This window comes from Nocardia sp. X0981, assembly GCF_977089955.1.
The window spans coordinates 2,475,262-2,530,908 of sequence record NZ_OZ372435.1; the positions used below are offsets into that span (position 1 = coordinate 2,475,262).

56 protein-coding genes and 2 tRNA genes (2 of these 58 cut by a window edge) are annotated in these 55,647 nt (G+C 68.4%); 33 read left to right on the top strand and 25 right to left on the bottom strand.

The window, feature by feature from the left end; genetic code table 11:
* Both ACYR7D_RS10710 and ACYR7D_RS10715 read left to right on the top strand, forming a co-directional pair.
* Window positions 1-474, top strand: the 3' portion of a protein-coding gene (locus ACYR7D_RS10710) for a response regulator transcription factor (protein WP_459549455.1). It extends 204 nt beyond the left edge of the window; 474 of the gene's 678 nt are visible here — the last part of the coding sequence; its start codon lies off the left edge, out of view; it ends in the stop codon at window positions 472-474.
* A 1-nt stretch (window position 475) separates the two neighbouring features.
* A complete protein-coding gene (locus ACYR7D_RS10715; protein WP_459549456.1) occupies window positions 476-1,786 on the top strand; it encodes a sensor histidine kinase in 1,311 nt (436 codons plus the stop codon).
* A gap of 28 nt (window positions 1,787-1,814) precedes the next feature.
* On the opposite strand, the gene ACYR7D_RS10720 is transcribed toward ACYR7D_RS10715, so the two are convergent.
* Window positions 1,815-2,336, bottom strand: a complete 522-nt coding sequence (locus tag ACYR7D_RS10720; RefSeq protein WP_459550114.1) for a GtrA family protein — start codon at window positions 2,334-2,336, stop codon at window positions 1,815-1,817.
* A gap of 114 nt (window positions 2,337-2,450) precedes the next feature.
* Here ACYR7D_RS10720 and ACYR7D_RS10725 point away from each other — a divergent pair, with 114 nt between their 5' ends.
* The 6 genes from ACYR7D_RS10725 (at window position 2,451) to ACYR7D_RS10750 (ending at window position 8,633) form a co-directional block, all read left to right on the top strand.
* Complete coding sequence (locus tag ACYR7D_RS10725) at window positions 2,451-3,623, top strand: 5-(carboxyamino)imidazole ribonucleotide synthase (protein WP_459550115.1); 1,173 nt, start codon at window positions 2,451-2,453, stop codon at window positions 3,621-3,623.
* On the top strand, window positions 3,616-4,143 hold the full coding sequence (purE, locus tag ACYR7D_RS10730; protein ID WP_459549457.1) for a 5-(carboxyamino)imidazole ribonucleotide mutase: 528 nt from the start codon (window positions 3,616-3,618) through the stop codon (window positions 4,141-4,143). Before ACYR7D_RS10725 ends, purE begins: the two co-directional genes overlap by 8 nt.
* Window positions 4,144-4,300: 157 nt before the next feature.
* Window positions 4,301-5,545 carry a cytochrome P450 family protein gene (locus tag ACYR7D_RS10735; protein WP_459549458.1) on the top strand — a complete coding sequence of 415 codons (1,245 nt, stop codon included), beginning with the start codon at window positions 4,301-4,303 and terminating at the stop codon, window positions 5,543-5,545.
* A 33-nt stretch (window positions 5,546-5,578) separates the two neighbouring features.
* Window positions 5,579-6,277 (top strand): TetR family transcriptional regulator, encoded by a 699-nt coding sequence (locus ACYR7D_RS10740; protein ID WP_459549459.1) that lies wholly within the window; start codon window positions 5,579-5,581, stop codon window positions 6,275-6,277.
* Window positions 6,278-6,390: 113 nt separating this feature from the next.
* Complete coding sequence (locus tag ACYR7D_RS10745; RefSeq protein WP_459549460.1) at window positions 6,391-7,551, top strand: acyl-CoA dehydrogenase; 1,161 nt, start codon at window positions 6,391-6,393, stop codon at window positions 7,549-7,551.
* A gap of 230 nt (window positions 7,552-7,781) precedes the next feature.
* Window positions 7,782-8,633, top strand: a complete 852-nt coding sequence (locus ACYR7D_RS10750; RefSeq protein WP_459549461.1) for a hypothetical protein — start codon at window positions 7,782-7,784, stop codon at window positions 8,631-8,633.
* 27 nt (window positions 8,634-8,660) lie between these two features.
* On the opposite strand, the gene ACYR7D_RS10755 is transcribed toward ACYR7D_RS10750, so the two are convergent.
* A complete protein-coding gene (locus tag ACYR7D_RS10755) occupies window positions 8,661-9,128 on the bottom strand; it encodes a hypothetical protein (protein WP_459549462.1) in 468 nt (155 codons plus the stop codon).
* Between the two features lie 96 nt (window positions 9,129-9,224).
* Entirely contained in the window at window positions 9,225-9,824 is a 600-nt protein-coding gene (locus ACYR7D_RS10760; RefSeq protein ID WP_459549463.1) for a TetR/AcrR family transcriptional regulator, read from the bottom strand.
* A 62-nt stretch (window positions 9,825-9,886) separates the two neighbouring features.
* On the opposite strand from ACYR7D_RS10760, the gene ACYR7D_RS10765 reads away from it, so the two are divergent.
* Window positions 9,887-10,324, top strand: a complete 438-nt coding sequence (locus ACYR7D_RS10765) for a VOC family protein (RefSeq protein ID WP_459549464.1) — start codon at window positions 9,887-9,889, stop codon at window positions 10,322-10,324.
* Window positions 10,325-10,395: 71 nt separating this feature from the next.
* Here ACYR7D_RS10765 and ACYR7D_RS10770 read toward each other — a convergent pair whose 3' ends face one another.
* The gene (locus tag ACYR7D_RS10770) at window positions 10,396-11,223 is read right to left on the bottom strand and encodes an SDR family NAD(P)-dependent oxidoreductase (protein WP_459549465.1); all 828 of its coding nucleotides are present in this window, start codon (window positions 11,221-11,223) and stop codon (window positions 10,396-10,398) included.
* A gap of 71 nt (window positions 11,224-11,294) precedes the next feature.
* On the opposite strand from ACYR7D_RS10770, the gene ACYR7D_RS10775 reads away from it, so the two are divergent.
* Together ACYR7D_RS10775 and cutA are read left to right on the top strand one after the other, a co-directional pair.
* Window positions 11,295-11,732 carry a winged helix-turn-helix transcriptional regulator gene (locus tag ACYR7D_RS10775; protein WP_459549466.1) on the top strand — a complete coding sequence of 146 codons (438 nt, stop codon included), beginning with the start codon at window positions 11,295-11,297 and terminating at the stop codon, window positions 11,730-11,732.
* A gap of 63 nt (window positions 11,733-11,795) precedes the next feature.
* Window positions 11,796-12,122: a divalent-cation tolerance protein CutA gene (gene cutA, locus ACYR7D_RS10780; protein ID WP_459549467.1), complete on the top strand. Its 327-nt coding sequence runs from the start codon at window positions 11,796-11,798 to the stop codon at window positions 12,120-12,122.
* A gap of 42 nt (window positions 12,123-12,164) precedes the next feature.
* On the opposite strand, the gene ACYR7D_RS10785 is transcribed toward cutA, so the two are convergent.
* The 3 genes from ACYR7D_RS10785 to ACYR7D_RS10795 form a co-directional block, all read right to left on the bottom strand.
* Window positions 12,165-12,530: a GNAT family N-acetyltransferase gene (locus ACYR7D_RS10785; protein WP_459550116.1), complete on the bottom strand. Its 366-nt coding sequence runs from the start codon at window positions 12,528-12,530 to the stop codon at window positions 12,165-12,167.
* Entirely contained in the window at window positions 12,493-13,851 is a 1,359-nt protein-coding gene (locus ACYR7D_RS10790; RefSeq protein WP_459549468.1) for an FAD-binding oxidoreductase, read from the bottom strand. The genes ACYR7D_RS10785 and ACYR7D_RS10790 overlap by 38 nt, the downstream gene beginning before the upstream one ends.
* Window positions 13,852-13,914: 63 nt before the next feature.
* The gene (locus ACYR7D_RS10795) at window positions 13,915-14,904 is read right to left on the bottom strand and encodes an NAD(P)/FAD-dependent oxidoreductase (protein ID WP_459549469.1); all 990 of its coding nucleotides are present in this window, start codon (window positions 14,902-14,904) and stop codon (window positions 13,915-13,917) included.
* A gap of 180 nt (window positions 14,905-15,084) precedes the next feature.
* Between ACYR7D_RS10795 and ACYR7D_RS10800 the strand changes: the two genes are divergently transcribed.
* The gene (locus tag ACYR7D_RS10800; protein WP_459549470.1) at window positions 15,085-15,585 is read left to right on the top strand and encodes a GtrA family protein; all 501 of its coding nucleotides are present in this window, start codon (window positions 15,085-15,087) and stop codon (window positions 15,583-15,585) included.
* Here the strand turns inward: ACYR7D_RS10800 and ACYR7D_RS10805 are convergent.
* Genes ACYR7D_RS10805 through ACYR7D_RS10815 form a run of 3 tightly spaced genes read right to left on the bottom strand, consistent with a single transcriptional unit; the run spans window position 15,582 to window position 17,553 of the window.
* Complete coding sequence (locus ACYR7D_RS10805) at window positions 15,582-16,223, bottom strand: Type 1 glutamine amidotransferase-like domain-containing protein (protein WP_459549471.1); 642 nt, start codon at window positions 16,221-16,223, stop codon at window positions 15,582-15,584. The two genes, ACYR7D_RS10800 and ACYR7D_RS10805, sit on opposite strands and share 4 nt — an antisense overlap.
* 1 nt (window position 16,224) lies before the next feature.
* Window positions 16,225-17,061 (bottom strand): maleylpyruvate isomerase family mycothiol-dependent enzyme, encoded by an 837-nt coding sequence (locus ACYR7D_RS10810; RefSeq protein WP_459549472.1) that lies wholly within the window; start codon window positions 17,059-17,061, stop codon window positions 16,225-16,227.
* A gap of 39 nt (window positions 17,062-17,100) precedes the next feature.
* On the bottom strand, window positions 17,101-17,553 hold the full coding sequence (locus tag ACYR7D_RS10815) for an HIT family protein (RefSeq protein WP_459549473.1): 453 nt from the start codon (window positions 17,551-17,553) through the stop codon (window positions 17,101-17,103).
* A 301-nt stretch (window positions 17,554-17,854) separates the two neighbouring features.
* On the opposite strand from ACYR7D_RS10815, the gene ACYR7D_RS10820 reads away from it, so the two are divergent.
* The 4 genes from ACYR7D_RS10820 to ACYR7D_RS10835 all read left to right on the top strand — a co-directional run bounded on the left by ACYR7D_RS10820 (window position 17,855) and on the right by ACYR7D_RS10835 (window position 21,265).
* Complete coding sequence (locus ACYR7D_RS10820; RefSeq protein WP_459549474.1) at window positions 17,855-18,970, top strand: Re/Si-specific NAD(P)(+) transhydrogenase subunit alpha; 1,116 nt, start codon at window positions 17,855-17,857, stop codon at window positions 18,968-18,970.
* Window positions 18,970-19,290, top strand: a complete 321-nt coding sequence (locus ACYR7D_RS10825) for an NAD(P) transhydrogenase subunit alpha part 2 (protein ID WP_459550117.1) — start codon at window positions 18,970-18,972, stop codon at window positions 19,288-19,290. Before ACYR7D_RS10820 ends, ACYR7D_RS10825 begins: the two co-directional genes overlap by 1 nt.
* A 3-nt stretch (window positions 19,291-19,293) precedes the next feature.
* Window positions 19,294-20,712: an NAD(P)(+) transhydrogenase (Re/Si-specific) subunit beta gene (locus ACYR7D_RS10830; RefSeq protein WP_459549475.1), complete on the top strand. Its 1,419-nt coding sequence runs from the start codon at window positions 19,294-19,296 to the stop codon at window positions 20,710-20,712.
* Window positions 20,713-20,794: 82 nt separating this feature from the next.
* The gene (locus ACYR7D_RS10835; RefSeq protein WP_459549476.1) at window positions 20,795-21,265 is read left to right on the top strand and encodes a nitroreductase family deazaflavin-dependent oxidoreductase; all 471 of its coding nucleotides are present in this window, start codon (window positions 20,795-20,797) and stop codon (window positions 21,263-21,265) included.
* 88 nt (window positions 21,266-21,353) lie between these two features.
* On the opposite strand, the gene ACYR7D_RS10840 is transcribed toward ACYR7D_RS10835, so the two are convergent.
* The 3 genes from ACYR7D_RS10840 to istB form a co-directional block, all read right to left on the bottom strand.
* Window positions 21,354-22,604, bottom strand: a complete 1,251-nt coding sequence (locus ACYR7D_RS10840; protein WP_459549477.1) for an IPT/TIG domain-containing protein — start codon at window positions 22,602-22,604, stop codon at window positions 21,354-21,356.
* 156 nt (window positions 22,605-22,760) lie between these two features.
* Window positions 22,761-23,504, bottom strand: a complete 744-nt coding sequence (locus ACYR7D_RS10845; protein WP_459549478.1) for an IPT/TIG domain-containing protein — start codon at window positions 23,502-23,504, stop codon at window positions 22,761-22,763.
* 776 nt (window positions 23,505-24,280) lie between these two features.
* On the bottom strand, window positions 24,281-25,225 hold the full coding sequence (gene istB, locus ACYR7D_RS10850; protein WP_459549479.1) for an IS21-like element helper ATPase IstB: 945 nt from the start codon (window positions 25,223-25,225) through the stop codon (window positions 24,281-24,283).
* A 186-nt stretch (window positions 25,226-25,411) separates the two neighbouring features.
* On the opposite strand from istB, the gene ACYR7D_RS10855 reads away from it, so the two are divergent.
* Together ACYR7D_RS10855 and ACYR7D_RS10860 are read left to right on the top strand one after the other, a co-directional pair.
* Window positions 25,412-26,365 (top strand): AraC family transcriptional regulator, encoded by a 954-nt coding sequence (locus ACYR7D_RS10855; protein ID WP_459550118.1) that lies wholly within the window; start codon window positions 25,412-25,414, stop codon window positions 26,363-26,365.
* 20 nt (window positions 26,366-26,385) lie between these two features.
* Entirely contained in the window at window positions 26,386-26,820 is a 435-nt protein-coding gene (locus tag ACYR7D_RS10860; protein WP_459549480.1) for an acyl-CoA thioesterase, read from the top strand.
* Between the two features lie 14 nt (window positions 26,821-26,834).
* Here the strand turns inward: ACYR7D_RS10860 and ACYR7D_RS10865 are convergent, their stop codons facing one another.
* Both ACYR7D_RS10865 and ACYR7D_RS10870 read right to left on the bottom strand, forming a co-directional pair.
* A complete protein-coding gene (locus tag ACYR7D_RS10865) occupies window positions 26,835-27,674 on the bottom strand; it encodes an SDR family oxidoreductase (protein WP_459549481.1) in 840 nt (279 codons plus the stop codon).
* A 46-nt stretch (window positions 27,675-27,720) separates the two neighbouring features.
* Window positions 27,721-28,275: an Lrp/AsnC family transcriptional regulator gene (locus ACYR7D_RS10870; RefSeq protein ID WP_459549482.1), complete on the bottom strand. Its 555-nt coding sequence runs from the start codon at window positions 28,273-28,275 to the stop codon at window positions 27,721-27,723.
* 144 nt (window positions 28,276-28,419) lie between these two features.
* Here ACYR7D_RS10870 and pdhA point away from each other — a divergent pair, with 144 nt between their 5' ends.
* The 4 genes from pdhA to ACYR7D_RS10890 all read left to right on the top strand — a co-directional run bounded on the left by pdhA (window position 28,420) and on the right by ACYR7D_RS10890 (window position 32,893).
* Window positions 28,420-29,538, top strand: a complete 1,119-nt coding sequence (gene pdhA, locus ACYR7D_RS10875; RefSeq protein WP_459549483.1) for a pyruvate dehydrogenase (acetyl-transferring) E1 component subunit alpha — start codon at window positions 28,420-28,422, stop codon at window positions 29,536-29,538.
* Window positions 29,535-30,509 (top strand): alpha-ketoacid dehydrogenase subunit beta, encoded by a 975-nt coding sequence (locus tag ACYR7D_RS10880; RefSeq protein WP_459549484.1) that lies wholly within the window; start codon window positions 29,535-29,537, stop codon window positions 30,507-30,509. The genes pdhA and ACYR7D_RS10880 overlap by 4 nt, the downstream gene beginning before the upstream one ends.
* A gap of 16 nt (window positions 30,510-30,525) precedes the next feature.
* Window positions 30,526-31,977, top strand: a complete 1,452-nt coding sequence (locus ACYR7D_RS10885) for a dihydrolipoamide acetyltransferase family protein (RefSeq protein ID WP_459549485.1) — start codon at window positions 30,526-30,528, stop codon at window positions 31,975-31,977.
* A 112-nt stretch (window positions 31,978-32,089) separates the two neighbouring features.
* Complete coding sequence (locus ACYR7D_RS10890) at window positions 32,090-32,893, top strand: sulfurtransferase (protein ID WP_459550119.1); 804 nt, start codon at window positions 32,090-32,092, stop codon at window positions 32,891-32,893.
* A gap of 8 nt (window positions 32,894-32,901) precedes the next feature.
* Here ACYR7D_RS10890 and ACYR7D_RS10895 read toward each other — a convergent pair whose 3' ends face one another.
* On the bottom strand, window positions 32,902-33,561 hold the full coding sequence (locus tag ACYR7D_RS10895) for an HNH endonuclease family protein (protein ID WP_459549486.1): 660 nt from the start codon (window positions 33,559-33,561) through the stop codon (window positions 32,902-32,904).
* A 104-nt stretch (window positions 33,562-33,665) separates the two neighbouring features.
* A complete protein-coding gene (locus ACYR7D_RS10900) occupies window positions 33,666-34,028 on the bottom strand; it encodes a hypothetical protein (RefSeq protein ID WP_459549487.1) in 363 nt (120 codons plus the stop codon).
* Between the two features lie 303 nt (window positions 34,029-34,331).
* Between ACYR7D_RS10900 and ACYR7D_RS10905 the strand changes: the two genes are divergently transcribed.
* On the top strand, window positions 34,332-37,136 hold the full coding sequence (locus ACYR7D_RS10905; protein WP_459549488.1) for a DEAD/DEAH box helicase: 2,805 nt from the start codon (window positions 34,332-34,334) through the stop codon (window positions 37,134-37,136).
* Window positions 37,133-37,903 carry an SWIM zinc finger family protein gene (locus tag ACYR7D_RS10910; protein ID WP_459549489.1) on the top strand — a complete coding sequence of 257 codons (771 nt, stop codon included), beginning with the start codon at window positions 37,133-37,135 and terminating at the stop codon, window positions 37,901-37,903. The genes ACYR7D_RS10905 and ACYR7D_RS10910 overlap by 4 nt, the downstream gene beginning before the upstream one ends.
* A gap of 379 nt (window positions 37,904-38,282) precedes the next feature.
* On the opposite strand, the gene ACYR7D_RS10915 is transcribed toward ACYR7D_RS10910, so the two are convergent.
* Window positions 38,283-39,341 carry an amidohydrolase family protein gene (locus ACYR7D_RS10915; RefSeq protein ID WP_459549490.1) on the bottom strand — a complete coding sequence of 353 codons (1,059 nt, stop codon included), beginning with the start codon at window positions 39,339-39,341 and terminating at the stop codon, window positions 38,283-38,285.
* 127 nt (window positions 39,342-39,468) lie between these two features.
* Between ACYR7D_RS10915 and ACYR7D_RS10920 the strand changes: the two genes are divergently transcribed.
* From ACYR7D_RS10920 to ACYR7D_RS10945, 6 genes are all read left to right on the top strand, one after another.
* Window positions 39,469-40,596: a DUF2157 domain-containing protein gene (locus ACYR7D_RS10920; protein WP_459549491.1), complete on the top strand. Its 1,128-nt coding sequence runs from the start codon at window positions 39,469-39,471 to the stop codon at window positions 40,594-40,596.
* Window positions 40,597-40,776: 180 nt separating this feature from the next.
* Entirely contained in the window at window positions 40,777-42,276 is a 1,500-nt protein-coding gene (locus ACYR7D_RS10925; protein ID WP_459549492.1) for a CoA-acylating methylmalonate-semialdehyde dehydrogenase, read from the top strand.
* Window positions 42,277-42,279: 3 nt separating this feature from the next.
* Complete coding sequence (locus tag ACYR7D_RS10930) at window positions 42,280-43,431, top strand: acyl-CoA dehydrogenase family protein (RefSeq protein ID WP_459549493.1); 1,152 nt, start codon at window positions 42,280-42,282, stop codon at window positions 43,429-43,431.
* Between the two features lie 64 nt (window positions 43,432-43,495).
* The gene (locus ACYR7D_RS10935) at window positions 43,496-44,581 is read left to right on the top strand and encodes an enoyl-CoA hydratase/isomerase family protein (protein ID WP_459549494.1); all 1,086 of its coding nucleotides are present in this window, start codon (window positions 43,496-43,498) and stop codon (window positions 44,579-44,581) included.
* Complete coding sequence (mmsB, locus tag ACYR7D_RS10940) at window positions 44,581-45,483, top strand: 3-hydroxyisobutyrate dehydrogenase (RefSeq protein ID WP_459549495.1); 903 nt, start codon at window positions 44,581-44,583, stop codon at window positions 45,481-45,483. The genes ACYR7D_RS10935 and mmsB overlap by 1 nt, the downstream gene beginning before the upstream one ends.
* A 370-nt stretch (window positions 45,484-45,853) precedes the next feature.
* Window positions 45,854-46,630: an enoyl-CoA hydratase gene (locus ACYR7D_RS10945; RefSeq protein ID WP_459549496.1), complete on the top strand. Its 777-nt coding sequence runs from the start codon at window positions 45,854-45,856 to the stop codon at window positions 46,628-46,630.
* A gap of 4 nt (window positions 46,631-46,634) precedes the next feature.
* Here ACYR7D_RS10945 and ACYR7D_RS10950 read toward each other — a convergent pair whose 3' ends face one another.
* The gene (locus tag ACYR7D_RS10950) at window positions 46,635-47,687 is read right to left on the bottom strand and encodes an Hsp70 family protein (protein ID WP_459549497.1); all 1,053 of its coding nucleotides are present in this window, start codon (window positions 47,685-47,687) and stop codon (window positions 46,635-46,637) included.
* A 181-nt stretch (window positions 47,688-47,868) separates the two neighbouring features.
* Window positions 47,869-48,411, bottom strand: a complete 543-nt coding sequence (locus ACYR7D_RS10955; protein WP_459549498.1) for a MarR family winged helix-turn-helix transcriptional regulator — start codon at window positions 48,409-48,411, stop codon at window positions 47,869-47,871.
* A gap of 158 nt (window positions 48,412-48,569) precedes the next feature.
* On the opposite strand from ACYR7D_RS10955, the gene ACYR7D_RS10960 reads away from it, so the two are divergent.
* Window positions 48,570-48,641: transfer RNA gene (locus tag ACYR7D_RS10960), tRNA-Cys, on the top strand.
* A gap of 75 nt (window positions 48,642-48,716) precedes the next feature.
* Here the strand turns inward: ACYR7D_RS10960 and ACYR7D_RS10965 are convergent.
* On the bottom strand, window positions 48,717-50,135 hold the full coding sequence (locus ACYR7D_RS10965) for a metallophosphoesterase (RefSeq protein ID WP_459549499.1): 1,419 nt from the start codon (window positions 50,133-50,135) through the stop codon (window positions 48,717-48,719).
* A 13-nt stretch (window positions 50,136-50,148) separates the two neighbouring features.
* The gene (locus tag ACYR7D_RS10970) at window positions 50,149-50,694 is read right to left on the bottom strand and encodes an Rv0361 family membrane protein (protein ID WP_459549500.1); all 546 of its coding nucleotides are present in this window, start codon (window positions 50,692-50,694) and stop codon (window positions 50,149-50,151) included.
* A gap of 178 nt (window positions 50,695-50,872) precedes the next feature.
* On the opposite strand from ACYR7D_RS10970, the gene ACYR7D_RS10975 reads away from it, so the two are divergent.
* Window positions 50,873-51,904, top strand: a complete 1,032-nt coding sequence (locus ACYR7D_RS10975) for a hypothetical protein (protein WP_459549501.1) — start codon at window positions 50,873-50,875, stop codon at window positions 51,902-51,904.
* Between the two features lie 287 nt (window positions 51,905-52,191).
* Here ACYR7D_RS10975 and ACYR7D_RS10980 read toward each other — a convergent pair.
* The 3 genes from ACYR7D_RS10980 to ACYR7D_RS10990 all read right to left on the bottom strand — a co-directional run bounded on the left by ACYR7D_RS10980 (window position 52,192) and on the right by ACYR7D_RS10990 (window position 53,961).
* Window positions 52,192-52,264, bottom strand: a tRNA-Arg gene (locus ACYR7D_RS10980).
* Between the two features lie 93 nt (window positions 52,265-52,357).
* On the bottom strand, window positions 52,358-53,056 hold the full coding sequence (locus ACYR7D_RS10985; RefSeq protein ID WP_459549502.1) for a DUF305 domain-containing protein: 699 nt from the start codon (window positions 53,054-53,056) through the stop codon (window positions 52,358-52,360).
* Window positions 53,053-53,961 carry a DUF3105 domain-containing protein gene (locus ACYR7D_RS10990; protein ID WP_459549503.1) on the bottom strand — a complete coding sequence of 303 codons (909 nt, stop codon included), beginning with the start codon at window positions 53,959-53,961 and terminating at the stop codon, window positions 53,053-53,055. The genes ACYR7D_RS10985 and ACYR7D_RS10990 overlap by 4 nt, the downstream gene beginning before the upstream one ends.
* 159 nt (window positions 53,962-54,120) lie before the next feature.
* Between ACYR7D_RS10990 and argS the strand changes: the two genes are divergently transcribed.
* Window positions 54,121-55,647, top strand: partial view of an arginine--tRNA ligase gene (gene argS / locus ACYR7D_RS10995; RefSeq protein WP_459549504.1) — the 5' portion only. 132 nt of this gene lie beyond the right edge of the window; the window shows 1,527 of its 1,659 coding nt (coding positions 1-1,527); the start codon lies at window positions 54,121-54,123; its stop codon lies off the right edge, out of view.

Sequence of the window (55,647 nt, forward strand, 5' to 3'; positions counted from 1 at the left end):
GCCCGCGGCGCCGAAATGGCGGTGCTGATGCTGACGGCCCGGACCGACGAGGTGGATTTCGTGGTGGGGCTGGATGCGGGGGCGGACGACTACGTGGGCAAACCGTTCCGGCTCGCCGAGTTGCTGGCCCGGGTGCGCGCGCTGTTGCGGCGCAGCGGTATCGGCGACGATACCGTGGAGGTCGGCGGAATCAGGCTGGAGCCGGCGGCGCGCCGGGTACTGGTCAACGGGGTCGAGGTCGGTTTGGCGAACAAGGAGTACGAGCTGCTCAAAGTACTGATCGATCGGGCCGGCCAGGTGGTGCCGCGGGAGACCATCCTGCGCGAGGTGTGGGGTGACGCCGAACTACGCGGTTCCAAAACCCTGGATATGCATATGTCCTGGTTGCGGCGCAAGATCGGCGACGAGGGCCCGATGGCGGAGCGTCGTATCGTCACCGTGCGCGGTGTGGGCTTCCGGTTGAACACCGACTGACGTGCGGCGCCGGATTCTGCGGTCGATGCTGACCGTTCTGCTGCTGACCACTGTGGTCCTCGGGGTACCGCTCACCTATACGGCGTGGCTGTGGGTGGAGGACATCACCCGCAACGATCTGCGCGGCCGGCTGGAGTTGATCGCCGCGGAGGTGATCGGCCAGGAGCGCGGCACCGGTGTGGTGCGTGGCGGGCTGGATCTGCGCACCGTGCAACCGTTGGTTCCGGAGGGCGGCCGGCTCACCGTCGTGTACCCGGCGCCGGGGGACAACGCGGCCCAGGTCGAGGTGGGCGCGGATACGGTGAACGACCCGCTGGTGGAGTCCCTGTCGATGGGGACCGACGGTTCGCTGCGGCTCGAGGTGCCCGCCACACCGATGAAGGCCCGCCAGCGGCAGGCGGTGGCCGGGGTGGCCCTCGCGGTGGCGATCTCGCTGGGGGCGGCGATCACCGTCGCCATCGTGACCGCGCGCCGGGTCGCCGACCCGATCCGGGATGTGGCGGCTCGCGCCGCCCGGCTCGCGATGGGTGATTTCCGCCCGGATCCCCGCCGGCACGGGATCGCCGAACTGGACCGGGTGTCGGATGTACTCGATTCCGCCACGGTCGAGATCGCGGGACGGTTGCAGCGGGAGCACGCGCTGGTGGCCGATGTCTCGCATCAGCTGCGCAGCCGGCTGACGGCGGTCCGCCTGCGGCTGGACGAGTTGTCCGCGCATACCGATCCGGATGTGGTGCACGAGGCGGAGGAGGCGATGGCACAGGTGGATCGCCTCACCGAGGCCATCGACGATCTGGTGCGGGCATCGCGGCACGAGGACGCCACCGACCGGGACCCGGTACCGGTGATGGACGAACTGCGCGGGATCGTCGCCGAATGGACCCATCCGTTCCGGGAAGCCGGCCGCACCCTGGACCTCACCGGTGACGAGTCGCTACGCGCGCCGATCACCGGTTCCCGGCTCCGTGAGGCCGTAACCGTACTGGTCGACAACGCATTGATGCACGGTGGCGGCACCTGCACGGTTTCGGTGCGCACAGTGCGGCCGGGGCAGGACCGGGAACCGCTGGTGTGTGTGCAGGTGGCCGACGAGGGGGAAGGGGTCAGCGACGAGCTGGCACCGCATATCTTCGACCGCGGTTTCTCCGGCGCCGGGTCCACCGGTGTGGGTCTGGCGCTGGCCCGGGCACTCATCGAAGCCGACGGTGGGCGGTTGGAATTGCAGCGGCGCCGTCCCGCGCTGTTCGCGGTGTTCCTCGGCAAACCGCTGGCGGCCCGGGCGGAGCCCCGGGCGATGGGGGAGCCGCGGTGAAACGGGGAAGCGAGCGAGCCGGCGCGATTCAGCGGCCGAGGCGCCGGTGGTGTTCCCCTTCCACGTACTCCTCCAGTTCCTCGAGCATCTGATCGACCTCGTCGGGGAAGACCCAGCGTCGCATGGCCCAGAACCGGAAGGCCATCTGCAGCAGGTTGCCGATGATGTAGGCGCTGATGAAGTCGGCGATGTTCTCCACCATGAAGCTGACCGTGGGCTGGTGCAGCTGGAAGATGTAGCGGGAGGCGTAGAGCGGGAGGAAACTGAGCACCACCCCCACACCGCTGACCACGAAGAACAGCAGCGCCTCGTGATGGCGTTCCCGTCCGCCGCGGTTCTTGAACGACCATTCGCGGTTCAGGATGTAGGAGGCGATCACCGCGATGACCCCCGCGATGATTTTCGCGGTGATCGGTTTCTCCGCCAGAACGGTCCACTTCAGGACGTAGAAGATCCCGCTGTCGATGACGAAGGTGGTCGCGCCGACAATGGCGAACTTGATGAGCTCGCGGTTCCGGAAGGCGATCTCCTGGAGGGGCTGCGGGAGCATACGCACCGCATCGTCGACGAATGACACAAGGTCCGAGCATACCGGCAGCCGCTGTTCCCGCAGGACGTGACAGTATTGACCGACGTGAACGCACGTAGTTTCGACCCTGCCGCGATGCCGACCGTCGCCATGATCGGCGGCGGCCAATTGGCGCGGATGACGCATCAGGCGGCGATCGAGCTGGGGCAGCGGCTCCGGGTGCTCGCCGAACGCCCGGATGATCCGGCGGCCCAGGTCAGCCCCGATGTGGTGCTCGGCAGCCATACCGATCTGGACGCCCTGCGCCGGGCCGCCACCGGAGCGCACGCGCTGACTTTCGATCACGAGCACGTCCCGACCGAACATCTGGAGGCGCTGGTCGCCGAGGGGGTGAATGTCCTTCCGCCGCCGGGCGCGTTGCGCTACGCCCAGGACAAGCTGGCCATGCGCCGGGAACTGTCCGCGCGCGGTCTCCCGGTACCCGCGTTCGCCGTGGTCGAGACCGAGGCCGACGCGGTGCGGTTCGGGGACGAACACGGCTGGCCGATCGTGCTGAAGGCGATCCGCGGTGGGTACGACGGGCGCGGGGTGTGGATGCCGGCCGGTGCCGAGGAGGCGGGCAAGATCGCCGTCGAACAGCTGGGCGCTGGTGTGGCGCTGCTGGCCGAGGTGCGGGTACCACTGAAGCGGGAGCTTTCGGCCATGGTGGCCCGCTCGCCGTACGGGCAGGCCGCGACCTGGCCGGTGGTGGAGACGGTGCAGCGGCACGGTCAGTGCGCCGTGGTGATCGCGCCCGCTCCGGATCTCGCCGAGGAGGTGGCCGCCGAGGCCGAGGAACTCGCACTGCGGCTGGCCGCCGATCTGGGTGTGGTCGGGGCGATGGCGGTGGAACTGTTCGAGACCGTCGACGGCCGGTTGCTGATCAACGAGCTGGCCATGCGCCCGCACAACTCGGGGCACTGGGGGATGGACGGTGCCCGCACCGGTCAGTTCGAACAGCATCTGCGCGCGGTGCTCGACTATCCGCTCGGCGATACCAGCCCGCTGGTTCCGGTGACCGTGATGGCGAATATCCTCGGTGCGCCCGAGGCGCCCGCCATGTCGATGGACGAACGGTTGCACCATCTGTTCGCCCGGATGCCGGACGCCAAGGTGCACCTGTACGGCAAGGGCGAACGACCGGACCGCAAGATCGGGCATGTGAACGTGCTCGGCGACGAGGTCGCCCGGGTACGGGAACGAGCCGAGCGCGCGGCGCACTGGATGTCGCACGCGGTATGGACCGATGGATGGGACCCGCATGAGTGACGTGGTGACAGGTAGTGTTCCGGGCTCCCCGGCGGTCGGATTGATCATGGGCAGCGATTCCGACTGGCCGACCATGGAGGCGGCGGCCGAGGCGCTGGCCGAGTTCGGGATCCGGTTCGAGGTCGGCGTGGTCTCCGCGCATCGCACCCCGCAGCGCATGCTCGACTACGCCCGGGATGCCGCCGGCCGGGGACTGCGGGTGCTCATCGCCGGAGCGGGCGGCGCGGCGCATCTACCCGGAATGGTCGCCTCCGCGACCCCGCTCCCGGTGATCGGGGTACCGGTGCCGTTGAAATACCTGGACGGTATGGATTCGCTGCTGTCCATCGTGCAGATGCCCGCCGGGGTGCCGGTGGCCACCGTGTCCATCGGCGGCGCGCGCAACGCCGGGCTGCTCGCCGCGCGGATTCTCGGCGCCCACGACGCCGATCTGCGCGCTCGGATGGAGCAGTTCCAGTCCGGACTGGAGACCATGGTGCTGGAGAAGGACGAGGCGCTGCGCAAGCGTTTGATGGGCTGAGCCGAGCTCGCCCGGAGCCGCTCTGCGGAGCACCGCGCCTGGAGCCGGGGGCGGCGCCGGGAACCCGTGGGGCTCGTCTCTCCACACTTGGGAGCAGCAGCGGTCGCGAAGGCTTACGATCGGCCCGGCGTATCGGGCGGCCGGGCAGGTTGGTGTGGTGGCGGAATTCCCTTTCGCGGCGGTGACCGCGAACGAATCGACCTTCGCCGAGCGCGACGAACTGTACCGGCGCCTGCACGAATGGCCCGAGCATTCCTATCGGCACGCGACGGGTCTGCGGATGATCTGGAAATACGACGATGTCCGCGCCCTCCTCGAGGCCACGTCGCCCGGTATATCGCGCACGAACGCGCTGGAACCACTGGTCGGCTACCCGCGGATCGCCGCGACCCCGCGCGCGATCCCACATCTGGTGCGTCATCTGTTGCCGTTGCCCGCCAAGGCGACCGCTGATCTGACCGACGAGCCGCTGCACAAACGGGTATGGGACACCATGGCCGGTCCGGGCGGACACTTCACGGTCCCGGCCGCGGACCGGTCGCGCCGCGCCGCCGAGCTGTCCGGGTATTTCCGTGCGGCCCTCACCGAATCGGGTGCGGACCACCGGACTCTCGATATCACCGCGCTGTCCGTCGACTACGCCACCCGGGTCACCGGTTCGGCGGTGGGTCTCCCGCCGGAGGAGTGGGGGCGGGTGGCGGTCTGGAGCGGAGCCCAGTCCGGGTTGCTGGGGCGCTGGATGCGCGGCCGGGAACTGGCCGGCGCGGTGGCGGCGCTGGGGCAGCTGTTCACGGTGAGCGGGCAGGCCGTCGATCACCAGTTGCGCACCGGGCGGGTGGGGTTCGCGTCCCGGCTGCGAGAGGCGGGGATCCCGCGACGGGTCGCGGTTTCGGCGGTGGCCAACTCCCTGGCGGCCGGGGTGCACACAGTGAGCGGAAGTATCCAGCAGGGCGTGCAGCGGTTGCTCAGCGCCGAGTACCGGCACTGGTGGGAGCTGTTGGCCGACCCGGGCGATTCGGCGCGGGTGGCGGCCAAGATTCTGCACTTGGATCCGGGCCTGGTGGCCTGGAAACGTCGTACCGTTCGCCCCGTCACCCTGCCCAGTGGGGTGGAGTTGCCCGCCGGCCCGGTTCTGGTGATGTTCGCGGCGGCCGATCGTGATCCCACGGCTTTCCCGGATTGTTTCGGCCTCGGTCGTGGCGGGAAGCTGCCGCTGACGTTCGGATTCGGGGCGCATATCTGTCCGGGGAAACAGTTGGCGACGTTGGCCGTGGAGGTATTCCTGCACGAGTTGTACGCGCTCGCTCCCGAGGCGCGGATGGCCGGGGAAGGGGCCACCCGACGTCCGCCCGATCTGCTGTTCAGCGGTGCCGACGTGGTCGTCGATACGGGCGGGCTCTGACGGTTGCGGTGTGCCGCTCGATACGGTGGCGCCATGGGCAACGAGGAAACCGTCCGCCGTACCGGCGGTGAGCTGGTCCGCTTCCGTCTCGGTGTCGTGGACGAGGCGCTGCGTTTGTTCGCGGATCAGGGGTACGAGGCGACATCGGTGGACGAGATCGCCGAGGCGGCCGGTATTTCGCGGCGTACGTTCTTCCGGCAGTTCCGGTCCAAGGAGGATGTGATCTTCGCCGATCACGAGGCACAGCTCGCCGCGGCGGCGGAGTATCTGGGGCAGGCGCAGATCGATCCTTGGGAGGCGGTGTGCGAGGCGGCGGTCCAGGTGTTCGAGCGGTTCACCCGGTGGCGGGATATCGCCGAGCGCCGTTATCACGTGGTGCGCCGGGTGCCGGCGTTGCGTGATCGGGAGATCGTCACGGTGTTCCGTTACGAGCGTCTGTTCACCGACTACTTGCGGGAGCGTTTGCCGGATTCCTCCGATCTGGCGCGGGTACAGTTCACGGCCGCGGTCACCGCTACGCACAACTATCTGCTGCGCCGGATGGTACGCGGTGAGTCGGCCGCGGGACCGGCCGATCTGCGGGCGGAGCTGAGTGCCATCCCGCGTGGCGGACGACACGCCGACGGTGACGAGGAGATGGTGGTGGCGGTCTTCCGGCGGGATCTCCCGGTCCGGCATATCGCCGACCTGTTGCAGCAGCGGCTGGGTAGTTTGCCGGAAGCCACAAGCTGATGGCACTGAGTGTCGACTTTCGTCCAGTGATCACTTGTGCTCAGGGGGTATAGTGGCCGTAGACCTGACACTGAGTGCCCGCTTGTGGCACGTGCGCAAACAGGAGCAACCCAATGGCGGGAAACCCGGATTTCGATCTTTTCAAGCTGGCGGACTTCCACGACGAGCTGCGTTCGGCCATCCGCGCTCTCTGTGAGAAGGAGATCGCCCCGTACGCCAAGGACGTCGACGAGCACGCGCGCTTCCCGGAGGAAGCGCTGACCGCGCTCAACGCCGCCGGCTTCAACGCCGTCCACGTACCCGAGGCCTACGGCGGCCAAGGCGCGGATTCGGTGGCGACCTGCATCGTCATCGAAGAGGTCGCCCGGGTCTGCGGCTCCTCCTCGCTCATTCCGGCCGTGAACAAGCTCGGCACCATGGGCATGATCCTGAACGGTTCCGAAGAGCTCAAGCAGAAGGTGCTGCCCGATATCGTCAACGGTGAGATGGCCTCCTACGCGCTGTCCGAGCGGGAGGCCGGTTCCGACGCGGCGAGTATGCGCACCCGTGCCCGCCGGGAGGGTGACGACTGGATCCTCAACGGCTCCAAATGCTGGATCACCAACGGCGGCAAATCGTCCTGGTACACCGTGATGGCCGTAACCGACCCCGACAAGGGTGCCAACGGTATCTCGGCGTTCCTCGTGCACAAGGACGACGAGGGCTTCGTCGTCGGCCCGCTGGAACACAAACTCGGCATCAAGGGCTCGCCGACCGCCGAACTGTACTTCGAGAACTGCCGCGTCCCCGGTGACCGCATCATCGGCGAACCCGGCACCGGTTTCAAAACCGCCCTGCAGACCCTCGACCACACCCGTCCCACCATCGGCGCGCAGGCCGTGGGCCTCGCCCAGGGCGCGCTCGATGCCGCCCTGGCCTACACCAAGGACCGCAAACAGTTCGGCACGGCCATCGCCGACTTCCAGAACACCCAGTTCATGCTGGCCGATATGGCGATGAAGATCGAAGCCGCGCGGCTCATGGTCTACACCTCCGCGGCCCGCGCCGAACGGGGCGAGAAGAACCTCGGTTTCATCTCCGCCGCCGCCAAATGCTTTGCCTCCGACGTGGCCATGGAGGTCACCACCAACGCGGTACAGCTCTTCGGTGGGGCGGGGTACACCACCGATTTCCCGGTGGAGCGGATGATGCGCGACGCCAAGATCACCCAGATCTACGAGGGCACCAACCAGATCCAGCGGGTCGTCATGTCCCGCGCCCTGCTCAAGGGGTAATTCTCCGGATCACGGCGCCCGGTCGGCGGCCTGGGAATCACTCCCGGGCCACCGCCGGGCCGGTTTGCCGGTCGTTCGAGGCGTTACCGCCGCAGAAGCGCTCACTCCCGCTCCGGATCCTCGAATCACGCTGCGGCGGAAACGGTCCGGGGATATCGTCGGTTGATGAGGGGATCGGTGGGAGAAGCGGCGTTCTGATGGTCAGCGGTGCCGTGCGAGCGTTTCATCGGGTGCTTGCCGGAACCCGGGAGTTCATTGTGGGCAACCGGGCGGTACGGGTTTCGGCGCTCCAGGGACACGCCGAGAAGGCACGCGCGGCAGCCGACCGTCACGAACGTGCGGATCGGCGGCTCGCCGCCGGAATCCGCAGTCCGGAATCTCCTCCGGGGAAAGGTGATGCGACCGCGGAGAATCCGCTACCGCAGCGGCCGGACAAGGCTCGGCCCGAGACGACCGGACTCGGTGCCGAGGTCGATCGATTGGCGGGTCTGTCGCCCACCCTGCAGCAGTTGCTCCGGGGGCTGAAGCGAAGTGGGTGGACGATAGCGTTCCGCGATATCGGTGGTGGGGCGTATGTGAAGCACAGTGACACCACGATCACGGTGGACAGCGGCACCCGCGACGATCCGGAAGAGCTCCTGCGCGTGCTGGCGCACGAGGCCGGACACGCGTACCCCTCGGCGTACAAGCCGCAGGAAATTCCGTACCACGGGCAAGGTCGTACCCGTTGGGTGCGTTCCAGTGCCTTCGAATATCTACGGGACGAGGGCGAAGCCGCGCTCGTGGAAGGCCGGGTCCTGCGCGAGGTCGCCGAGGCGGGCGGGCCTCGGTTGCGCCCTACCGGCCAGTTCGGTGCCGAGTACGAGAAGCATTACGCGCAGTATCGGCGCGGGGAGATGACTCGGGACGAAGCCCGGGACGAAAATGCCCACTATTACATGAGGGAGTATCGGAGCGGTCGTGGGGAGAACGGAACGCCGGAGACCTATCTGGCCCATTACGAGGCGATCTTCCACAGGGTTTTCGACAACGACCCGGGTATGCGGGATGCCCGGATGATGTTTCCCGAGGGAGAAGAGTGACCGGTGGCCCGGGATCCCCGGTCCGTATCAAGCCGTTGGATGCGGTTCCGGGGTCACGCGGCGGTGCAGGGCGAGGGAAGTCAGCGTCCCGGATTGCGCAGTGAGGTCGAGGAACAGCGTCGTATCGCCGATCTCCTCCTGAAACGACATCAGCCCTTCCGGGGGAACATGCGGCTCGAGCGTCATCCCCTGCCTCGGCAGCTCGAAGTATTCACGCAGTTCGCCGTGCGGGACGACGACCTCGGGCCGGACCGTCAACGCGACCAGATGCAGCGACACCGGTGAGCCGGGACGTGGTATCCGCAAGGTCAGTGTTTCGAACAGGCCGGTGCTCGGTCGGCCGGCGAACTCGCGCATATAGGGGTTCGAACAGGGGACCTCGCGCAGTTCGACAGCGCAGACCGCCGCGGCCGTGGCCGGATCGAAAGGGTTGCCGGCGGCGAGCAGCTGGTCGACCAGCGACCGTATCGCGGACGCCTGCGACGGATCGGCCATCGGGTTCCTTTCGGCGGTGTGGGAATCGAGTCGGTATCAGCATCGCCCAGGGCGTTCCGGGCCGCTACCGCCTGTGTGCCGGTGCGGCCGGCCCGCTTATCGTGGGGGTTCGGCGCGGAGGGACTGGAGGAGCCCACGCAGCGCGGTGCGAGTTTCGGTGAGGGCGTGGGGGTGGGTGGTGGAGGCGAGCCACAGCGCCGCTTCGTTCATGGCGCCGGACAGTAGATGGGTGAGGGGCTCGACCGGCTGGGGCGGGATGTCGCCCGCGTCGATCAGGGCGGTCAGCGCCTCGGCGAGGTGACGGGCCGAGGCCGCCTCGTCCATGGCGCGCCACTCCTGCCAGCCCAGGACCGCGGGGCCGTCGATCAGCATGATCCGCTGGATCTCCGGGGTGGTGCAGACGGTGAGGAAGGTTTCGCAGCCGGTGACGAGCTGGGCCCACGGGTCGGGCCGGGCGTCCGCGGCGGCGGCGACGCGCTCGCCGACCTCGGATTGAATATCGCCGAGGACCGCGCGGAACACGTCCAGTTTGCTGTCGAAATGATGGTAGAGCGCGCCCTTGGTGGTGCCCGCAGCCGCGACGATATCCGAAATGCTGACTGCGGCATAGCCTTTCGTGGCGAAGAGTTGTCTGCTCGCGCGCAGTAGCGTTCGGCGGGTCTGTTCCCGCTGCTGGGTTCGGAGCGAACCGGCCATGTCCACCTCTCATTGACATACCGACGGTATGCGAACTAGCTTAATTCGCATACCGCCGGTATGTGAAAATTCTGGAGGACACCATGGCACTCGGCAGTTTCTATCCTGTCGTCGGCACAACCTGTATCGCGCAGATGCGCGACTTCTATACCGGCTGGTTCGGCTTCGATATCACCTTCGAAGCGGACTGGTATGTCAGCCTGCGGCGCGTCCAGGGCGATCGTCATCACGAACTGGCCCTGCTCGACCCCACCCATCCGAGCGTTCCCGAGGGCTACCGCGAACCCGTCCAGGGTCTGCTGCTGAACTTCGAGGTCGACGATGTGGACGCCGAATGGGAGCGACTGGTCGTGCGGGGCGGATTGAAACCCGAACTCGAACTCCGTTCCGAGGATTTCGGTCAGCGGCATTTCATCGTCGCGGACCCGAGCGGGGTGCTGGTCGACGTCATCACCGAGATTCCGCCCGCCGGGGAGTATGCCGAGCAATACACGCGCTGAACCGGCCGGGAAAGCGGGGGATACGGACCGTCTCGGGCGCGCCTACGCCCCTGACGCCGGTGACCCGGGATTCAGGCCCGGGCGGCCAGGAGATCGGTGGTGAGCCGTGCCAGGCGCCGGGCATCGCCCGGATCGAGTGTGGGCAGTGACAGATCCAGGATGCGCCCGCGGTCGACAGCGGTGAGAGGCGCGGCAGGTGGATTATCGATGAAACCGTGCAGGGGCCGGATCGATTCGAGTACGGGTCGCGCGGCGAACGTAGCGAGGAAACGGATCGCGGTCCTGGGGAAGAAACCGAGTGGGGACAGGTCACCACTCTTGGTGAATCCCGGGTGATAGAGAACGAACGCGACCTTTCCGCCGTGCTCCTCGGCGAACGACACTCCCAGCAGATCGTTGGCGCGACCGGCTTGTATCTGGGCGCGGACCACACTGTAGCCGCGGCTGAAGTGCGGATCGTCCCAGCGGACCGCGCCTTTCGTCACCCCGACACCGGCGACGCTCACGATCACCGGCCGTGGGCTGTTCTCCAGTAGCGGCGCCAGCTCGTGCGACAGCAGGTAACGGCTCAGGTAATACAGTGCGAAGGTGTACTCGAACCCGTCGGCGGTCCGGATTCTTCGCGGGGCCGTTCGATTGGCGAAGAGCAGCAGAGCGTCCACCACGTCGTACGCGGTACCTATCTCGTGGACCACCCGCTCGACCTCCGCCACCGAACTCAGGTCGGCGCGCAGGAAAAGCAGTCGATCCGCGTCGGGCCCGGCGGCCGCCGCGAGAGATTCCCCTTTACCCGGATTGCTGCCGATCGCCACGACCCGGTCACCTCCGGCGAGCCGTTCGAGCGCGAGGGCGCGGCCCATCCCGTCCGTAGCGCCGCTGATAACAATGGTTTTGGACATCACACCTCCATAGAACCGGCTGTCGTTCCCATCTTCGGCAGCCACCGCCGGAAGCGAAAGAAGGCACTTCTATGTCCGGTACGCACACGCCTGTGCCCTCCCTCGTCGCGGTCGGCCTGCCCACACCGGTGCCGGTCGCGGAGCACCAGTCGTGCCCGGTCTCAGGGCTGATGAGTCGTATCGGTGACAAATGGTCCCTGATCGTGATCGCGCTGCTGGCCGCGCGCCGCTATCGCTACAACGAGTTGCACCGCTCGATCGAGGGCATCAGCCAGCGCATGCTCACCCGGACACTGCGCGTGCTCGAAGACGACGGACTCGTCGATCGCGTCGTCCACCCGAGCGTCCCTCCCGCCGTGGAGTACGGGCTCACCCCACTGGGCGAAACGCTGCTGGTCCCACTATCAGCGCTCGCCGACTGGGCGGTGACCCACGCGGGCGAGCTGTCCGCCGCGCGAGCGACCCGTATCGCCGGAACCGCGGGGCACGACTCCGCGCCGATGCGGTGATCAGCGCCGGAGTCCGGGGACGGTGGTGCCGCGGGCGCGCCCGGACTCGTGGATCATGTAGCCGTGAGCGATACCGATCTTGTGGACGTGACCATCAGCGGACCCGACGAGGAATGGCTGGCGGAGTTCACCCGCCGGCTGGTCTCGGACCGCCTGGCGGCGTGCGGGAACATCTTTCCCGATATCCGGTCGATCTACCGGTGGGAGGGTGCGGTGGAGGATGCGTCGGAAGCGGTGGTCGTGCTGCACACCCGTGCCGCACTGGTGCCCGAGATCATCGAGCGGGCCAATACCGAACACCCCGATGAGGTACCGCAGGTGGTCGCGGTACCGGTGGCGGGGGTGAACCCGGCCTACGGGCAGTGGGTCCTGGACGAGACGATCGACTGAACCCGGCCCGGCCGCTCCACCCTCGTCGCGGGAACGAACCGGTCAGCGGTGGACCAGATCCGCGTATTCGGGGTTGCGGCCGATGTATTCGTCGACGTACCAGCAGGTGGCGAGGACCGAATAGCCGGCATCGCGGGTTTCGTCGAGGGCGTACTTCACCACCTGGCCCGCGACACCGCGGCCCCGGAACTCCGGGAACGTGATGGTGTGGTGGAAGTTGCGGACCTTCGGGCTCTCGGTTTCCGCGTAGTCGGCATACCCGGCCAGGGCGCCGTCGAGATAGATCTCGAAACGTGTGTCGGCGGCATTGTGGCGGAGTTCGGTGGTCACGTTCTGTGGAACCTCCCGGGGGGTGGGCTTTGTTCCGAGGTCACACCATCGCGCCCGGGTTGAGGATGCCGTGCGGATCGAGGGCGTCCTTGATCCGGCGGGTCAGCTCCATCACCTCGGGGCCGACCTGTTCCGGCAGCCACGCCTTCTTGAGACGGCCGACACCGTGTTCACCGGTGATGGTGCCGCCGAGCGTGATGGCCAGCTCCATGATCTCGCCGAAGGCGCGATGCGCGCGTCCGGTCTCGTCGGGGTCGGTGGGGTCGTGCACGATCAGCGGGTGGGTGTTGCCGTCCCCGGCGTGGGCGATCACCGAGACGGTGACGTCGTTGCGGCGGGCGATCGCGGCGATACCGGTCACCAGGTCGCCGAGGCGTGGCAGCGGCACCCCCACATCCTCGAGCAGCAGCGGACCCAGCCGTTCCACCGCGGGGATGGCGTAGCGCCGGGCGGCGGTGAACGCCTCGCCTTCCGCGGGGTCGGCGGTGTGGAAGGCCTCGGTGGCGCCCGCGGCGCGGCAGGCTTCGAGCATGATCTCCGCTTCGTGGGCGGCGTGCTCACCGGGCGCGTCGGACCGCGCGACCAGCAGTGCCGCGGCCTGCCGATCCAGACCCATGCGGAGTTCGTCCTCGACGGCGTTGATGGCGACCGAGTCCATGAACTCCAGCATCGCCGGGCGCAGCGCGCCGGTGATGGCGAGAATGGCCTCGATAGCGCCGGTGAGGGTGGCGAACGAGGCGACCACCGTGCTCTGAGCGGGCTGCGCGGGCAGCAGCCGCAGGGTGAGTTCGGTGATGACGCCGAGGATGCCCTCGCTGCCGACGAACATCTTGGTCAGCGACAGCCCCGCCGTGTCCTTCAGCCGGGGGCCGCCCAGCCGCACCACGGTGCCATCGGCCAGCACCACTTCCATACCGAGCACATAATCGGTGGTCACCCCGTACTTCACGCAGCACAGGCCGCCCGCGTTGGTGGCCGCGTTGCCGCCGATGGAACAGATCTCGAACGAGGACGGGTCCGGGGGATACCACAGCCCGTGCTCCGCCACCGTCCGCTTGACCTCGGCGTTGAGCAGCCCCGGCTGTACCACGGCGGTGCGTGTCACGGCGTCGACCCGGATGGCGCGCATCCGCTCGGTGCTGAGCACGATCCCACCGTCGACCGCGGTGGCGCCGCCGGACAATCCGGAGCCGGCGCCCCGCGGTACCACCGGCACCCGGTGCTCATGCGCCCAGCGCAGGGTCGCCGACACATCGGCGGTGTCGGTCGCGCGGACCACCGCGGCGGGTGTCCCGGCCGCGGGATCCTTGGCCCAGTCCTGCCGGTACCCGACGAGGACATCGGGGTCGGTGAGTACGGCTCTGTCGGGCAGTCGATCGATCAATTCGCGCAGGTCCACGCCCCAACGCTAGTCGTCCGGCCCGTGCGGCGGAGGCGGCCCGCCGGGAAACAGGGGCGCTGATCAGTCGGCGCCCGGCCGCGCGCCGGTCGTCGTGAGACCGGCGCGGTGGCCGGCGACGGCGCGGGTGACCTCTTCCTCCACCAGGTCCGCGTTGATCTGGGCGCCCGCGAACGCACCCGCCGCGGCGGCCGCGCCGACCTGCGCGGAGAGATCGGTGACATTGCCCGCGGCCCAGACGCCCGGTACTTCGGTGCGCCCGGTGGTATCGGCCGCGATATAGCTGCCGATACCGGCGGGATGATCGGTGGCGGTCAGTCCGAGGCCGTCCAGGAAAGCGGACCGGGCCACCATTCGGGAGGTCAGGGCGACAACGGCGCGGGCGACCACAGTGCCGTCGGCGAGCCGGATACCGGTGAGCCGGCCCCCGTCCGCTTCGATCCCGGCGATCTCCCCGTTCACGATGCGGATATCGCGCGCGACCAGCCGTTCGGCGTCCTCCTGGGTGAGGTCGGGCCCCGTGTGGGCGAAGAACACCACATCGTCGCTCAGCTGCCGGAACAACTGGGCCTGATGCGTCGACATCGGTCCGGTGTTCAGTACGCCGATCGCGCGATCGCGAACCTCCCAGCCGTGACAGTACGGGCAGTGCACCGCATCGTGGCCCCAGTGTTCGCGCAGGCCCGGGATATCCGGTAGCTCATCGATCAATCCGGTGGTCACCAGCAACCGGCGTGCGCGTAGCGTGCGCCCGTCGCTCAAGGACACCGTGAAACCGTCGCCGTCCCGGGTTGCCGCCACGATCTCCCCGGTCATCACCTGCCCGCCGTAGGCGCGGACCTCGGCTCGGCCGCGTTCCACGACTTCGGCCGGCGGCATTCCGTCGCGGGCCAGCAGTCCGTGGACGCCTTCGGCGGGTGCGTTACGCGGCTGCCCGTTGTCGATCACCGCTACGGATCGGCGCGAACGGGCCAGCATGAGCGCGCCGTTGAGCCCGGCCGCCCCACCGCCGGCCACCACCACGTCGTAGGCGTTTTCCAGTCGATCGGTCACCTTGACCACCTCCTCGGTGCCGACTATCCGCGACCCGTGGAGTAATCGGCAAGTTATATTGCTGAAATGGCAATTCGGAGCGGGGGCGCGCCGGATGGTGGCCGGCCCTCGAACGGCCGCCGGACCGCGGGTTCGCCGGCCGCTCATCTCCGCTTCATCTACTCCTGCGACGCTGGCCGTGTGCAGGGCCCGGCGAGGAACGTCGAAACAGGGGCGAACCGTTTCGCCCGGTGGTGCGCGACCGTGGTAGCCCGACTGCCCTGGGGTCTGAATCGGGTGGTCGCACCGACCTTCCTCGGGTTCGCGCTGATCAACAGCTGCACGTTCGGTGTCGACCTGCTGATCCTCACCGGGCTGCGCAGTGGGTTCGGGCTACCGGGGTGGTTATCGGTCACGGTGGGCTATATCTGTGCTTTCGCGCTGGCCTTCTACCTCAACCGCACGCTCAACTTCCGCTCCCGGGCCCCGGCCGGGCGCCAGCTGACCGTCTATACAGCGGTGGTGGTGCTCAACTACCTCGCCTTCATCCTGGGTGTCGGGGCCGGGCTCGCCGCGCTCGGCGTCCAGTACCACCTGGCGCGATTGTCGGCCGGTGCCTGCGAAGCGGTGTACATGTACGCGGCCATGCGCTGGGTGGTGTTCCGGCGGCGCGCGACAGTGGTACGGGCAGCCGCGAACTAGCCGGTGTAACAGCGCGTTCCCCGGGCGTCACAGACGACGGCATCGGCATCGGTGAGGGCCCAGTGGGCCACGCCGGCGGCGCGGTGGCGCGCGGCGAGCGCGTTCCCCGTGGCCTCCGGATCGGTGGGTGAATCGATATGTGGCACGATCGGGCGGTCCACGAGCCCCAGACCTTCCCAGATGGGCTCGATTCCGCAGGTGGGCGGCACCTCCGCCGGATCATCGGAGAGCTCCAGGCCGCGCAGATCCGGGCACAGCAGACAGGCCCCCGCGCTGTAGCCCGCGTAGGCCAGCGCGTCCGCGGCCAGCAGTTCCGGCAGGACTCGGTCCGCACCGCTGCGCGCGAACTGGGCCCGCAGGACGAAAGTATTGCCCCCGCGCACCCATACCGCCGGAAACCGGCGCAGCCGCGCCGCCAACTCGGCCGGACGACCGATGTACTCGCGGAGATCCACTTCCTGCGGGGCGAACCCCAGTGCACGTAACGGGACCAGCTCACTGGTCACCGCGGCCGCGCGGGCCTGCGGCCACGAATCACAGGCATTGGCGATCACGGCGAGGGGCCCCGGTGTGCCCACCAGCGCGGCGAACCGGTCGTAGTGGGCGCCGAAACGGTAGCTGGACAGGAACAGTCGCACCTCAGATGGTGAACGCGAGGTTGCGGATCAGCTGCCGCCCGAGCTCCGCGTCACCGCGGAAGGTGATCCGGTCCATCACCGCGTCCGCGGTCACCCGGCCGCCGCCGAGTCGTACCAGCAGCCCGGAATCCAGTGTGATCGCCACGGTAGCCGCACTATCGGTTTCGTCCACATAGCCGGCGCGATCGGCGACCCCGATGTGCAGGGTCCGGGCGAGCGGCCCGGTCACGTCGAGGGTGATCAGCGACCCGGCCGGCGCCTTCCCCCGTTTGGCGAGTACACGCGGCAGGGACCGGGCGAACTCCGCGAAGGCCGCCTCACCCCGGGCTCCGCCCTCCTCGACAGCCGTCCCGAGCGCATCGGCGATATCGAGTTCGTGCATCCAGCAGTCGAACAGCCGGATCCCCATGAAGCGGGCGTAGGGCACCTCGCCGACGGGCGAAGGTGTCGGCGTCACCCACGCGTCCTCGTCCATGGTGGCCAGTGCGGTGCGGCGCCGGGCCGTCACCTCGCGGTACAGCTGGAGCAGTTCCGCGCCCGAGCGGGGCCGCAGCCGCTGCAACCAGATCTCGTTGAACGCTCCGATCTCGTTGCGGACATGCGGCAGCGTTGTCACATCCACCTCGGGGGTCTCCGGATCGCGGGCCGGCGGTTTCTCGCCGAGCAGCATCGATTCGGTTCCGATGATGTGGGCGAGCACGTCGAACACCGTCCAGCCGGGGAGCGGGGAAGGGGTCCGCCAGTGCCCTTCGTCGAGTCCGGACACCAGCTCGTCGAGGGCGTCGAACTGCTCGGCCAAGAGGGCGGCGAGCTGCGGCCGGTCGGGAATATCGTTCATCGGGAATGCCTTCCGTGGGCTGGAGCGGAATTCGTCGGTTCAGTCGGTCTCGGGGTCCGGGGCCGGAGCGTCGAGGGCCGCCAGGTCCGCCCGCAACGCGGCAGCGATCCGTTCTGGTTCGCGTAGCCGGCGTATCAGTAGTCCGGCGGCGAACCGCAGCGTATCGCCGTGGCGGCGTGGCATGACGTGCAGATGGACATGACCGACCGTCTGGAATGCCGCTTTACCATCGTTGATCAGCAGATTCGCGCCGTCGGCGGCGAAACCGGGCCCCTGTACGGCCCGAGCCAGGCGGTGGCCGACCCGGAACAGTTCCGCCCCGGTGCCGGCATCCAATTCCGACAGATCGGTGGCATGCCGTTTCGGGATCACCAGCGTATGGCCACGGCTGATCGGCCGGATGTCCAGGAACGCGCAGACGGTGTCGTCCTCGTAGACCCGGTGGGCCGGTGCGGTGCCCTCCACGATCCGGCAGAAAACGCAGTCGCTCACAGGGCGACTCTACGGTGTAAGAGGGCTCCTGGCGCCAGTGTCGGCCGGGCGAATTCGCAAACTTTTCAGACCCTCGGCAACGTTCACTGCCGTACCGCCCGTGATCAGGCTTTACCGATGTGAAGATAACCGGCCGGGCAGTACGAATGTGACGGGCATCTCAGCTAATCTCACTCGGACCGATGTACGGTTGCGAGGATTTCGGGCCGGTGGTCTTCGGTGAACACCACCGTCCGGCGCCGTGATCGGCGGCCGAGCACAGCAGGAGAGGGAAGACAGACAAGTGGAGACAACGCATACCGTGAGCGATTCGTCGCCGCGCGGGGCGCGTGTCGGTGTCGTTCGCGAAACCGCCGCGGGCGAGCGGCGAGTTGCCCTGGTGCCGAAGATCATTCCCACCCTGGTGAAACAGGGCGTGGAGATCGTGGTGGAAACCGGAGCCGGCTTGGGCGCGCTCATTCCCGATACCGCGTACACGGAGGCCGGCGCGACCATCGGCGACCCGTGGAAAGCCGATGTGGTCGTCAAGGTCGCCCCGCCCAGCGACGCCGAAGTAGGCAGACTGTCCTCGGGGCAGACCCTCATCGGTTTCCTCGCTCCGCGCAATGCCGACAACCAGATCGGCGCGCTGAAGGAAGCCGGTGTACAGGCCTTCGCCGTGGAAGCCATTCCGCGTATTTCCCGGGCCCAGGTGATGGACGCACTGTCCTCGCAGGCCAATGTCGCCGGTTACAAGGCGGTTCTGCTGGCGGCCTCGGAATCGACCCGATTCTTCCCCATGCTCACCACCGCGGCCGGCACCGTGAAACCGGCGACCGTTCTGGTGCTGGGTGTCGGCGTCGCGGGTTTGCAGGCGCTGGCCACCGCCAAACGGCTCGGTGGCCGGACCACCGGCTACGATGTGCGCCCCGAGGTCGCCGATCAGGTGCGCTCGGTGGGTGCCCAATGGCTCGATCTCGGTATCGACGCCGCCGGTGAGGGCGGCTACGCGCGCGAACTCACCGATGCGGAGAAGGCACAACAGCAGCAGGCGCTGGAAGACGCCATCAAGGGTTTCGACGTGGTCATCACCACCGCGCTCGTCCCCGGCCGGCCCGCGCCGCGCCTGGTGACCGCCGCGGCGGTCGCGGGGATGAAACCGGGCAGCGTGATCGTCGACCTCGCCGGGGAAACCGGCGGCAACTGCGAACTCACCGAGCCCGGGGAAACCGTGGTGAAGCACGAGGTGACCATCTGCTCGCCGCTGAACCTGCCCGCCACCATGCCCGAGCACGCCAGCGAGCTGTACTCCAAGAACATCGCGGCGCTGCTGGAACTCATGCTCGCCGACGGCGAACTGAAACCGGATTTCTCCGACCAGGTGCTGGCCGATTCCTGCGTCACACGTGACGCCGAACCGACAACGAAGGCGCAATGATGTACAGCGAGCTCTTGGCGAATATCGCGATTCTGGTGCTGTCCGGGTTCGTGGGTTTTGCGGTGATCTCGAAGGTCCCCAACACCCTGCACACCCCGCTGATGTCGGGAACCAACGCCATCCACGGCATCGTCGTGCTGGGCGCGCTGGTCACGCTCGGCCGCATGGAGGACCCGTCGATCGGGGTGCAGCTCATCCTGTTCGTGGCCCTGGTGTTCGGCACGCTCAACGTGATCGGTGGTTTCGTGGTGACCGATCGGATGCTGGGCATGTTCAAAGGCAAGAAGCCCGCCGCGGGTGCCGAGAAGGCAGGTAAATGACCCATGGACAATCTGGTCGATATCCTCTACATCCTGTCCTTCGCCCTGTTCATCTACGGTCTGATGGGGCTGACCGGCCCGAAGACCGCGGTCCGGGGCAACTGGATCGCTGCGGCCGGTATGGCCATCGCGGTGATCGCCACGCTCATCGCGGTGCGCGATACCGGCAACTGGATCCTCATCGTCGCCGGCCTCGTGGTCGGGGTGGCCCTGGGCGTACCGCCCGCGCTGCGTACGAAGATGACCGCCATGCCGCAGCTGGTCGCGGCGTTCAACGGTGTCGGCGGTGGCACCGTCGCCTTGATCGCGTGGGCCGAATTCATCGACACCAGCGGTTTCTCGGTGTTCCATCACGGTGAGGAACCGACGGTGCACATCATCGTCGGATCCCTGTTCGCCGCGATCATCGGTTCGGTGTCGTTCTGGGGTTCGCTCATCGCGTTCGGCAAGCTGCAGGAAATCCTGCCCGGCCGCCCGATCGGCCTGGGGAAGCTGCAGCAGCCGGTCAACCTGCTGCTGCTGGTGGGCGCCATCGCGGCGGCCGTGGTCATCGGGCTCGGCGCCGCCGACGGCGGGGTCACGCAGTGGTGGATGATCGGCCTGCTGCTGGCCGCGGGTGTACTGGGCCTGATGGTCGTGCTGCCCATCGGCGGCGCGGATATGCCGGTGGTCATCTCGCTGCTCAACGCGCTCACCGGTTTATCGGCCGCGGCCGCCGGTCTGGCGTTGAACAACACCGCCATGATCGTGGCGGGCATGATCGTCGGCGCATCGGGCACCATCCTCACCAACCTCATGGCCAAGGCCATGAACCGGTCCATCCCGGCGATCGTCGCCGGTGGGTTCGGTGGTGGCGGTGCGGTCGCTTCGAGTGGCGACGGCACACAGAAGCAGGCCAAGGCCACCTCGGCCGCGGACGCCGCGATCCAGATGGCCTACGCCAACCAGGTGATCGTCGTCCCGGGCTACGGTATGGCCGTCGCCCAGGCACAGCACGCGGTCAAGGAGATGGCGGGTCTGCTGGAAGCCAAGGGGGTGGAGGTGAAATACGCCATCCACCCGGTGGCCGGCCGGATGCCCGGACATATGAACGTGCTGCTCGCCGAGGCCGAGGTGTCCTACGACGCCATGAAGGAAATGGACGATATCAACGGCGAATTCGGCCGCACCGATGTCGCTCTGGTGATCGGTGCCAACGATGTCACCAATCCGGCCGCCCGGGAGGATTCGGCCAGCCCGATCTACGGTATGCCGGTTCTCAATGTGGACCAGGCGAAATCGGTGATCGTGCTGAAACGTTCGATGAACAGCGGTTTCGCCGGTATCGACAACCCCCTCTTCTACTCCGACCACACCTCCATGCTCTTCGGCGACGCGAAGAAATCGGTGGGGGAGGTCACCGAGGAGCTGAAGGCGCTGTAGCGACACCCCATCCGTCGGCCCCGGCGCGGGACCGGTCCGAGTACCGGGCTCGTGGCGGGGCCGACGCTGTTACGGTCGGCGGATGGCTGACCTCGGCGTGAGACTGCTGCGTACCCGATGGTTCGCGCGGGCACCGATCCGGATCTTCCGGGCCCGGGCGGGATTCCTGTTCGGCGGCCGGTTGCTCCTGCTGGAGCATATCGGTCGTATCTCCGGAAAGTCGCGGTACGTGGCCTTGGAAACGGTGGACCGTCCGGATGCGGAGACGGTGGTGATCGCCTCGGGGTTCGGGGAAACCGCGCAGTGGTACCGGAATCTGCTGGCCGAACCGAACTGCCGGGTGAGTATCGGCACGCGCAGCCGGGTCCCCGCGGTAGCGCGGCCGCTGGACCGAGCGGAAGCGGCCGCGGTGCTGGCCGGATACCGGGCGCGGCACCCGAAGGCGTATCGGAAACTGGGCGACATCATCGAGAAGGCCACCGGCCGGACGATCGAGACCGTCCCACTGATCGAATTGTCGCTGCGTTCTTCCGGTTCCGGGCCCACCGGCTAGCCGGTCGGGGTGGGCCGCACCGCACCCGGAGCGCCCCGGGCACGGTGCGGTTCGGTGTCGTCCCGGCCGGCAGGCGGTCGGCGACCGGTCAGATCTCGGGCGGCGCGACGTAGGTGAACGCACCGGTCGCGGTGGCGCTACCACCGGCGGTGGTGACGACCACGTCGACCGCGCCGGCGGTTCCCGGTGGGGTGACCACGGCGAGTTGCGTATCGGAGACAACGGTGAACGCTGCCGCCGTACCACCGAAAGTCACCGACTCGGTGGTGGTCAGCGCGGTGCCGGGAATGGTCACCGAAGTCCCGCCGGCGATCGGCCCGGCGGCGGGGGACGGGGTACCGATCGTGGGTACGGCGACGTAGGTGTAGGGCAGTCCGTTGCTGGTGCCGCCGGGGGTGGTGACGGTGACCTGTACGGTTCCGGTTCCGGCCGGTGCGACAGCCGTGATCTGGGTGCCCGAGACCACGGTGAACGAACTCGCCGGTGTGGTCCCGAAGGTCACCGCCGTGGCTCCGGCGAGATCGGTTCCCGACAGGGTGACCGTGGTGCCACCCGCCACCGGCCCCCCGGCCGGACCGAGGGAGATCAGCGCGGGGACCGCGACGTAAGTGTAGGGCAGTCCGTTGCTGGTGCCGCCGGGGGTGGTGACGGTGACCTGTACGGTTCCGGTTCCGGGTGGGGCGGTGGCGGTGATCTGGGTGGCGGAGTTCACGGTGAAGCCGGTGGCGGGTGTGGCGCCGAAGTTGACGGCGGTGGTCCCGGTGAGGTTGGTGCCGGTGAGTGTCACCGTGGTCCCGCCCGCCGCCGGCCCCGAACTCGGGGCGAGTGAGGTGAGTGCCGGTACCACGACGTAGGTGTAGGAGGCGCCGTTGCTGGTGCCGCCGGGGGTGGTGACGGTGACCTGTACGGTTCCGGTTCCGGGTGGGGCGGTGGCGGTGATCTGGGTGGCGGAGTTCACGGTGAAGCCGGTGGCGGGTGTGGCGCCGAAGTTGACGGCGGTGGCTCCGGTGAGGTTGGTGCCGGTGAGTGTCACCGTGGTGCCGCCGGTGGTGGGGCCTTGGGTGGGGCTGATGCCGGTGAGGGTGGGGACGGCGGTGTAGGTGTAGGGCAGTCCGTTGCTGGTTCCGGCTGTGGTGGTGACGGTGACCTGTACGGTTCCGGTTCCGGGTGGGGCGATCGCGGTGATCTGGCTGCTGGAGTCGACCGTGAACGTTGTCGCGGTGGTGCCGAAACGCACGGTCGTGACGATTCCGACGAACCCGGTACCGGTCAGTGTGACGCTGTTGAGCCCGGAGGCGGGGCCCGAAGCCGGTGACAGGGAGGTCAGGGTGGGAGCCATGAGATGTGCTCCTTTCAGAAGCGGGGCGGAGCCCCCGTCCGGCCAGGAGCAGGGGCGGATCGAATGCTGCGGGATGCCTCCCCGGGCAGAGCGGTGAGCGCCCTGCCCGGGGCAGGCATCGGATGATCCGGGACCGTCGACGGCCCGTATATCCGGTCAGATACCGGGTCCGGCGATGTAGGTGAACGCGTCGGTCGCGGTGGCGCTGCCACCGGTGGTGGTGACCACGACATCGACGGCACCGGCGGTTCCCGGCGGCGTGACCGCCACGAGAGCCGTATCGGAGAGGACGCCGAACGGTGCCGGCACACCGTCGAACGTGACCGATTCGGTTGTGGTCAGACCGGTTCCGGGGAGGGTCACCGCGGTGCCGCCGGAGGCCGGCCCGGAGTCCGGGCTCGGGGTGCCGAGAGTGGGTGCGTCCACGTAGGTGTACGAGAGGCCGTTGCTGGTGCCGCCCGCGGTGGTCACGCTGACCCCGACCGAACCCGCTGCCGCGCCTGCGGGCACGACTACGGTCAGCACACCGTCGTTCACCACGGTCGGAGTCGCGGCATTGGCGCCGAAGGCCACGGATGTGGCTGTGGCCAGGCCGGATCCGGTGATGGTGACCGTCTCACCGCCCGCGGTGACTCCCGAGACCGGAGACAGGCTCGATTTGAACGGCGGGCCGATGTAGAAGAACGACAGCGGGTTGCTGGTTCCGCCCGGCGTGGTGACGGTTACCGGGACCGTGCCGGTCCCCGACGGGGAGGTGACGGTGACCGATGTCGGTGTATTGGCCGTGATGGTGGCGAGTTTGGTGCCGAAGCGTACGGCTGTGGCGCCACCGAGGTTCGTACCGGTGATGGTGACGGTGGTACCGCCCGCGGTGGATCCCTGGTTGGGAGAGATAGGCATGATGCTGTCTTTCTGATCATTGTGTTCGGTGGGCGCGACCGACCGGCACCGGGTGGCCGAGTGCCACCGGGTGGGACGGTTGCGTGAGAAGTTGTCGTCCGTGGTCTCCGCTGCCGATCGCGCGGCTGAAGGCGGGCGTGGACGAGGACGTCGCCCGCACGGGGCTGTCGTCCGAAACGTCGCCGGTGACGCGGCTCGCGCGGTCTCACCACCCGGGTTCGGTCCGGGCCCCGCCGCCGAAGCGGCGGGCTCACCGATGGGGTGGCCGGCGGCCGGTGGTTCGATCGATTGTCACCGGTAACGCAATCGAATTCAGTAGGTCATTGCCGGCTTCGGCCGACTACCTATCGGGTAACTGCTAATTCGCCATATTCCCCCTTGTTGTGTTCTGATCGGAAAACCCACTCGCAAAGATACGTCCGTGTAACACGGAGTGCAACAGTGAATTTCGCACGATAGATCCAGGTAGGAGAGCCTTACCGACTTCGGTCCGGCGATATTTATCGTCGATTCCAGAAGCGTTTCTCGCGAATTCCGACAGCGTTTTCTCATGAATTCCGGTGGCGTTTTACCGTGAATTTTGACGGCAGTGGGAAAAGGGAATCCGGCCGGTTTGTTCTCTCGGTCTCGCCGTGCCGGACCGTCCGATACGAGAGCGGGTGCCCGGCTGCCGGGTCCGTGCGGACGGCCCGGTGTACCGCGGGCACCGGCGTCTCGATATGCCCGGCCCGGACCGGGCGCCGGGCCTGGTCAACAGGGTGGCGCGACGAGCGTGTTCACCGGTTGTGGGTCCGGCGATAGCTGCGGGTCCCGGTTTCGACGATGATGCCGCCGAAGGTCAGCCGGTCGATGACAGCGGCGCGGAGCCGGTCGTCGGGGAAGATCTCGGCCCAGTTGGCGATGCTGCGGTTGGAGACGATCGCGACCGACTTCCTCTCCTCGCGTTCGGTCAGCACCTGGAACAGCAATTCGGCACCGCGCCGGTCCGGTTCGGTGTAACCGAGTTCGTCGATACAGAGCAGGTCGATACCCCGGTAGCGGCCGATGGCCCGGGAGAGCCGCCGGCCCTCGGCGGCTTCCATCAGTTTGTTGATCAGTCCGGCCGCCGAGGTGTACCTGACGCGGTAGCCGGCCTTCGCCGCTTCGATCCCCAGGGCGATGAGCAGATGCGACTTTCCGGTGCCGGGACCGCCGATCAGGCACAACGGCAGGCCTTTTCGCACCCACTCGCATTCGGCCAGGGTGTGGATCACGGTGGGGTCGACACTGGGATTGGCTTCGAAATCGAAGTCTCGCAGGGTTTTGACACGAGGGAACCCGGCCGCACCGACGAATCGCTCGGAGCGGCGCCGGGCGGTTAGCTGCTCCGTCCGCAGCTGCGGTTTGCGTTCCCGGATATAGGCACTGACCCGCTGATACGACACGTCCGTCATACCGTGCTCGGTGAGCAGGAGTCGATGGATGCGGGTCGCCGTATGGCGTTGTCTGGGCGGGCCCGCCAGATCGGCGCGCAGAATATCGTCGATGAGCGGTTTGTAGGGGTCCAGCTTCTGGGGTCGTGGCGGGTACTCTTTACGCGGCTCGGGTAGTACCGATTCCGTCGCCCGCGCCACTGTGCGCCACCCGACGCCGTATTTGCGCTCGATGGCGCGTTTGGACAACCCGGCCCGAAGGTCCTGCCGGATCGCCGCGTACAGCTCGACTTTCGACATATCTGACATCGGCACCCTCCCCTCGCCCCCACTTATTGCATATCCACATGATAGGTGCGCGGTGTTACACCACCGGCTTCGGAATCGACCGCTGTGCTGTCGATTCCGGTGCGCAACCGCCGTCACGATTGATGAGCGGTAGCAGGCCGGTCGGGGTCTGGCCGCGGCTCCGGCGACACGGCTATCGTGGGCGAAGTGGACGCATTGGCCGGGTTGCTGGAGGGGCCCAGGGCGCGAGGTGCCTTCCTGTTGCGCTCGTTGCTCAGCCCGCCCTGGTCGCTACGGATCCAGGACCGGTCGCCGCTCACGCTCGCGGCCGTGATCCGGGGCGCGGCGTGGATTCTCGCCGACGACGGCGAGCGCTATCGGCTGGCGGCCGGTGATGTCGCCGTGTTCCGGGGTCCACGGCCCTATACCGTCGCCGACGATCCGGCGACCGAACCGCAGATTCTCATCAACCCGGGGCAGGTCACCACCACCATGGACGGTGAGGTGCTCTGCGAAACCATGAATCTCGGCGTCCGGCAGTGGGGCAACGATCCGGACGGGGAGACCGTGCTGCTCACCGGTTCCTACGAGCACGCGGGGGCGGTGAGCCGGCGGTTGCTGCGGGCTCTTCCCGATGTGCTCGTGGTGCCGCGCGGGCGGTCCGACGACCGCGTCCTGGGGCTGTTGGTGGACGAAACGGTCAAGGACCGGCCCGCGCAGGGCGCGGTACTGGACCGGCTGCTGGATCTCCTGCTCATCGCGACCCTGCGCACCTGGTTCTCCGGTAACGAGGCACCGCCGTGGTACCACGCCTACAGCGACCCGGTGGTCGGTAAGGCGCTGCGATTGCTGCAGCACAATCCCGCCCACAACTGGACCGTCGCCGCGCTGGCGGGTGAGGTCGGTGTGTCGCGCGCGGCGCTGGCCCGGCGGTTCACCGAGCTCGTCGGCGAACCGCCGATGACCTTCCTCACCGAATGGCGACTGGATCTGGCCGCCGACCTGCTCGGAGGCACCGACCATACGGTGGAGGCCGTAGCCCGGCAGGTGGGTTACGGCAGTGCTTTCGCGCTGAGCACGGCGTTCAAGCGGCATTTCGGAGTGAGCCCCCGGGAGCACCGGCTCGGTGGCGCGGCCGCCGCGATGTCGCCGGCCGGCTGACCCTCGGTATCGTCGGCCGGGTGACGCAGCAGTATCCGGTGCTCTGGCCGGTGCCCACCCGCTGGGCCGACAACGACCACTACGGCCATGTGAACAACGTGACCTACTACGCCTACTTCGATACCGCGGTCAACGCGTGGCTGATCCATACGACCGGTACCGATATCCGCGAGTTGCCCGCTATCGGGATCGTCGCGCAGACCTCCTGCACGTTCCACGCCTCGCTGAGTTTTCCCGACCGGTTGCAGGTGGGTCTGCGCATCGCCCGGCTGGGCCGGTCCAGTATCACCTACGATCTGGCCCTCTTCCGGGAAGCCGGGGCGGCCCCGGAACTGGCCGCGACCGGTACGTTCGTGCACGTCTACGTGGATTCCGAAACGCGCAGGCCCGTGGCGATCCCGGAGGTCGTCCGCATCGCCGCCGAGACGCTGGTCACCGAGGATACGCAGCGGTAGTGCGCACCGGGGCCTCAGTCGCCGGCGTTTTCCAGCGCGGCCTGGAAGCGGCGCATACCGCGCAGCCAGCGGTCGTAATCCGCCCCCTTGTGCTGGTACATCGTCAGTACTTCCGGGTGCGGCAGGATCAGGAACTGTCCGGCCGCGACCCCGGTGAGCACCGTATCGGCGACTTCTTCCGGGGTGAGTACCGCGCCCGCGGTCTTCACGGCATCGATCGCCAGCCGACCGGCTCCGGCATCATCCGGCGAGATCATGCCTTCTCGTAGCAATGCGGTGTCCACCCCCATGGGGCATACGCAGCTCACCCGAATACCTTTGTCGCCGTAGGTGACGGACAACCATTCCGCGAAGCCGACGGCCGCGTGCTTGGATACCGAGTACGGCGCGGAGCCCAGTTGGGTGAGCAATCCGGCCGCCGACGCGGTGCTCACGAAGTAGCCACCACCGCGCTCCAGCCAGCCGGGGACGAGCAGCCGGGCGGCCCGGATATGGGCCATGGTGTTGATCTCGAGGGTCGCCGCCCATTGCGCGTCGGTGCTGTCGAGGCCGGCGCCACCGCCGATACCGGCATTGGCGAAGTACAGGTCGACCGGGCCGAACGCCGATTCCGCCGTATCGATCAGTCGCTGGATCACCTCCGGGTCGGCGGCGTCGCCTCCGGCGGATACCGCGGCCGGGCCGATCTCCTCCGCCACCCGGGCCGCACTCGCCGGGTCGAGGTCGGCCACCACGACCCGCGCGCCGTGCTCGGCCAGCCGCCGGGCGAGGGCCGCGCCGATGCCCGATCCACCGCCGGTGACGATGGCGGTCCTGCCCGGGTAGGTGTCCGATACTGTGCCTGCGATCTCCATGCTCGCACCTTAACGTCTACATGCGACATTCCTCCTGTTGTGTCGCTTAATAGGTGTCTCGTCCGCTCTCCGGGCCGGTCGTGGAGGCCGCCGGCGATTCCGATGCGGTCTCCGGGTGGGCCAGGCGGCGCAGCAACGGGGCGGTGCGTGGACCCACGAGCTCCTGCATGACCAGCGCCATATTCGTCCGCACCACGCCCGGGATCTTCAGGATCCGGCCGGTGATCCGGTAGAGGTCGTCGGCGTCGCGGGCGACCACCCGGACCGTCAGATCGGTGGCCCCGGTGAGTCCGCATACCTCGGTGACCTCCGGGACCTCGGCCAGTTCGGCCACCACCGCTTCCAGTCGATGCTGGTCCACCACCACCGCTACGAAGGCCGAGAGCCGGTACCCCAGGGCGCGGGGTGATACCCGGAGTTCGAAACTGCCCAGCACGCCGGAGGTCTCCCACCGTGCCAGCCGTGCCTGCACGGTATTGCGGGAGAGTCCGAGCCGGGCGGCCAGCTCCACCCCGGTGGCCCGAGGGGTGGCGGCCAACTCCAGCAGCAGTCGCGCGTCCGTGGCGTCCAGTACCGCCTCGCCGGTGTCCTGATTGGTCATATTACGCAGTATGACAGCTGGGCACCGGGTTGTTATGTGCATAGTGCTCAATTCTGTGCGGAGAGGTTGCGCAGTTCGCTGAATCGTGGATCCTGTGTGGTGTAGGCCACATGAGCGCGTGACCCGCGTGAGGAGGCGAGGCCGATGCCCGGCACAACCGAGTATCCAGTCCAGTTGATCCAGCCCGACGGCCGTCGGGTGCACCACCCCGAATATCAGGCCCTGGTCGCCGATATCGGGCCGGACCGGCTGTGGCAGCTCTACGAGGACCTGGTGGTCACCCGGCGGATCGATATCGAGGCGGTCGCGCTGGCCCGGCAGGGGCAGCTCGGACTCTGGGCGCCGTACCAGGGGCAGGAAGCGGCGCAGGTCGGCTCCGCTCACGCCCTCCACCCCGACGACTACGTGTTCGCCAGCTACCGGGACAACGCCGTCGCCTACTGCCGCGGTGTGGAACCGAGCGCTCTCACGGCGATGTGGCGCGGAGTCGCCCACTGCTCCTGGGACCCGCAGACGGTCAATATGACCAACCCGGCGATCGTGGTCGGCGCGCAAGGGCTGCACGCCACCGGCTACGCCTACGCCGCCCACCTCGACGGCGCCGAGATCGCGACCATCGTCTACTTCGGTGACGGCGCCACCAGCCAGGGCGATATCGCCGAAGCCCTGACCTTCGCCGCCACCTGGGCCGCCCCGGTGGTGTTCTTCTGCCAGAACAACCACTGGGCGATCAGCGAACCCGTCCGGTTGCAGAGCGCCACCCCGATCGCGCAGCGGGCGGTCGGGCACGGTATCCCCGCGACCCGGGTGGACGGTAACGATGTGCTGGCGGTGCTGGCGGTCACCAGGCGCGCCACCGCGCGTGCTCGCGGCGGCGGTGGGCCGTCCTTCATCGAGGCGATCACCTACCGGATGGGACCGCACACCACCGCCGACGACCCCACCCGCTACCGGACCGCGGCCGAAACCGAGGAATGGGCGCGGCGCGACCCCATCCTGCGCATGCGCCGATTACTGGAACGCGAAGATCTTTTCGACCCCGCCGCCGCGCGCCGGGTGGACGACCGCGCGGACGAGGTGGCGCACCGGATGCGCGCCGGCACCATCGGTATGCCCGACCCCGCGCCGCTGGAACTGTTCGAGCACGTCTACGCGACCCCGCACCCGCTCATCGACGCCGAGCGCCGGGAGTACGCCGAGTACCTGGCCACCGGCCCGGCCGCAGCCGCGCCCGCCCCGCGCGAGGAGGGAGTCCCGTCATGATCACCACATTCGCCGCGGCGCTCAACGCCGGACTGCGGACCGCTCTGGAAGATGATCCCAAAGTGGTGCTGATGGGGGAGGACATCGGCCGGCTCGGTGGCGTCTTCCGGGTGACCGACGCGCTGCAGAAGGATTTCGGCGACCACCGGGTGATCGATACCCCGCTGGCCGAATCGGGCATCGTGGGTACGGCATTCGGGATGGCGCTGCGCGGCTACCGGCCGGTATGCGAGATCCAATTCGACGGTTTCGTCTATCCCGCGTTCGATCAGATCGTCGCGCAAGTGGCCAAGATCCACTACCGGACCAAGGGGAAGGTCCGTGTCCCGCTGACCATCCGTATCCCCTTCGGCGGCGGAATCGGTTCGGTGGAGCACCATTCCGAATCGCCCGAGGCGTACTTCACGCATACCGCGGGCCTACGGGTGGTGTCGCCGAGCAACCCGGCCGACGCCTACACGATGATCCGGCAGGCCATCGCTCTCGACGATCCGGTGATCTTCTTCGAGCCGAAGCGGCGGTACTGGGACAAGGCCGAATTCGATCCGGCCGCGCCCGCGGAGCTACCGCTGGACCGGGCCCGCATCTGTGTCACCGGCACCGACGCCACCCTGGTGGCCTACGGAGGAAGCGTCGCCACCGCGCTGGCCGCGGCGGAAATCGGTGCCGAGGAAGGTATTTCGCTGGAGGTGATCGATCTGCGCAGCCTCGCCCCACTCGATGTCGACACCCTCGCGGAATCGGTGGACCGGACCGGACGACTGGTGGTGGTGCACGAGGCGCCCGTCACCGGGGGTCTGGGCGCGGAAATCGCCGCCCGCGTCACCGAGCGGTGTTTCTACCGGCTCGAGGCGCCGGTGCAACGGGTCGGCGGATTCGATATCCCCTACCCTCCGGCTAAGCTCGAGAAGCATTATCTGCCCGACCCGGACCGAATTCTGGCGGCGGTCGACCGAACACTCGCCGCCTGAGGTGTATCCCACCCTGATGCCAGCCGGAGGTGCCCCCATCGTGGACGACGACACCAGCGCCGCGGAGTCCGGCGAGATCCTGGAGTTCCGGCTTCCGGATCTCGGTGAAGGACTCACCGACGCCGAACTACAGAACTGGACGGTCGCGGTGGGCGACGAAGTCGCCTTGAACCAGACCATCGCCGAGGTCGAAACGGCGAAGGCCGTGGTCGCCCTGCCCTCGCCGTTCGCCGGAACCGTAGTGGAACTACTCGCCGAACCGGGCGCGACCGTGGAGGTGGGTGCCCCGCTGCTCCGGATCCGGGCCGCGGCGGCGCAACCGGGCGGGCGGACCCCGGTGCTGGTGGGTTACGGGCCCACCGGAGACCAGGGCACCCGGCGCCGCGGTGGGCGGAAACGGTCCGATGCGGCCGGTGTTTCCCCGAGAGACAGCGACGAATCACCGGTGTCGTACCAGGGCGGGGTGATCGCCGCGGCACCGGAGCCGGAGGCAGTGCCGGAGAAAGCGCCGGGTACCGCCCGGCGGCCCGACAGCGCTCCGGAAATGCCTGCCCGTTCCGGTGCGGCACGAGTGGCGGCGACACCCGGCGCCCGGAAACTGGCCCGGGAACTGGGCATCGACCTCTGGTACGTGGCGGGTTCCGGCCCGCAGGGCGCGGTCACGGTCGCCGACGTGCGCGGCGCGGTACCGGTCGCGGAGCCGGATATCCGCGGCGTCGATACGGAGGAGGCCGCGGCGGCGGTACCGGAGGCCGGGGGCCGGTCGGTACGGGAGGAGCGCACGCCGATCAGCGGCGTCCGGAAACGAACCGCGGCCGCCATGGTGACCAGCGCCCGGACCATTCCGCAGGCCGCCACCTCGATCACCGTCGATATCACCGCGTCCCTGGAACTGCTGGACCATCTGCGCGGCACCGAGCCGTTCGAGGGGCTCACACCCACACCGTTGGCACTGGTCGCGAAAGCGGTTCTGGCCGCACTGGCCGAGTTCCCCGGGGTGAACACCTTCTGGGACGAAACCAATTCGGAGATCGTCACCCGCCACTACGTCAACCTCGGTATCGCCGTCGCCACCCCACGCGGCCTGCTGGTGCCGAATATCAAGGACGCCCAGACCCTCAGCCTGCGTGAGGTGTGCCGGGAGATCGGCTGGCTCGCGCAGACCGCCCGGGACGGGCGCGCCGGACCGTCCGATCTGCGGGGCGGCACCTTCACCATCTCCAATGTCGGTGTGTTCGGGGTGGATTCCGGTACGCCGCTGGTGAACCCGGGGGAGGCCGCGATTCTGTGCGTGGGCGCGATCGTGCGGCGACCGTGGGTCTTCCGGGACGAACTGGCGGTGCGCTCGGTGCTCACCCTGACCCTGAGTTTCGACCACCGGATGATCGATGGGGAACTGGCGGCTCGTTTCCTGGCCGCCGTCGCCGGCTCGCTGGAGGACCCGCTGACCCTGCTCGCCCGGATCTGAGGCATTCCGCGGCCGGAACCGGTGTGTAGGCGTGGACTTCCCGTACCGCCTGCGCGTACGGTGACGAAACCTGTTCCAGACGTGCGGACGAGGAGCTGCGGTGAACGCGGTACTGATCTCGGCTGAAGAACTCCGGGAATCGACAGAACGGAACCTGCGCCTGCTGGATGTGCGGTGGCAACTCGGCGATCCGGAGGGACCACAGCACTACCAGAACGGACATATCCCCGGGGCGGTGTTCGTCGACCTCGATACCGAACTCGCCGCTCTCCCTTCGCCCGCACTCGGCCGCCACCCGCTACCCGACCCCGAACAGTTGCAGAAATGCGCTCGCAGCTGGGGACTGCGCACCGGTGATCCGGTGGTGGTCTACGACGCGCTCGGTGGTATGTCCGCGGCGCGGGCCTGGTGGCTGCTGCGCTGGGCCGGAATCGCGGATGTGCGCATTCTCGACGGTGGTCTGCCGGCCTGGATCCGCGCCGGCGGTGAACCGGCCACCGGAGTGGAACCCGATCCGGAACCGGGCGATATCGAACTCGAGCCCGGCCGGTTGCCGGTGATCGATGCCGACGCCGCCGCCCGCTGGCAGGGTGTGCTACTGGATGCCCGTGCGGCGGAACGGTTCCGGGGCGAACAGGAACCCGTGGACCCTCGCGCCGGGCACATACCGGGCGCGATCAGCCGGCCGACCAGTGAAAACCTCGGCGAGGACGGCTGTTTCCTGCCCCCCGAACTGCTGCGGGAGCGGTTCGCCGGGATCGGCGCGGCCCCGGTCGCGGTGTATTGCGGTTCGGGGGTGACCGCCGCCCACACGATCGCCGCCCTGGCCGTCGCCGGGGTGGAGGCGGCACTGTATCCGGGTTCGTGGTCGCAGTGGGCACATGATCCCAAGCGCCCCGTCGCGACCGGGGCCTGAGCGGGCACTCATCCACAGGTCGCGGCGATATCGCGCAGTACCGCGTGATCGGCGGCGGTGATCGGGAGCCGGTAGCGCAGCGCCACTGTGAGATACCGGCCCGCGTAGTAGCAGTGGCCCGCCCGCGAGGGCGGTAACCAGTCCGCCGGGGTGCTGTCGCTCTTGTCGGTATTGGTCGCGCGGTCGGTGGCCTGCAGGTTGTATTCGATATCGTTCGCGAATTCGATCCGCCGCTGCGGCGGCCAGGCAGCGGCCCCGAGATCCCAGGCGGCGGCCAGCGGGTAGATGTGGTCCACCGGTATCTGCCGGGCGTTCTCGCGGCTGAAGACGATCCGGGCACCGGTGTACGGATCGGCCAAGCGGCCGGACTGCACCACGCAGCGGCCGGTGCCCGGCCGGTAGCCCACCTCGGTGAGCTGGCGCGCCAGTACGTTGTTGCGGGTATCGCAGCCGTCCCGGCCGCCCGGGCCGTCGTGGTCGTCGGACCAGGCGGGCCCGAAGACGCAGCCCTGCCCCGCGCCACAGCCACGCTCGTAGCCGCCGGGGTGCGGCCGTTCGGTGACCACCCGGACGGCCGCCAGCAGTTGTTCCAGCTGGGCCCGCCCGGGGCTGCCCGGCGCGGGCCGGTGGCCACCGGCCACCGCGCAACCGCTGAGAACGGCCAGCACTGTGGATAGGCAGAAGAGTGCGGTAACCGCGTGAATCGTCCCCCGTGTCCTCACGGTTCACCGGTATACCGGATCCCTCCGACAGCCGGCGCAGCGGCGCGGCCTCACAACCAGGCCCGGGCCAGCAATTCGTCGTTGTTGACCCCGCTGTTGCGGGGCGGGAAGCGGGTGGCCGCGAGGGTTTCGGTATGCATCCCGTCGTGGCCGATAACCCAGGAGCCGCCGTTGTCGGTGCATTCGGCGATCTTGGCGAAGGTGGTGAGGAGGAAGGAGATCGCCTCCTCCGGGGCGGCGGTGCGGGCCAGCCGCTGGGATTCCCCGGGCCGGGACAGATCCAGCCATACGCCGCACTGACCGTCGAGCCGCATCCCGACGATCCTGCCGGCGTCCACGAAGGTGAATTTGCGCCGTTCCCATGGTGTGGTCGGCGTATAGCTCTGCTCGAGTACCTGGAGCAGAATCGTCATACTGCTGCCCTCCGCTCATCGATGACACGGTGTGCCGTATCGCCGCTGTGTGATGGCACCGCTGCTCGCGGGCCGGTCCGCGCCGGATACCGCGAGTGGCCGCCGGAGGCAGCGCGATCCGCCCGGCAAGGCCATTGCTCGGCGGGCGCGGATATCGACGGTGACCAGCGGATATATCAAGTATGTGCCGATATGGTGGATAAATCCAGGTACAACTCGGGCGCGCCGGTCGCGGGAGCGCCCCGGTGGTCCGGCCGGGCGGGGGATCGCGGCGGTGTCGGACGGGACTGATTTGATGAGGCCATGTTGCACGGACTGTGGGCGCCCGGTTCGGGGCTGCTGCTGTGGCGTGCCCCGGGTACCGACGTCACCGGGCGGATCCCCGGCCTGCTGGGGTCGGTACTGGCGGAGTCGCGGTACCGGCACCGTGCCGATGTCCTGGTCGTGGACGCCGCGGGGGCACGGCGCGAACGGGTCCGCGCCCACGCGCTGGCACCCGGCGCCGCTGCCGCCGCCCTGCGGCAGCGGCTGCCGGCCGAGGTGGTGGCCGGGGATCTGCGGTTCCTGGCCCATACCGCGCTCGGGATCGAACGCTGGGTGCGGGCGGGCGCGGTGGTTCCCGAACTGCGGCGCGAGGACGGGCAGTGGTGGGCCCGCTGGCGACCGGCCGGCACTCCGGGCCAACGGGCCTGGTTCGCCGAACTCGCCGCGTTGCTACCGCCGGCCCTGCGGGTCGCGGGCACGCCGGGCGAGGTGCTCGACGATATGGTCACCGAACTGATCGACCCGATGGTCCGGGAACTACTCGGGGCGCGGCCGTGCGCCCATCCCCTGGTGCATGCCCTGGGCGCCGATATCCCCGTGGAAACCGGCAGCCATCAGGCCGCCGAGGTGTTGCGGCGCTGGCGGGAGACCCGTTCGCCCGCGGAACCCGAACTGGTGTTGCGGCTGCGGGAACCCGAGGGGGAATCCGCCGACACCGGCGGCGCGGCCGCGCTGTGGCGGCTGGAGGTCTGTCTGCGCGCCGAGGGCACGGCCCCGCGTCCGATACCCGTGCCCGGGGTCACGGACGAGGTACGGCGAGGGGTGGAATGGCTGGGGCGGGCCCAGCGCGCGTACCCGCGGCTGCGCGATCTGCCGGGCGACCCGCACAGCCTCGACCTGCTGCTGCCGACCGAGGTGGTGGCCGATCTGGTGGCCCACGGTGCGCAGGCGCTGTCGGCCGCGGGAATCCCGCTGTTGCTGCCCCGGGCGTGGAACATCACCGAACCGGCGCTGCGGTTGCGGGTGAGCGGGGCGGTCGCCGCGGCCGAGAGCACCGTCGGCCTGGACGGTCTGGTGTCCTACCGCTGGGAACTCGCCCTCGGGGATATCGTGCTCTCCCCGGCCGAGATGCAGCGGCTGATCGGCGCCCAGTCGGATCTGGTGCGCCTGCGTGGTGAATGGGTGCAGGCCGATCACACCGTCCTGGCCGCGGCCGCGAAATTCGTGGCGATGCACGGGACGGACAGCGAGATCACCCTGGCCGATCTGATCGGCGAGATCGCCGGGGCCCAGATCGAGGATGTACCGCTCACCGAGGTCACCGCGACGGGATGGCCCGCCGCCCTGTTCGACCCCGGCCGTCCGGTCGAACCGGTGGCCGTACCGGCGCGGCTGAAAGCGCAGTTGCGGCCCTATCAGGAGCGCGGCTTGTCCTGGCTCGCGACCATGAACCGGCTGGGGTGTGGGGCCGTACTCGCCGACGATATGGGCCTGGGTAAAACGGTGCAGGTACTCGCGCTGCTCCTGCACGAACGCGAGGGCGAGCGCACCCCGGGGCCCACCGTGCTGGTCTGTCCGATGTCGGTGATCGGCAACTGGCAGCGGGAAGCCGAACGGTTCGCCCCCGATCTGCGGGTACTGGTCCATCACGGTGCGGGGCGAGCGCAGGGGCCGGCGCTCGACGCGGCGGTGGCCGAAGCGGATCTGGTGCTCACCACGTACGCGCTGCTCGCCCGTGATATCGCCGACCTCTCCCGGCAACGCTGGGAACGCGTGGTGCTCGACGAGGCCCAGCACATCAAGAACGCCGCCACCCGGCAGGCGCGCGCGGCCCGGACGCTGCCCGCCCGGCACCGGTTGGCCCTCACCGGCACCCCGGTGGAGAACCGGCTCGAGGAGCTGCGTTCGATCCTGGATTTCGCTGTGCCGAAGCTGCTGGGCAGCCCGCAGACCTTCCGGGCGCGGTTCGCGGTGCCGATCGAACGCGAGAACGACCGTAACGCCGTCACCCGACTGCGCACGGTGACAGCACCGTTCCTGCTGCGCCGGGTGAAAACCGACCCGGCGGTCATCAGTGATCTACCGGACAAACTCGAGATGACCGTACGCGCCAATCTCACGGTGGAGCAGGCCGCGCTCTATCAGGCCGTGGTCGAGGACATGCTGGAGAAACTGCGCGATGCCGAGGGTATGGCCCGCAAGGGCGCGGTGCTCGGCGCATTGACCCGGCTCAAACAGGTGTGCAACCATCCCGCGCATTTCCTCGGCGATTCCTCGGCGCTGCTGCGCCGGGGCGAGCACCGATCCGGGAAACTGGCGCTGGTCGAGGATGTGCTGGAATCGGTGCTGGCCGAGGGAGAAAAGGCGTTGCTGTTCACCCAGTTCCGGGAATTCGGTGCGCTGATCGTGCCCTATCTGAGCGAGCGGTTCGGCACCCGCGTGCCGTTCCTGCACGGTGGGGTACCGAAGCGGCGGCGCGACCGGATGGTCGCCGAATTCCAGGAGAGCGCCGGCCCGCCGATCATGCTGCTCTCGCTCAAGGCCGGTGGTACCGGTCTGAACCTGACCGAGGCCAACCATGTGGTCCATCTGGACCGCTGGTGGAATCCGGCCGTGGAGAACCAGGCCACCGACCGTGCCTTCCGGATCGGTCAGCGGCGCGCCGTCCAGGTGCGCAAACTGGTCTGCGTCGACACCATCGAGGAACGTATCGACGAGATGATCACCGGGAAGCGGGAACTCGCGGATCTCACCGTGGGCGTGGGCGAGAACTGGATCACCGAACTGGGCAACGACGATCTGGCCGAGTTGTTCGCTCTCGGCTCGGCGGCGGTGGGCGAGTGACCCCCGACGGTTTCTCCGAATACGGCCGGCGCCGGCCGGTATCCGGTGGGGTCACCGCCCGCAGCCGGCGCGGGGCCTTCGCCCGTACCTCGTGGGGCCGAGCGCTGATCGAGGCGGTGGAGCGTATCGCCGACCCGGGTCGCCTCGTCCGGGGCCGTACCTATGCCCGCGCCGGGCAGGTGGTGAGTTATCGGCTCGAAGCCGGGGCGGTGATCGCCGAGGTGCAGGGTAGCCAGCCGCGGCCGTTCAGTACCACCTGCGAGGTCCGGCGGCTGCGGCCGGAGGAGGTGGAGCTGCTCGTGGAGCAGATCCGGGCCGCCCCGGGCATGCTGGCCCGGATCGTTTCCGGCGACCTGCCGCGTGAGCTCGCGCCACACCTGGTTCCCGAGACGGCCGCCGATCTGGATTTCGGTTGTACGTGCCCGGATCCCGGCTGGCCGTGCAAACACGCCCTCGCCGTCTACCACCTGCTCGCGGAACGCCTGGACGAACATCCCCGTGATCTGCTGACCTTGCGCGGGCTCACCCTGGAAGTCCTGATCGGCGCGGTGGAGAATACCGCCGCCGGGCCGGACGAGGACATCGATCCCTACGGTGACGCCCTCGAGCTTCCGGCTCTGCCCGCTCCCGAGGTATGCCCGGCGCCCGATGATCTGGATCCCGTTCTGCTGCGCCGGGCCCTGCGCATGCTCTCGGAGGACGAGTCCACCGCCGCTGCCGGGGCTCGCGCGCTCACCGTCATGTACGCGGAGATGACCGGGCGGTGACGACCACCGGTCCGGCTGAACGAGCACCGGGCAGCGGGTGCTCCGACAGCCCATCTCGGCTTCTGATCGTCTGCGCCCGTTTACTACCGGATGCGTAAGTAGATCGATGGGGTCGCGCACGCTGGTAGCCCCTACCGCTTCCGCGCGGTAGCCCGGCTACGCCTCCATCACCGACTACTGGAGAGCTCACTCGGCCGACCGTGGGGAATACGACAAGTGGGTCGCCGCCGACGCACGTGCGTATCCTCGCCGCATGACCAGTGCTGCGAAATCCGTTGTGCGGCCATGACCGAGGGGTCTCGGCTGATTACCGTGTACGCACAGTGACCACGGGCGCGCCGGAACGAGCGGCCGAGTTCCGGCCTTCGGACGGAATCGGTCAATCCAGCCGGTAGACCCGCTGGGCGTTGGTCCGGAACACCTTGTCCAGTGCGGCCGCCGCGCCGAGATGGTCCTTCAGCACCGTCGCTATCGCCTCGGCGCTGCCGGAGATCGAGGTGATCGGCCGGTCCACGGGAAAATTCGAGCCCCAGATCAGGCGGTCGGTTCCGAAGACATCCGCCGCGTGCCGCACCAGCGATCCGATCCGGTCGATGAGTTGCGGTACCGGTGTGGGCGTACCGCGCCGGGGGACCGGATGTCCCAGGATCGGCATCATCAGCCCGCTGACCTTGGCCACCACATTCGGGAATTCGCCGAGGGCGGCGATATCGGCGCGCCAGCGGTCGAGGATATCGCGGCGTTGCGCGGCGTCCGCCCCGGTGCTCTTCCCGACCCGCCCGAAGACGCCGGCCGGGGTACCCAGATGGTTCAGCACGATCGTGGCTTCCGGATAGCGCCGGGCCAGCGCGTTCAGCTGCGGAAGCTGGTGTGAGTACACCCAGGCCTCGAAGAGCAGTTCCCGTTCCACCAGCGCGCCGAAATCGTCGAGGAAGGCCCGGCTGGTCAGCGTATCCGGTGCCGTGGTGAAACTGCGGATACCGGTGTCCGGGTGGTGGGCGACCATACTGCGCACACCGCGCACGAGCGGCGATGCCGAAAGGTGCGCGTCGAGGAGTTCGGTGAACCCGGGCGCGCCCGGTAGGGCACTCGCGCTCACCGCGGCCAGCGCGGGTGTGTCCACCCCGAACGGAAGCGCGGTCACCCAACGGGTTTCCTCGACCTTGGAACCGGTCCATTCGACTTCGATATGCACCACCGATTCCACCGGTAGCCGCCCGGTGTCGGCCCGGTAGTCGGCGGGCAGGTACGGGCCCAGATACGCCGACGGTTCGCCGATGAATTCCCGGTCCTTGCGCGGGGCCAGCCGCATCGCCAGCCCGAGTGGCACGGGCAGTGCCCGCATGAGCGCGGCCGTGCGGCTGAACTCGCGCGGGTTGGCGAACGGATCCCACTGATGGATGTGCGCGTCGATCATCCGGATATCGCCGATGTCCATACCGCTGCCGGCACCTCCTGCGATTTGCGGTCGGTATGCCGGCCGAGCGTAGCGCGTGATCGGCTCCGGTGGTGTGGATTGATCTTGTGTCCGGTGCGGCCGGTCCCGGGGCGGCATACTGGGTGCTGTGGCCGAACAGGATTCGGCGCCCGGGGCGTCGCAGCCGATCGCGGGGCCCGTGCGCCCCGCGAAGTCCGTCGTGGCCGGGCCCGCGCCGGAGCCGGTTCCGGGGGAGGCGCACGAGCCGCCGCCCACCGGCGAGGCGGTGCCGGTGGCGCGCGAGGGGGCTCCTGCCGCGCTTCGCGAACTCGTCGATCGCGGTGTCCTGGACGAAACCCAGCTGGGTGCCGTGGTGACGGCGCTGGCAGCCGCCCCGCCCCGCCCCTCACCGGCCAGGCTGCTGGCCGAGATCGCGGCCTATGCCGGTGCCGGGCTCCTGCTGAGCGGGCTGGTGCTGATCCTCGCGGAGTCCTGGGACGATATGGCCGAGTTCGGCCGTTTCGTGCTGTTCCTTCTCGTCGCGCTGGGGCTGACGGTGGCGGGTGTCGCGCTCGCCGGGGGCCGGTCGGCCCTGTTCCGCGCGGCATGGCGGCGGGTGGGCGGCCCCGGGTACACCGCTCGGACGCGGCTGGCGATCGTGTTGTTCGTGCTGGCCGCGACGAGTACTGCCGCGGCGGCGGGTTCGCTGTTCGACGACGGGAACGACACCACCGATTTCGCCTGGGTCTATGCCTCGGGGGCCGGATTCCTCGCGGCCGCCGCCGGCTATGCCGCGCTGCCGTCGCTGCTCGGCCTGCTGTTCTGTGCCGGATTCAGTGTGGCCACGGTCGTGGGGGTGCTCGAGGAGGGTTTCGGCGTCGATGACGACCTGCTCGGCCTGGGGGTACTGGTGCTCGGTATCGGCTGGCTCGGGCTCACCCGGGCGCGGGTCGTGTTCGAGGTGTGGGCCGGCTATCTGGCCGGGGTCGCGCTGGCGGTATCCGGGGCGCAGACCGTCGACGTCTTCGCCGAGATGCGCGCGGCCTATGTGCTCACGGCGCTCGTCGCCGCGGTGTGCTTCGTCCTGTATGCGACCGACCGGTCGTGGGTGCTGATCCTCGGCGGTGCCGCGGCGCTGACCCTGGCCGCTGTGGAGGCGGTGGCGGATTGGACGGGCGAGTCGGCGGGTGCGTCGGGCGCGATTCTGGTGATCGGCGCGGTGATCCTCGGTATCGGTAGTTGTCTGCTGGCGCGGTCGGCGCACCACGCCGGGTAGCCGGCCTGCTCGAACGGTATTCGCGCGATTCGAGGCCGGTTCCGAGCGGCTCTGGTCTGTGTGGGGGCTCGGGTGTATGGTTTTGCTTGGACGTCCAACTATTGGAAGGCCGCAAAAATGATCTCCGTGTGACGGACGGCCGTGCCGCTGCCCGCCACCCCTACTCGAGGCAGGATTCGCATGGTTCGAGAACTCTCACACTTCATCGGCGGTCAGCGCGTATCGGGCACCTCCGGCCGGTACGGCGATATCTACGACCCGAATATCGGCCAGGTGCAGGCCCGGGTGCCGTTGGCCACCGCATCCGAGGTCGAAGCCGCCATCGCGAACGCCGAGGCGGCACAGCCGGGGTGGGCCGCGACCAACCCGCAGCGCCGTGCCCGGGTGCTGATGAAATTCCTGACCCTGGTCAACGACGAAATGGATTCCCTCGCCGCGCTGCTGTCCAGCGAGCACGGCAAGACCATCGCCGACGCCCGGGGCGATATCCAGCGCGGGCTCGAGGTGATCGAATTCGCCATCGGTATCCCGCACCTGCTCAAGGGTGAATACACCGAGAGCGCCGGCACCGGGATCGATGTGTACTCCATGCGCCAGCCGCTGGGCGTGGTCGCCGGGATCACCCCGTTCAACTTCCCCGCCATGATCCCGCTGTGGAAGGCCGGACCGGCTCTGGCCTGCGGTAACGCTTTCGTCCTCAAACCCTCCGAACGCGACCCCTCCGTCCCGCTGCGGCTGGCCGAACTGTTCCTCGAGGCCGGGCTCCCGGAAGGCGTGTTCAACGTGGTCAACGGCGACAAGGAAGCCGTCGACACGCTCCTGCGCGATCCGCGGATCAAGGCGGTCGGCTTCGTCGGCTCCACCCCCATCGCGCAGTACATCTACGAGACCGCCACCGCGAACGGTAAACGCGCCCAGTGCTTCGGCGGCGCCAAGAATCACGCCATCGTCATGCCCGACGCCGATCTCGACGATGTCGCCGATCAGCTCATCGGCGCGGGTTACGGTTCGGCCGGCGAGCGTTGTATGGCCCTCTCGGTGGCCGTACCGGTGGGCGAGGAGACCGCCGACCGGCTGGTCGAGAAGCTCACCGAACGGGTACACAAACTCAATGTCGGCCGGTCCGACGATCCCGGCGCCGACTTCGGCCCGCTGGTGGGTCTCGACGGTGTGGACCGGGTGAACAAGTACATCCAGCAGGGCATCGACGAGGGCGCCGAACTCGTGGTCGACGGTCGCGGCCTCACGGTGGAGGGCGCCGAGGACGGTTACTTCGTCGGCGCGACCCTGTTCGACCGTGTCGGCAAGGAGATGTCGATCTACAAAGACGAGATCTTCGGACCGGTGCTCAGCGTGGTGCGGGCCGCGGACTACGAAGAAGGCCTGGCGCTGGCCAACGACCACGAATACGGCAACGGCGTCGCCATCTTCACCCGCGACGGCGATACCGCCCGCGATTTCGCGGCCCGGGTGCAGGTGGGGATGGTCGGTATCAACGTCCCGATCCCGGTCCCCATCGCGTACTACACCTTCGGTGGGTGGAAGCGCTCCGGATTCGGCGACCTGAACCAGCACGGTCCCGACTCCATCCGCTTCTACACCAAGACCAAGACGGTCACCCAGCGCTGGCCGGCGGGTCTGAAGGAGAGCAACAGCTTCGTCATCCCGACGATGGACTGAATCATGTTCATCCTCGACGACGACGAACGGGCCATCCGCGATACCGCCCGGGAATTCGCCGACGAATTTCTGGCCCCGCACGCCGTTGAATGGGACCAGAACAAGCATTTCCCCGTGGACGTACTGCGGAAATCGGGGGCGGTGGGGCTCGGCGGTATCTATGTGGACGAGGAGCTGGGTGGTTCCGGACTGCGCCGGCTGGACGCGGTGCGGATCTTCGAACAGCTCGCCACCGGGTGTCCCGCGGTGGCGGCCTACATCTCGATCCACAACATGGCGACCTGGATGATCGACGCCTACGGTGACGACGAGCAGCGCCGCCGGTGGCTGCCCGAACTCACCGCGATGAACCTGCTGGCCAGTTACGCGCTCACCGAGCCCGGCGTGGGCTCCGACGCCGCGGCCATCACCACCCGGGCGGTGCGCGACGGGGACGACTACATCCTCAACGGTGCCAAACAGTTCATCTCCGGCGCGGGTAGCAACGATCTGTACGTGATGATGGTGCGGACCCAGGACACCGGGGCGCGTGGGATCTCGACCCTGATCGTTCCCGCCGGCACACCGGGCCTGGAGGTAGGGCCGAACGAGAAGAAGATGGGCTGGAACGCGCAGCCCACCCGGCAGGTGAACCTCACCGACGCGCGGGTGCCGGTCGCCAATCGGCTCGGCGCGGAGGGCGACGGGTTCCGTATCGCCATGAACGGTCTCAACGGTGGCCGCCTGAACATCGCGGCATGCTCGGTGGGTGGGGCGCAGGCCGCGCTCGAAAAAACACTGCCCTACCTCGCCCAGCGCACCGCGTTCGGCGCGCCGCTGCTGGACAATCAGGCACTGCAGTTCGAACTGGCCGATATGCGCACGAAACTGGAAGCCGCCCGGACCCTGCTGTGGCGCGCCGCCGAGGCACTGGACGCGGACGCGCCGGACAAGGTCGAACTCTGCGCCATGGCCAAACGTTTCGCCACCGATGTCGGATTCGAGGTCGCCAACACCGCCCTGCAGCTGCACGGCGGATACGGTTATCTCGCCGAGTACGGGCTGGAGAAGATCGTCCGCGACCTGCGGGTGCACCAGATCCTGGAGGGCACCAACGAGATCATGCGGATGGTCGTGGCGCGGTCGATGACCGCGTCGGTGGCGGGCGCGTCATGACGGGCCGGCAGGCGGTAGCGAGGCGCGGCCACGGAGGACGTCCGCGGACGCCGGAAGGAAATATATGAGCGACGAACCCGAAGTCCTGGTCGAACAACGTGACGGCCTGGGACTCATCACCCTGAACCGGCCCAAGGCCATCAATGCGCTCAATCATTCGATGGCGCTCACCATCACCGAGCAGTTACGGGCCTGGGCCACCGACGATTCGGTGCGGACCGTCGCCCTCACCGGCGCGGGAGAACGTGGACTGTGCGCGGGCGGTGATATCGTCGCCATCCACCACGACGCCAAGGAACAGCAGGCCGCCGGGCACGTCGGCGCCGCCGCTGATTCGGCAACCGGCGAGTTCTGGCGCGACGAGTACATTCTCAACGCGCTGATCGGCCGGTATCCGAAACCGTATGTCGCCGTGATGGACGGGATCGTCATGGGCGGCGGGGTCGGGTTGTCCGCGCACGGCAGCCACCGGATCGTCACCGAACGATCGACCGTGGGGATGCCCGAGGTCGGTATCGGATTCATCCCGGATGTCGGTGGCACCTACCTGCTGTCCCGGGCCCCCGGCGAACTGGGTACGCATATCGCGCTCACCACGGCCCGGATGAAGGCCGGTGACGCCATCGCCACCGGCTTCGCGGACCATTTCGTGCCCGCCGAACAGATTCCGGCGCTGCTGACCACGTTGCAGACCGAAACGGCCGAGGTAGCCATCGCCAAATACGCGACCGAGGCCCCGGAATCGGCGCTGCTCACGCAGCGCGAATGGATCGATACCTGCTACAGCGCAGACAGCGTAGCGGAGATCGTCGCCCGGCTGCAGGGACACGGTGCCCCGGAAGCCGCCGCGGCGGCCACCGAGATGCTGTCCAAATCCCCGGTGGCGCTGCAGGTGACACTGCGGTCGCTGCGTTCCGCGCGGGCCGCCGGCAGCCTCGAAGCGGTGCTGAACGAGGAGTACCGGGTTTCGGTCGCCTCGCTGGCCTCGCACGATCTGGTCGAAGGTATCCGCGCCCAGGTCGTGGACAAGGACCGGAACCCACAGTGGTCACCGGCTTCGCTGTCCGAGGTGACCGCGGCGCAGGTCGACGCGTATTTCGCCGGACTGGGCACACGGGAACTGGGTTTGACGATTCCGGAGGGCAAGTGATGAGCAAGACGATCGGTTTCCTCGGCCTCGGCCATATGGGCGGTCCCATGGCGGCCAATCTGGTCGAGGCCGGTTACGACGTACACGCCTTCGACCCTTCCCCGGCCGCGCAGGAGCAGGCGCGTAAGGACGGGGTCGCCCTGGTGGATTCCGGGGTGGCCGCGGCCACCGGGCGTGACATCGTGATCACCATGCTCACCAACGGCAAACTGGTGCGCGACGTCTACGCGGAGATTCTTCCGGTGGCGGCCCCCGGGACGCTGTTCGTGGACTGCTCGACCATCGACGTGGCCGATGCCAGGGCCGCTGCCGAGGCCGCCGCGGCGGCCGGGCACCGGGCGCTGGACGCACCGGTTTCCGGCGGGGTCTCCGGGGCGGCGGCCGGAACGCTGACCTTCATGGTGGGCGGTGCGGACACCGATTTCGCGGAGGCGCTGCCGGTGCTGGAGGTGATGGGCGCCAAGGTCGTGCACTGCGGTGCCGCGGGGAACGGGCAGGCGGCCAAGATCTGCAACAACATGCTGCTCGGCATCTCCATGATCGGGTTGTCGGAGGCCCTGGTGCTGGGCGAGAAACTGGGCCTGAGCCATCAGGCGTTCTTCGATGTGGTGTCCACGGCCTCCGGACAGAGCTGGGCGCTCACCACCTACTGCCCGGTGCCGGGGCCGGTGCCGACCAGCCCGGCCAACAACGACTACCGGCCGGGATTCGCTACCGCCCTGATGAACAAGGATCTGGGGCTGGCAGTGGCGGCGTTGCGCGCCAACGGGGTCGAGGGCCGGATCGGCGAACTCGCGGCGGAGATCTACCGTGAGTTCAACGAGAACTCCGCCGACCGGGATTTCTCGGCCATCATCACCGAGGTGCGGGAACGCAGCGGGAGAGCGAACTCCGCGGAGTGAATGCCCGCACGGCAGACCCGCATCGAATCCCCGGAACGGGCCCACCATCGCGCTGGGCCCGGTTCCGAGCTTCCACACGTCACCCGTACCGGATCGCGGCCGGCTTCCCCGGAAGTGGTGATCCGGAGCGCCGGGATCTCCACGAGCCGGGCCCGGCCGAACCGACCTCCGCCGCGGCCGGAACGGGTGAGGTGGCCCCGGCGGACCGGGTGCGGGGAGCAGATCGAATACGCCATGGCCGGCGTGCGGCCGTGGTGCGGACGACCGGGCAGTGGGGCCGGAGGCACGCGAAAATCATTTCGCGGCCGGTGGCCCGCAGCGCGGTATCGTCACCGATAGTCATGACCGTTTCGACCCCAGAGGATGTGCTGTGACCGACTTCGAGACGATTCTGCTGGAGCGTAAGGACAAGGTCGGCCTCATCACGCTGAACCGGCCCAAGGCGCTGAACGCGCTCAACGCGCAGGTTCTCGACGATGTGATCGCCGCCCTCGACGAGCTGGAGCGGGACGACGAGATCGGCGCGGTGGTGATCACCGGTTCGGAGCGGGCCTTCGCCGCCGGGGCCGATATCAAGGAGATGCAGCCCAAGTCGTACATGGACATGTTCATGGACGACTACTTCGCCCGCTGGGAGCGGCTGGCCCAGTTCCGCAAGCCCACCATCGCCGCGGTCGGCGGGTACGCCCTGGGCGGCGGCTGTGAGCTCGCCATGATCTGCGACATCCTGATCGCGGCGGATACCGCCGAATTCGGCCAGCCGGAGATCAAACTGGGTGTCATCCCCGGTATCGGTGGTTCGCAGCGGCTGACCCGCGCCATCGGTAAGGCCAAGGCCATGGACCTGGTACTCACCGGCCGGAACATGGATGCCGAAGAAGCCGAACGCGCCGGACTGGTCTCGCGGATCGTGCCGGCCGCGGAATTGCTGGACACCGCGCTGGAGGTGGGGGCCACCATCGCGGCCATGTCGCTGCCGGTGACCATGATCGCCAAGGAAGCGGTGAACCGTTCCTTCGAGACCACGCTGAACGAGGGGCTGCGGTTCGAGCGCCGGGTGTTCCACTCGCTGTTCGCCACGGCGGATCAGAAGGAAGGCATGGCCGCGTTCGTGGACAAGCGGGCCGCGAAGTTCGAGAATCGCTGATCGCTCAGGGCGCGGGCGGCACGTCCAGGATATCGGTGGGCACATAGTGGCTCCGGCTGGGCGCTGCCGTGCCGTTCTGGGCGGTGAGCAGCCCGGCCACTGTCGCGCCGAGCCCGATCGTCACGGCCGCCGCCGCGTACACCCTGCGCCGGCCGACCGGCGGCGGGGCCAGGGGGACCACCTGGCCCCCGGCTCGGATATGGGCGGTGCGGATACCGGCGGCGGGCCGCTCGGCGGCGAAGAGCAGGGCGCCACGGGCCGAAACGTACTCGGGCTCGGAATCGCCGATCAAGGGTAGTCCGAGCAACTCGGAAAGACGAGCCCGCAGGACGGGGTTGCGGGCGCAGCCACCCAGCACGACCACCGCGTCGGGCGTGATCTCGGTCTGCTCTGTCACCCGGTGGACCAGTCCGGCCGCCGCCTGCACCGCTTCGTCGCACAGCCCGGCGAGGTCGCTGCGGGTGATGACCGCGCGTTCGGCGGTCCCGGGATCGGCGGCTGTCACCACCCGGGCGCTGCTCAGCGCCTCCCGGTAGCGAGCCGCCGCTGCTTCGTCGGTGAATACGCCCGCGCCGTCGAGCCAGTCGCAGAGCATTTCGTCGTAGGCGTCGCCGCCGAGGCCGGGGCAGTGCGTTCCGGCGAGGACCGTATCGGTCCGGCAGTCGATCTGGGTGAGGGTCAGGCCGGCGGCGCCGAGGTCGAAGAGTACGACGGAACCGGTATCCGGCAGTTTCTCGGTGAACCGCAGATAGCGCAGCTGGGCCAGGGGTTCGTCCACGAGGGTCACCCGGCCGGTTCCGAGCGCCTCCCCGACGAGATCGGCCTGGGGGCGATTCTGGCAGGTCACCGCGGTTCCGGTGATGTATTCGTCGCGTTGGCGGGCCGCGGTGTGCATCCGGCGGACCGCCGTGAGTACCGGGTCGGTGGGGGAGGTGTGGGGCGTCGCGGGTACGTGGCAGCGGTCGATCGGCGGCAGATGCGGTTGATCGGAGTGGGTGAGTACCGCGCGTGCTCCCGAGGAGCCCAAAGATACCCCGAGGACCAGCACCATAAACATATGGTGCTCCGTGGATGCGGTGTTGCCAAGCCGAACGGCGGAGAAATTCGCTGTCCCGCCCCCTACCTGCGCAGTGTTTGCTGAGGACGATGACGAGTGGACCGACCGGTATGCTCGAATCGGCCTATTGCCGGTCGGCCGCCCCACTTCTCGGGCCGGCCGCGCCCGCGGTTCGTGGCGATCAGGGCTCGGCCCAGCGTGCCGGCTCCTCGCCGGTATCGAAGTCGCCCGCGGTATGCCGGAACTCGGTGAGCAACTGCAACAGGGTGCGCAGCCGGTCCGGGGGAAGCCCGGGCCGGGAGAACACCCGGTCGTTCAGGTACTCGGTCGCCTCCGCGACGAGAGTTCTTCCGGTATCGGTGATCTCGATGAGGGTGGCGCGGCGATCGTTCGGATGTGGTACCCGGTTCACCAGCCCTGCCGCCTCCAGCCGGTCCACCGAATTGGTGACACTGGTCGGATGCACCTGCAGCCGGGCGCTGGCCACCGCCATCGGCAGCGCGCCGGTGGCGCTGAAGTTCAGCAGTTGCAGCAGTTCATAACGCGAAAAGGTCAGACCTGTCGGCCGCAGCGCTTCGTCGACGCGCGCCATCACGATCTGCTGGGCACGGACCAGGGAGGTCACCGCTGCCATCCCGTCGGCGACCGCGCCCCAGCCGTGGCCGACCCACTGACGGTGGGCTTCCTGGATCGGGTCGACCGGTAACGGGCGGGGACGAGACATGCGTTCGATCATTGCACGGCCGGATGCGGTTGCCCCGGCAGTGCTGGGAACGGTACCGCAGGGCCGGGGATCCGCCCCGCCCGTCTGTCTCCGGTTGCGATCGGACTGAGCTCAACCCTGGGCGGTGGTGCGCCGGGCAGCCATGATCATCTGGTCACGCGGGCGTGGCTGAGTGGTTGAGGCAACGGTCTGCAAAGCCGTTCACGCGGGTTCGATTCCCGCCGCTCGCTCGAATCCGGCGGCCGGAATCGATCTCGGATCGATTCCGGGTGAACGGGATTCGGTACGCCACGGATCGGCTCGCCTCAGCCGGCCCCCGAGAGATCCCGCAACACCACATGGTTGCGATCCGCGAAGGTGCCCGCTGTGTAATCGGGGAGCAGTCCGAAGTATTCACCGCGGGTCAGGGTGCTCCAGCGGCGGGCATCCGGGGTCCGCGTCTTGTAGAAGTTCACCATGTAGCCGCCCTCGTAGATCCGCAGCAGGCTGTAGCCGCCGGGATACTCCTTGACCGCGGCCACCTCCAGGAACTCCACCGCGCAGGCGGTATCCGGGCGGGTGCGGCGCGTCCGGTGGGTATGCCCGCTGTGCTGCAGGAAGACCCCGGGCGCGCTCGCGTACAGCTGCTGTAACCGCAGCGCCGACTCCCGGTCGAGCACGAAACCCGGGCCGGCCATATTGGTCAGGCCGGCCTCGGTGGTCACCGGATGATGACCGAAAACCACGGTAGGGCGGTCCGGCTCGGCGCGGAGCGATTCCGCGACCCGGTCCAGTTGGCCGGGGTCCAGCGTGCCTCCGGCGCCGTCCAGTGCGCTGGTGTCCAGGCCGAGGATCCGCAAACCGCCGAGTTCGTGTTCCAGAACCTGCTGCCGGGGTCCGAACACCTCCCCCCAGCAATCGTGGTGCCCGGCGGCGCCGGGTACCGCCGGACAGTCCGCGTAGTCGCTACCGGGGTGTGGACGGTCGTGATTCCCACGCACCGCCAGATAATCGTGGCCGGCGCGACCCCAGCGGTCGAGCCGGGAGCGGACCGCACGCAACTCCGCGAGCCGGCCCTCGGCACTCAGGTCGCCGGCCAGCAGCAGGATCGTGCCGCCGCGATCGGGGCGCCGCAGATCGTCGAGCAGGGCGTCCAGCATGACTTCCGGATAGGGCGGTAGTCCGGGCTCCTGGCGGATACCCGGCGGCAGATCGCCGACCACCAGACCGCTGACCGTTTCGCCGTAGTGCACATCGTTGGCCAGGGCCAGCGTCCGGAGCAGCCGGCCGGGCGGCGGGACCAGGGTGGTGAACGTGCCCGTGGTTTCCGGGGTGCCCGGCAACCGGGTGGACCAGGCCGCCGACGGTTGCGCCACAACCCCGGCGCTTCGCGCTTCGAACCGGTAGGCGCGACCGGGTTCGAGGCCGTCGACCTCCGCGTAGTGGTAGGGGGTCGCGCCCTGCGAGGCCCATACGCGACGTAGGGGGCCGGATCCGTCGGCCGGGGCGAGAAGGAGTTCGCCCTCGGTAGCGGAGGGCACCGGCCGGCCCGCGGTATCGGGTACGCGGCTGGTCCAGGTGAGCACAGCGGCGGTGTCCGTCACCGTGACGACCTCGAGATCGGTGGCCGAGACCGCCCCGGATTCCGCCCCCGCCCGGCCCGTTCCGAATCCGGTCGCGGGTAAGAGTGCGGCCAGGCCCAGCGCGCCGAGAAGGGTGCGGCGGGAGGGGCCGCAGCAGCTCATCGGCGCAGGCCGCTCATTCGGCGCCGGTCGATGAGCAGACCCGCCACTCGCCGTCCTCTTTCACCAAGCTCTCCTCCGAGCTGTCTTCCATCCCCTCGCCGGCGTCACCGCCGGGGGTGGAGAAATCGAAGGTGCCGGTGATCCGGGCCTTGGCACGGTCCCCGGTGACGACGATATCGTCCACGGATTCGATCACCACGGAGAATTGGAGTTTCTCGGCTTCCATCTGCTCCGGTTCCGACATGGCGGCGAACTCGTCGCGATCGGCCCGGCACGCCAGTCGGGTGGCGGCGCGGAAGCCATCGTCGGTGAGAGTGCCGTAGAAATCCCGGAGCGCGGCTTCGACCTGCCGTTCGTCGGAGGACAGGGGGGTTCTGCCCTGCAGGGTCAGTACCACCGCGGCCGTGATCCCGGCGGCCACCACGACTACCGCCAGGATCGCGCCGATGATCAGGCCTGTTCGTTTCTTACGCGGCCGCGGCGGAGGCTCCGGTTGGCCGGGTTGCGGGCCGCCGGGCGGCTGAGGCCCGTTCGGCGGGCCTGCTGAGGGTCGAGTCAAGGCTTTCTCCGTTCCCGGGATGTTGCCCGAACCCTACGACACGCACCGGCCCGGTGTCCGGTGCGGCGAACGTCGTGCCGAAATCGAGGCGGCCGGTCGGTTTGCCGCGCGCGAATCGCGCGGCGATTCTAGACTCTCGCCGGGCGACAGCCCGGGAAGGCACAAAAGGTTGAGGAATATGACAGGTTCGGGTGTCCATCTGTGCGGCAGCGTTCCACTGAGCAATGCCGCGGACGTTTTCGGAGAGGCCGCCACACGGTTGGGGCCGCATATCCGGCGAATCCCCGACGGCGAGACCGGTGAACGTGACAACTGGGTGGTCTGGCAGCTACCCAAACTGCAGGCACATCCCGAGCTGGTGACGGTACCGCCGCCCAGCCCCGAATACGGGCCCAGCGAGCGCGTGCAACCGGCCCCCGGTATCGACCCCACCACCATAGATTTCGGCCCGCTCGGCTACGCCGAGGCCGCGCTGGAGTCGTGGCAGGTGTTCCAGCGGTTGCGAGAACAAGGAGTGATCCGGCCCGGCACCCGATTCCAGGTGAGTCTGCCGACGCCGATCGCGGTGGTCGGCGCGTTCATCGCGGGCCCGCAGACCGAGTTGGAAGCGCGTTATGAAAGCCGGATCCTCGACGAACTGGCCCACATCTGTGCGGTCGTCCCTCATGAGGATCTGGCTGTCCAGTGGGACGCGGCAGTCGAATTCGCTTTGCTGGAAGGCGTTTTTCCGTGCTGGTTCGGCGCCGATACCGAAACCCGGCTGGCCGGGATAGTCGAGCGGCTGTCCCGGCTCGGCGACGAGGTACCGGAAGCGGTCGAGCTCGGTTATCACCTCTGCTACGGCGATTTCGGGCATCGGCATTTCGTGGAGCCGGCCGATACCTCGACCCTGGTCACGGTGGCTTCGGGAGTGGTGAAGGAGCTGAGCCGAGGTCTGGACTGGCTCCATCTTCCGGTCCCCAAGGACCGTAGCGATGCCGCGTACTTCGCGCCCCTGGCGCACCTCGCTCTTCCGGCGCGGACCACGCTGTACCTGGGGCTGGTCCATGCTTCCGACGGTTTCGAGGGGGCTCGCCGGCGGATCGAGGCCGCGAGCGAGTTCGTCTCCGCGTTCGGTATCGCCACCGAATGCGGGCTGGGCCGCCGCCCGGCCGAGCAGATACCCGGTCTGCTGGACCTGCACGCCGCACTGGCCGGATCGCTGGGCTAGAAACCCCTGGCCGACGAAACGACAATGCCCTCTGCTCTCGGCTTCGGAGCCGACCGGTTCACCGACCGATACGTCACCCGGAACATGCGCGGTCGAACTGCGCGGGCGTACTGCCGTGGCGGTGACACCTCGCCGGCCGGAAGGCACCGACCGCGGGCGAGCGGGCAGCGCGGCTCCGCTACGGCGACCACCGGGGCGACCCGGCCCGGATATCCGGCCGGCCGGCTCGCCGGTAACCGGAGAAACGAAAACCCCTACCGGCATTTCGCCCGGTAGGGGTTCTTCGGTGCCCTCGGCAGGAATCGAACCTGCGGCCTTCTGCTCCGGAGGCAGACGCTCTATCCCCTGAGCTACGAGGGCGGGGATCTGACCGACCGGACCGGAGGCCGGTCGATCGGGCGGACCACAGCGTATCGCATCACCCGCGGTGAGACCAAAACAGGTGGTGGCGGGTCAGTTCATGGGCAGCGGCCGGCTACCGCGGCCGGCGAGCATATCGGTCATGAGCCGGGATTCCCCCTGTTGAGCGACCAGCATCTGGTCGGCCAGTACCCGGATCCCGGTGGTGGCGGCATGCGCGGCGCCGTACTCGAGCATCGGGATACCGCCCTCGTGATGACGCAGCATCAGCTGGAGGAACAGCACATCGAGCTCGGGGCCCGTAGTGGTGCGCAACCGCTGGATCTCCGCGGTGGTGGCCATCCCCGGCATAGCGCTCATGGCGCCGCCGCCGTGGTCGTGCCCGTGGCCGTCCGCGGGCATCCAGCCCATATAGCCGTCGGCACCGCGGGCCGGTGCGCCCCACATCTGCAACCACCCCTGCATCCGCCCGATTTGGCTCTGCTGGGTGGTGAGGATGTCGTAGGCGAGCCGACGGACCGCGGGGTCGGTGGAACCGGTCAGCGCGATACCGGACATCTCCACGGCCTGGGCGTGGTGCGCGGACATGTCCTGAGCGAACCCGATATCGACCGTATTCGGCTGCGTGGGACCGCCGGGATCCGGCGCGAGCGACACCCCTGCGCCGAAACCGGCCACGAGCAGGGCGATCGCGCCGATGATCAGCAGGGCGGTGCGTTGGCCGCGCAGCTGGTCGCGCCAACCGGAGCCGGAGCGCGGCTCGGGGCCGGGAGTGCCGGTCTCCGGAGTCACTGTCCCGACCCGGGCGCCTGCTGCTGTTCCGGCAGGGTGCCGGGCATACCCGGGATCGCCGGAATACCACCGGGCAGCCCGCCCGGCAGCCCACCGGGCATACCGCCGCCGAGTTCACTCTGATCGGGCTGGATACCGCCGCCGTCCATCGGCACGGCGTCGGGACCCGGATCGCTCGGGTCGTAGGGCGGCGGGTTCTCGGTATCGAAGCCCAGGGTGGCGCAGTCGGCGCCGACCTCGGGGTAGGCGTAGTTGTTCAGGCGCAGCGCGGTGATGAACTGGCCGATCCGCTCGTCGTCGGCATCGGTCACGGTGAGCTGATGACCCCAGGACTGCAGCGAGATGGGCGCTTCCTGGTCGGGGTGGGGCGACATGAGCATGTACTGCTCACCCTCGACCTTTTCCTTCAACGTGTCGATTCCCGCCTGATCTATCTCGGCCGGGTTGTAGGTGATCCAGATCGCGCCGTGTTCCAGGGAATGCACCGCGTTCTCCTCGCGCAGTGCCTTGTCGTACACGGTGCCCATACAGTTGGCCCAGGAGGCGTCGTGCGGACCGCCGAACGGTGGGGTCCGGTCGTAGGCGACCCGCTGCGTGGCGTCGACGTGGATACCGGCGGGATATTCCTGTTTCACCACGCCCTCGATCTGATCGGAGGGGTCCTGTTTCTGCTCCGAGGGGGTGAACTTCTCCAGAGCGGCCTTCTCCTGGTATTTGGGCACCAGGCTGATCGCCAGCGCCACCACCAGACCGATGAGCACCACGGCCGCACCGACGGTGAGCCAGGGAATTCGCTGCATCAGCGGCGGCTTGCCCTTGTTCTTACCGCCGCTCGCCCGGGCGGAAGCGACTTTGCCCGCCGCCTTGACGGCCTTGGCCGATTTGGCGCTGGTCCTGTTCGGCATACCGGTCCTAGCTCTTTCCACGTGATGGACAGTGTCGAATGTATGCGGCCGGGCGCCGCCCCGCCGCGGTCCGCGTACGGCTGCGGTGCCGGCGGAGCTACACCTGACCGCGGTGCCCACTCGCGGCGCGCACCCACTCGGACCATAGGATAGAGACTCGTGACTCCAGCCGACCTTGCAGATCTCCTTCACGCGACCGCCGCGAAGGTGCTCGCCGAACGTGGACTGGACCCCACGGTCCTCCCCGACGAGGTCGATGTGGAGCGTCCGCGAAATCCGGAACACGGTGATTACAGCACCAATGTGGCGATGCGAGTCGCGAAGAAAGCCGGGACGAACCCACGTGAACTGGCCGGTTGGCTGGCGGAAGCGCTGAGCGGAACCGACGCCGTGGCGTCCGCGGAAGTGGCCGGGCCGGGGTTCCTGAACATCCGGGTGGCCGCGTCGGCGCAGGGTGCGATCCTCGAGCAGGTACGCGCGGCCGGTGTGAACTACGGCACCGCCGATACGCTCGCCGGTACCCGGATCAACCTCGAGTTCGTCTCCGCCAATCCGACCGGGCCGGTGCATCTGGGTGGCACCCGGTGGGCGGCGGTCGGCGACGCGCTGGGCCGGATCCTGGCCGCGCAGGGCGCCGAGGTCACCCGCGAGTACTACTTCAACGACCACGGTGCGCAGATAACCCGGTTCGCCGAATCGCTGGTCGCCGCCGCCACCGGTGCGCCCACCCCGGAGAACGGGTACGCGGGCGCCTATATCGCCGAGATCGCCGATCGGATCGTCGCCGCGCATCCCGGTGCGGTCGAACTCGAGCCGGCGCAGCGGCTGGAGCTGTTCCGCGCCGAGGGCGTGGAATTGATGTTCGCCCATATCAAGAAAACGCTGCACGAATTCGGCACCGATTTCGACGTCTACTACAACGAGAGCTCGCTGTTCGCTTCCGGTGCGGTGGAACGAGCGGTGGAAGCCCTGAAGAGCTCCGGCGATCTCTACGCCAAGGACGGTGCCTGGTGGATCGCCAGTTCCGAATACGGTGACGACCAGGACCGGGTGGTCATCAAGAGCGACGGCAATGCCGCCTATATCGCCGGGGATATCGCTTATCTGCAGGACAAGCGGTCGCGCGGTTTCGATCTGTGCATCTATATGCTCGGTGCCGATCACCACGGTTATATAGGACGGTTGAAGGCCGCGGCCGCCGCCTTGGGGGACGACCCCGACAGTGTCGAGGTGCTGATCGGGCAGATGGTGAATCTGCTGCGCGACGGCGTCGCGGTACGGATGAGCAAACGTGCCGGTACCGTGGTCACACTGGACGATCTGGTCGAGGCCATCGGCGTGGACGCCGCCCGGTACTCGCTGGTCCGCAGCTCGGTGAACTCCAGTATCGATATCGATCTGGACCTGTGGGCGAAACAGGACAGCGTCAACCCCGTCTACTATGTCCAGTACGCGCACGCGCGTGCGGCCTCGATCGCTCGTAATGCCGCCGAATTCGAATACGACGCGGTGACTCCCGATTTCGCCCTGCTGGATTCGGAGTTCGAGGGGGCGCTCATCCGGACCATCGGAGAATTCCCCCGGGTGGTGGCGAGCGCGGCGACGCTGCGTGAACCGCATCGCATCGCTCGCTACCTGGAGGAGCTGGCGGGCGCCTACCACCCGTTCCAGACCAACAAGGCGCTG

What these genes read in the sequence shown, in the direction of transcription:
- ACYR7D_RS10720 (WP_459550114.1), bottom strand. Translation starts at nt 2,336, where the DNA reads ATGCTCCCGCAGCCCCTCCAGGAGATCGCCTTCCGGAACCGCGAGCTC.
- ACYR7D_RS10725 (WP_459550115.1), top strand. Translation starts at nt 2,451, where the DNA reads ATGCCGACCGTCGCCATGATCGGCGGCGGCCAATTGGCGCGGATGACG.
- purE (WP_459549457.1), top strand. Translation starts at nt 3,616, where the DNA reads ATGAGTGACGTGGTGACAGGTAGTGTTCCGGGCTCCCCGGCGGTCGGA.
- ACYR7D_RS10740 (WP_459549459.1), top strand. Translation starts at nt 5,579, where the DNA reads ATGGGCAACGAGGAAACCGTCCGCCGTACCGGCGGTGAGCTGGTCCGC.
- ACYR7D_RS10745 (WP_459549460.1), top strand. Translation starts at nt 6,391, where the DNA reads ATGGCGGGAAACCCGGATTTCGATCTTTTCAAGCTGGCGGACTTCCAC.
- ACYR7D_RS10755 (WP_459549462.1), bottom strand. Translation starts at nt 9,128, where the DNA reads ATGGCCGATCCGTCGCAGGCGTCCGCGATACGGTCGCTGGTCGACCAG.
- ACYR7D_RS10760 (WP_459549463.1), bottom strand. Translation starts at nt 9,824, where the DNA reads ATGGCCGGTTCGCTCCGAACCCAGCAGCGGGAACAGACCCGCCGAACG.
- ACYR7D_RS10770 (WP_459549465.1), bottom strand. Translation starts at nt 11,223, where the DNA reads ATGTCCAAAACCATTGTTATCAGCGGCGCTACGGACGGGATGGGCCGC.
- ACYR7D_RS10775 (WP_459549466.1), top strand. Translation starts at nt 11,295, where the DNA reads ATGTCCGGTACGCACACGCCTGTGCCCTCCCTCGTCGCGGTCGGCCTG.
- ACYR7D_RS10810 (WP_459549472.1), bottom strand. Translation starts at nt 17,061, where the DNA reads ATGAACGATATTCCCGACCGGCCGCAGCTCGCCGCCCTCTTGGCCGAG.
- ACYR7D_RS10825 (WP_459550117.1), top strand. Translation starts at nt 18,970, where the DNA reads ATGTACAGCGAGCTCTTGGCGAATATCGCGATTCTGGTGCTGTCCGGG.
- ACYR7D_RS10830 (WP_459549475.1), top strand. Translation starts at nt 19,294, where the DNA reads ATGGACAATCTGGTCGATATCCTCTACATCCTGTCCTTCGCCCTGTTC.
- ACYR7D_RS10835 (WP_459549476.1), top strand. Translation starts at nt 20,795, where the DNA reads ATGGCTGACCTCGGCGTGAGACTGCTGCGTACCCGATGGTTCGCGCGG.
- ACYR7D_RS10840 (WP_459549477.1), bottom strand. Translation starts at nt 22,604, where the DNA reads ATGGCTCCCACCCTGACCTCCCTGTCACCGGCTTCGGGCCCCGCCTCC.
- ACYR7D_RS10845 (WP_459549478.1), bottom strand. Translation starts at nt 23,504, where the DNA reads ATGCCTATCTCTCCCAACCAGGGATCCACCGCGGGCGGTACCACCGTC.
- istB (WP_459549479.1), bottom strand. Translation starts at nt 25,225, where the DNA reads ATGTCAGATATGTCGAAAGTCGAGCTGTACGCGGCGATCCGGCAGGAC.
- ACYR7D_RS10865 (WP_459549481.1), bottom strand. Translation starts at nt 27,674, where the DNA reads ATGGAGATCGCAGGCACAGTATCGGACACCTACCCGGGCAGGACCGCC.
- ACYR7D_RS10870 (WP_459549482.1), bottom strand. Translation starts at nt 28,275, where the DNA reads ATGACCAATCAGGACACCGGCGAGGCGGTACTGGACGCCACGGACGCG.
- pdhA (WP_459549483.1), top strand. Translation starts at nt 28,420, where the DNA reads ATGCCCGGCACAACCGAGTATCCAGTCCAGTTGATCCAGCCCGACGGC.
- ACYR7D_RS10880 (WP_459549484.1), top strand. Translation starts at nt 29,535, where the DNA reads ATGATCACCACATTCGCCGCGGCGCTCAACGCCGGACTGCGGACCGCT.
- ACYR7D_RS10885 (WP_459549485.1), top strand. Translation starts at nt 30,526, where the DNA reads ATGCCAGCCGGAGGTGCCCCCATCGTGGACGACGACACCAGCGCCGCG.
- ACYR7D_RS10900 (WP_459549487.1), bottom strand. Translation starts at nt 34,028, where the DNA reads ATGACGATTCTGCTCCAGGTACTCGAGCAGAGCTATACGCCGACCACA.
- ACYR7D_RS10905 (WP_459549488.1), top strand. Translation starts at nt 34,332, where the DNA reads ATGTTGCACGGACTGTGGGCGCCCGGTTCGGGGCTGCTGCTGTGGCGT.
- ACYR7D_RS10915 (WP_459549490.1), bottom strand. Translation starts at nt 39,341, where the DNA reads ATGGACATCGGCGATATCCGGATGATCGACGCGCACATCCATCAGTGG.
- ACYR7D_RS10925 (WP_459549492.1), top strand. Translation starts at nt 40,777, where the DNA reads ATGGTTCGAGAACTCTCACACTTCATCGGCGGTCAGCGCGTATCGGGC.
- ACYR7D_RS10930 (WP_459549493.1), top strand. Translation starts at nt 42,280, where the DNA reads ATGTTCATCCTCGACGACGACGAACGGGCCATCCGCGATACCGCCCGG.
- ACYR7D_RS10935 (WP_459549494.1), top strand. Translation starts at nt 43,496, where the DNA reads ATGAGCGACGAACCCGAAGTCCTGGTCGAACAACGTGACGGCCTGGGA.
- mmsB (WP_459549495.1), top strand. Translation starts at nt 44,581, where the DNA reads ATGAGCAAGACGATCGGTTTCCTCGGCCTCGGCCATATGGGCGGTCCC.
- ACYR7D_RS10950 (WP_459549497.1), bottom strand. Translation starts at nt 47,687, where the DNA reads ATGTTTATGGTGCTGGTCCTCGGGGTATCTTTGGGCTCCTCGGGAGCA.
- ACYR7D_RS10955 (WP_459549498.1), bottom strand. Translation starts at nt 48,411, where the DNA reads ATGTCTCGTCCCCGCCCGTTACCGGTCGACCCGATCCAGGAAGCCCAC.
- ACYR7D_RS10965 (WP_459549499.1), bottom strand. Translation starts at nt 50,135, where the DNA reads ATGAGCTGCTGCGGCCCCTCCCGCCGCACCCTTCTCGGCGCGCTGGGC.
- ACYR7D_RS10975 (WP_459549501.1), top strand. Translation starts at nt 50,873, where the DNA reads ATGACAGGTTCGGGTGTCCATCTGTGCGGCAGCGTTCCACTGAGCAAT.
- ACYR7D_RS10990 (WP_459549503.1), bottom strand. Translation starts at nt 53,961, where the DNA reads ATGCCGAACAGGACCAGCGCCAAATCGGCCAAGGCCGTCAAGGCGGCG.